Annotated in this window: 52 protein-coding genes and 1 pseudogene; 25 read left to right on the top strand and 28 right to left on the bottom strand. The window is 61.9% G+C overall.

What is annotated here, in order from left to right; genetic code table 11:
• Positions 1-435: 435 nt before the first annotated feature.
• The 7 genes from map to glpK all read right to left on the bottom strand — a co-directional run bounded on the left by map (position 436) and on the right by glpK (position 6,879).
• Positions 436-1,194, bottom strand: coding sequence for a type I methionyl aminopeptidase (gene map / locus OS035_RS21380; protein ID WP_097626580.1), 759 nt, complete (start codon positions 1,192-1,194; stop codon positions 436-438).
• A 44-nt stretch (positions 1,195-1,238) separates the two neighbouring features.
• A complete protein-coding gene (locus OS035_RS21385; RefSeq protein ID WP_331814057.1) occupies positions 1,239-2,300 on the bottom strand; it encodes an LLM class flavin-dependent oxidoreductase in 1,062 nt (353 codons plus the stop codon).
• A 294-nt stretch (positions 2,301-2,594) separates the two neighbouring features.
• Positions 2,595-2,909 (bottom strand): GIY-YIG nuclease family protein, encoded by a 315-nt coding sequence (locus tag OS035_RS21390; RefSeq protein ID WP_183777575.1) that lies wholly within the window; start codon positions 2,907-2,909, stop codon positions 2,595-2,597.
• A gap of 112 nt (positions 2,910-3,021) precedes the next feature.
• The gene (locus OS035_RS21395) at positions 3,022-3,495 is read right to left on the bottom strand and encodes an SRPBCC family protein (RefSeq protein ID WP_097626577.1); all 474 of its coding nucleotides are present in this window, start codon (positions 3,493-3,495) and stop codon (positions 3,022-3,024) included.
• 97 nt (positions 3,496-3,592) lie between these two features.
• Positions 3,593-4,852 carry an RNA polymerase sigma factor gene (locus OS035_RS21400; protein WP_183777574.1) on the bottom strand — a complete coding sequence of 420 codons (1,260 nt, stop codon included), beginning with the start codon at positions 4,850-4,852 and terminating at the stop codon, positions 3,593-3,595.
• Complete coding sequence (locus OS035_RS21405; RefSeq protein WP_064840153.1) at positions 4,849-5,223, bottom strand: YciI family protein; 375 nt, start codon at positions 5,221-5,223, stop codon at positions 4,849-4,851. Before OS035_RS21405 ends, OS035_RS21400 begins: the two co-directional genes overlap by 4 nt.
• A 162-nt stretch (positions 5,224-5,385) precedes the next feature.
• On the bottom strand, positions 5,386-6,879 hold the full coding sequence (gene glpK, locus OS035_RS21410) for a glycerol kinase GlpK (protein ID WP_097626571.1): 1,494 nt from the start codon (positions 6,877-6,879) through the stop codon (positions 5,386-5,388).
• A 157-nt stretch (positions 6,880-7,036) separates the two neighbouring features.
• Here glpK and OS035_RS21415 point away from each other — a divergent pair, with 157 nt between their 5' ends.
• From OS035_RS21415 to xdhC, 4 genes are all read left to right on the top strand, one after another.
• On the top strand, positions 7,037-7,813 hold the full coding sequence (locus OS035_RS21415) for a 3-hydroxybutyrate dehydrogenase (RefSeq protein WP_097626569.1): 777 nt from the start codon (positions 7,037-7,039) through the stop codon (positions 7,811-7,813).
• 28 nt (positions 7,814-7,841) lie between these two features.
• A complete protein-coding gene (xdhA, locus tag OS035_RS21420) occupies positions 7,842-9,308 on the top strand; it encodes a xanthine dehydrogenase small subunit (RefSeq protein ID WP_097626567.1) in 1,467 nt (488 codons plus the stop codon).
• 205 nt (positions 9,309-9,513) lie between these two features.
• Positions 9,514-11,853, top strand: a complete 2,340-nt coding sequence (xdhB, locus tag OS035_RS21425) for a xanthine dehydrogenase molybdopterin binding subunit (protein WP_097626813.1) — start codon at positions 9,514-9,516, stop codon at positions 11,851-11,853.
• Positions 11,854-12,135: 282 nt separating this feature from the next.
• Positions 12,136-12,951, top strand: coding sequence for a xanthine dehydrogenase accessory protein XdhC (xdhC, locus tag OS035_RS21430; RefSeq protein WP_097626563.1), 816 nt, complete (start codon positions 12,136-12,138; stop codon positions 12,949-12,951).
• Here xdhC and OS035_RS21435 read toward each other — a convergent pair.
• Positions 12,927-13,130 carry a hypothetical protein gene (locus OS035_RS21435; RefSeq protein WP_097626561.1) on the bottom strand — a complete coding sequence of 68 codons (204 nt, stop codon included), beginning with the start codon at positions 13,128-13,130 and terminating at the stop codon, positions 12,927-12,929. The two genes, xdhC and OS035_RS21435, sit on opposite strands and share 25 nt — an antisense overlap.
• Positions 13,131-13,231: 101 nt before the next feature.
• Between OS035_RS21435 and gcvA the strand changes: the two genes are divergently transcribed.
• A complete protein-coding gene (gene gcvA / locus OS035_RS21440) occupies positions 13,232-14,128 on the top strand; it encodes a transcriptional regulator GcvA (RefSeq protein WP_097626558.1) in 897 nt (298 codons plus the stop codon).
• A gap of 124 nt (positions 14,129-14,252) precedes the next feature.
• Here gcvA and OS035_RS21445 read toward each other — a convergent pair whose 3' ends face one another.
• Positions 14,253-14,585 (bottom strand): hypothetical protein, encoded by a 333-nt coding sequence (locus tag OS035_RS21445; protein ID WP_097626556.1) that lies wholly within the window; start codon positions 14,583-14,585, stop codon positions 14,253-14,255.
• 162 nt (positions 14,586-14,747) lie between these two features.
• Entirely contained in the window at positions 14,748-15,434 is a 687-nt protein-coding gene (locus OS035_RS21450) for a Type 1 glutamine amidotransferase-like domain-containing protein (protein WP_131711387.1), read from the bottom strand.
• Between the two features lie 126 nt (positions 15,435-15,560).
• Here OS035_RS21450 and OS035_RS21455 point away from each other — a divergent pair, with 126 nt between their 5' ends.
• From OS035_RS21455 to OS035_RS21465, 3 genes are all read left to right on the top strand, one after another.
• Positions 15,561-16,799 carry a urate hydroxylase PuuD gene (locus OS035_RS21455; RefSeq protein ID WP_097626552.1) on the top strand — a complete coding sequence of 413 codons (1,239 nt, stop codon included), beginning with the start codon at positions 15,561-15,563 and terminating at the stop codon, positions 16,797-16,799.
• Complete coding sequence (gene guaD, locus OS035_RS21460; protein WP_331814059.1) at positions 16,796-18,106, top strand: guanine deaminase; 1,311 nt, start codon at positions 16,796-16,798, stop codon at positions 18,104-18,106. The genes OS035_RS21455 and guaD overlap by 4 nt, the downstream gene beginning before the upstream one ends.
• An 87-nt stretch (positions 18,107-18,193) precedes the next feature.
• Complete coding sequence (locus tag OS035_RS21465) at positions 18,194-19,336, top strand: alpha-hydroxy acid oxidase (RefSeq protein ID WP_331814060.1); 1,143 nt, start codon at positions 18,194-18,196, stop codon at positions 19,334-19,336.
• An 18-nt stretch (positions 19,337-19,354) separates the two neighbouring features.
• Here OS035_RS21465 and OS035_RS21470 read toward each other — a convergent pair whose 3' ends face one another.
• Genes OS035_RS21470 through OS035_RS21480 form a run of 3 tightly spaced genes read right to left on the bottom strand, consistent with a single transcriptional unit; the run spans position 19,355 to position 22,915 of the window.
• Positions 19,355-19,795 (bottom strand): hypothetical protein, encoded by a 441-nt coding sequence (locus tag OS035_RS21470; RefSeq protein ID WP_097626546.1) that lies wholly within the window; start codon positions 19,793-19,795, stop codon positions 19,355-19,357.
• Positions 19,792-21,120 carry a phosphatase PAP2/dual specificity phosphatase family protein gene (locus OS035_RS21475; RefSeq protein WP_097626544.1) on the bottom strand — a complete coding sequence of 443 codons (1,329 nt, stop codon included), beginning with the start codon at positions 21,118-21,120 and terminating at the stop codon, positions 19,792-19,794. The genes OS035_RS21470 and OS035_RS21475 overlap by 4 nt, the downstream gene beginning before the upstream one ends.
• A gap of 10 nt (positions 21,121-21,130) precedes the next feature.
• Positions 21,131-22,915, bottom strand: a complete 1,785-nt coding sequence (locus OS035_RS21480) for a bifunctional alpha/beta hydrolase/class I SAM-dependent methyltransferase (RefSeq protein ID WP_097626542.1) — start codon at positions 22,913-22,915, stop codon at positions 21,131-21,133.
• Positions 22,916-23,112: 197 nt separating this feature from the next.
• On the opposite strand from OS035_RS21480, the gene OS035_RS21485 reads away from it, so the two are divergent.
• From OS035_RS21485 to OS035_RS21500, 4 genes are all read left to right on the top strand, one after another.
• Positions 23,113-23,724, top strand: a complete 612-nt coding sequence (locus OS035_RS21485) for a CDP-alcohol phosphatidyltransferase family protein (protein ID WP_097626540.1) — start codon at positions 23,113-23,115, stop codon at positions 23,722-23,724.
• A 191-nt stretch (positions 23,725-23,915) separates the two neighbouring features.
• Positions 23,916-25,052 (top strand): PspA/IM30 family protein, encoded by a 1,137-nt coding sequence (locus OS035_RS21490; protein ID WP_331814061.1) that lies wholly within the window; start codon positions 23,916-23,918, stop codon positions 25,050-25,052.
• Positions 25,053-25,057: 5 nt separating this feature from the next.
• Positions 25,058-25,705 carry an OB-fold-containig protein gene (locus OS035_RS21495; protein WP_097626536.1) on the top strand — a complete coding sequence of 216 codons (648 nt, stop codon included), beginning with the start codon at positions 25,058-25,060 and terminating at the stop codon, positions 25,703-25,705.
• On the top strand, positions 25,702-27,489 hold the full coding sequence (locus OS035_RS21500; protein ID WP_097626534.1) for a flotillin family protein: 1,788 nt from the start codon (positions 25,702-25,704) through the stop codon (positions 27,487-27,489). The genes OS035_RS21495 and OS035_RS21500 overlap by 4 nt, the downstream gene beginning before the upstream one ends.
• A gap of 22 nt (positions 27,490-27,511) precedes the next feature.
• On the opposite strand, the pseudogene OS035_RS21505 reads toward OS035_RS21500, so the two are convergent.
• From OS035_RS21505 to OS035_RS21540, 8 genes and pseudogenes are all read right to left on the bottom strand, one after another.
• A pseudogene (locus OS035_RS21505) lies at positions 27,512-28,253 on the bottom strand (metallophosphoesterase family protein).
• Positions 28,254-28,255: 2 nt separating this feature from the next.
• Positions 28,256-28,612: a hydroxyisourate hydrolase gene (gene uraH / locus OS035_RS21510; RefSeq protein ID WP_097626531.1), complete on the bottom strand. Its 357-nt coding sequence runs from the start codon at positions 28,610-28,612 to the stop codon at positions 28,256-28,258.
• On the bottom strand, positions 28,609-29,109 hold the full coding sequence (locus tag OS035_RS21515) for an ureidoglycolate lyase (protein WP_097626529.1): 501 nt from the start codon (positions 29,107-29,109) through the stop codon (positions 28,609-28,611). Before OS035_RS21515 ends, uraH begins: the two co-directional genes overlap by 4 nt.
• A 4-nt stretch (positions 29,110-29,113) precedes the next feature.
• Positions 29,114-29,476, bottom strand: coding sequence for a HepT-like ribonuclease domain-containing protein (locus OS035_RS21520; RefSeq protein WP_003592892.1), 363 nt, complete (start codon positions 29,474-29,476; stop codon positions 29,114-29,116).
• Positions 29,473-29,973, bottom strand: coding sequence for a 2-oxo-4-hydroxy-4-carboxy-5-ureidoimidazoline decarboxylase (gene uraD, locus OS035_RS21525; protein WP_097626528.1), 501 nt, complete (start codon positions 29,971-29,973; stop codon positions 29,473-29,475). Before uraD ends, OS035_RS21520 begins: the two co-directional genes overlap by 4 nt.
• Positions 29,973-30,896: an allantoinase PuuE gene (gene puuE, locus OS035_RS21530; protein WP_097626526.1), complete on the bottom strand. Its 924-nt coding sequence runs from the start codon at positions 30,894-30,896 to the stop codon at positions 29,973-29,975. The genes uraD and puuE overlap by 1 nt, the downstream gene beginning before the upstream one ends.
• Positions 30,897-31,009: 113 nt before the next feature.
• Positions 31,010-31,717, bottom strand: coding sequence for a DUF1045 domain-containing protein (locus OS035_RS21535; protein WP_097626524.1), 708 nt, complete (start codon positions 31,715-31,717; stop codon positions 31,010-31,012).
• Between the two features lie 114 nt (positions 31,718-31,831).
• Complete coding sequence (locus OS035_RS21540) at positions 31,832-33,010, bottom strand: NAD(P)/FAD-dependent oxidoreductase (RefSeq protein WP_097626522.1); 1,179 nt, start codon at positions 33,008-33,010, stop codon at positions 31,832-31,834.
• On the opposite strand from OS035_RS21540, the gene mnmD reads away from it, so the two are divergent.
• Entirely contained in the window at positions 33,009-33,737 is a 729-nt protein-coding gene (gene mnmD / locus OS035_RS21545; protein WP_097626520.1) for a tRNA (5-methylaminomethyl-2-thiouridine)(34)-methyltransferase MnmD, read from the top strand. The genes OS035_RS21540 and mnmD overlap by 2 nt on opposite strands.
• Before the next feature lie 5 nt (positions 33,738-33,742).
• Here the strand turns inward: mnmD and OS035_RS21550 are convergent, their stop codons facing one another.
• Complete coding sequence (locus OS035_RS21550) at positions 33,743-37,126, bottom strand: response regulator (protein ID WP_131711388.1); 3,384 nt, start codon at positions 37,124-37,126, stop codon at positions 33,743-33,745.
• Positions 37,127-37,435: 309 nt separating this feature from the next.
• Between OS035_RS21550 and OS035_RS21555 the strand changes: the two genes are divergently transcribed.
• Positions 37,436-37,735 carry a hypothetical protein gene (locus tag OS035_RS21555; protein ID WP_097626516.1) on the top strand — a complete coding sequence of 100 codons (300 nt, stop codon included), beginning with the start codon at positions 37,436-37,438 and terminating at the stop codon, positions 37,733-37,735.
• A gap of 64 nt (positions 37,736-37,799) precedes the next feature.
• On the opposite strand, the gene OS035_RS21560 is transcribed toward OS035_RS21555, so the two are convergent.
• On the bottom strand, positions 37,800-39,185 hold the full coding sequence (locus OS035_RS21560; protein WP_097626514.1) for an MFS transporter: 1,386 nt from the start codon (positions 39,183-39,185) through the stop codon (positions 37,800-37,802).
• Between the two features lie 202 nt (positions 39,186-39,387).
• Entirely contained in the window at positions 39,388-40,335 is a 948-nt protein-coding gene (locus OS035_RS21565) for a dihydrodipicolinate synthase family protein (RefSeq protein WP_165503944.1), read from the bottom strand.
• Between the two features lie 162 nt (positions 40,336-40,497).
• On the opposite strand from OS035_RS21565, the gene OS035_RS21570 reads away from it, so the two are divergent.
• The 5 genes from OS035_RS21570 to OS035_RS21590 all read left to right on the top strand — a co-directional run bounded on the left by OS035_RS21570 (position 40,498) and on the right by OS035_RS21590 (position 47,055).
• On the top strand, positions 40,498-41,526 hold the full coding sequence (locus tag OS035_RS21570; protein WP_097626510.1) for a LacI family DNA-binding transcriptional regulator: 1,029 nt from the start codon (positions 40,498-40,500) through the stop codon (positions 41,524-41,526).
• A gap of 20 nt (positions 41,527-41,546) precedes the next feature.
• Entirely contained in the window at positions 41,547-42,650 is a 1,104-nt protein-coding gene (locus tag OS035_RS21575) for a DNA alkylation repair protein (RefSeq protein WP_183777563.1), read from the top strand.
• Between the two features lie 257 nt (positions 42,651-42,907).
• Positions 42,908-44,596: a DEAD/DEAH box helicase gene (locus OS035_RS21580; RefSeq protein ID WP_097626508.1), complete on the top strand. Its 1,689-nt coding sequence runs from the start codon at positions 42,908-42,910 to the stop codon at positions 44,594-44,596.
• A 202-nt stretch (positions 44,597-44,798) separates the two neighbouring features.
• Positions 44,799-45,788, top strand: coding sequence for an AraC family transcriptional regulator (locus OS035_RS21585; protein ID WP_331814064.1), 990 nt, complete (start codon positions 44,799-44,801; stop codon positions 45,786-45,788).
• Positions 45,789-45,846: 58 nt separating this feature from the next.
• Complete coding sequence (locus OS035_RS21590) at positions 45,847-47,055, top strand: MFS transporter (protein WP_097626506.1); 1,209 nt, start codon at positions 45,847-45,849, stop codon at positions 47,053-47,055.
• Between the two features lie 346 nt (positions 47,056-47,401).
• On the opposite strand, the gene OS035_RS21595 is transcribed toward OS035_RS21590, so the two are convergent.
• The gene (locus OS035_RS21595) at positions 47,402-48,301 is read right to left on the bottom strand and encodes a DMT family transporter (protein WP_183777562.1); all 900 of its coding nucleotides are present in this window, start codon (positions 48,299-48,301) and stop codon (positions 47,402-47,404) included.
• Positions 48,302-48,860: 559 nt separating this feature from the next.
• On the opposite strand from OS035_RS21595, the gene OS035_RS21600 reads away from it, so the two are divergent.
• The 4 genes from OS035_RS21600 to OS035_RS21615 all read left to right on the top strand — a co-directional run bounded on the left by OS035_RS21600 (position 48,861) and on the right by OS035_RS21615 (position 53,798).
• A complete protein-coding gene (locus OS035_RS21600) occupies positions 48,861-50,270 on the top strand; it encodes a circularly permuted type 2 ATP-grasp protein (protein ID WP_183777561.1) in 1,410 nt (469 codons plus the stop codon).
• Positions 50,270-51,211: an alpha-E domain-containing protein gene (locus tag OS035_RS21605; RefSeq protein WP_097626500.1), complete on the top strand. Its 942-nt coding sequence runs from the start codon at positions 50,270-50,272 to the stop codon at positions 51,209-51,211. The genes OS035_RS21600 and OS035_RS21605 overlap by 1 nt, the downstream gene beginning before the upstream one ends.
• A gap of 12 nt (positions 51,212-51,223) precedes the next feature.
• A complete protein-coding gene (locus OS035_RS21610; protein ID WP_097626498.1) occupies positions 51,224-52,048 on the top strand; it encodes a transglutaminase family protein in 825 nt (274 codons plus the stop codon).
• 487 nt (positions 52,049-52,535) lie between these two features.
• The gene (locus OS035_RS21615; protein WP_183777560.1) at positions 52,536-53,798 is read left to right on the top strand and encodes an MgtC/SapB family protein; all 1,263 of its coding nucleotides are present in this window, start codon (positions 52,536-52,538) and stop codon (positions 53,796-53,798) included.
• Between the two features lie 124 nt (positions 53,799-53,922).
• Here OS035_RS21615 and OS035_RS21620 read toward each other — a convergent pair whose 3' ends face one another.
• On the bottom strand, positions 53,923-54,672 hold the full coding sequence (locus tag OS035_RS21620; protein ID WP_097626494.1) for an SDR family NAD(P)-dependent oxidoreductase: 750 nt from the start codon (positions 54,670-54,672) through the stop codon (positions 53,923-53,925).
• A gap of 96 nt (positions 54,673-54,768) precedes the next feature.
• On the opposite strand from OS035_RS21620, the gene OS035_RS21625 reads away from it, so the two are divergent.
• A complete protein-coding gene (locus OS035_RS21625) occupies positions 54,769-55,386 on the top strand; it encodes a TetR/AcrR family transcriptional regulator (RefSeq protein ID WP_097626492.1) in 618 nt (205 codons plus the stop codon).
• 19 nt (positions 55,387-55,405) lie between these two features.
• Here the strand turns inward: OS035_RS21625 and OS035_RS21630 are convergent, their stop codons facing one another.
• Positions 55,406-55,633, bottom strand: a complete 228-nt coding sequence (locus OS035_RS21630; RefSeq protein WP_331814065.1) for a helix-turn-helix transcriptional regulator — start codon at positions 55,631-55,633, stop codon at positions 55,406-55,408.
• A gap of 22 nt (positions 55,634-55,655) precedes the next feature.
• The gene (locus OS035_RS21635; RefSeq protein ID WP_331814066.1) at positions 55,656-56,372 is read right to left on the bottom strand and encodes a hypothetical protein; all 717 of its coding nucleotides are present in this window, start codon (positions 56,370-56,372) and stop codon (positions 55,656-55,658) included.
• Positions 56,373-56,431: 59 nt separating this feature from the next.
• Here OS035_RS21635 and OS035_RS21640 point away from each other — a divergent pair, with 59 nt between their 5' ends.
• Positions 56,432-57,334, top strand: a complete 903-nt coding sequence (locus OS035_RS21640; RefSeq protein ID WP_097626488.1) for a DMT family transporter — start codon at positions 56,432-56,434, stop codon at positions 57,332-57,334.
• Positions 57,335-57,412 lie beyond the last annotated feature (78 nt).

Here is a 57,412-nt window from a genome sequence, read left to right on the forward strand (position 1 = left end):
AGGATACCGCACTGGTGCCCAAGAGGGCCTCATCCTGAAGCGCCCCGCAGGGGCCTCGAAGGACGGGACGGGTGCACCGATGCCGGATGAATGCAAGAAGCGACGTTGTGGCGTACTTCGAGGCTCCGCCCTACTGGCTGCGCACCTCAGCATGAGGAACGTTGGTGGATGCCGCGCTTGTAGTAGCGGGCGTTGCAGGATGCCGTGCCGACACTCAAGCCCCCTGAGATGCCGCCGCCTACACTCAAGAGAGCCTCATCCCGAGGTGCCCCGCAGGGGCCTCGAAGGACGGGGCGGGCGCACTGATGCCGGATGAATGCAAGAAGCGAAGTAGCAGTATGATCATTCGAGGCTCCGCCCCACGGGCTGCGCACCTCGGCGTAGGAAGCGTCGGAGGATGCCGCACGTAAGGGAGCTCCGCCTCTGCGCGTTTCCCTACGCCCGCCCGTCCGGCAAAGTCAGAATCACCGGCCCGTTGCGCGTTGCCACAACCGTATGTTCATATTGAACGGTCGGCGCCTTCGGATCGGCATAAAGCGTCCATGCATCGTCGCCGCCCTCCGCCCAGGTCGCGCCGAGCGACAGGAAAGGCTCGACGGTAAAGACGAGCCCATCCGTCATGACGCGTTTTTCCGAAGGGTCCGGCCAGGTCGAGAGTTCGGCCGGCTCCTCGTGAAGCGAGCGGCCGACACCGTGGCTCGCCAGATTGGCGACCAGCGTATAGCGGTTCTTCTGCGCGAAGGCGCCGACGGCGGTGCCGATCTTTGCCAACGGCTCGCCCGATTTCACCTGATTGAGCCCGACCCAGAGCGCCCGCTTGCCGTCACGGCAGAGCTTGTCGATCTTCGGCTTGACCGGCGGCATCGCGAAGGAAGCGCCGGTATCGGCAAAGAAGCCGTCCTTCTCCGCCGAGACGTCGATGTTGACGAGGTCGCCGGCGCGGATGACGCGCGACCCGGGAATGCCGTGGGCGATTTCCTCATTGACGCTGATGCAGGTCGCCCCCGGAAACTGGTAGCAGAACTCCGGCGCCGAGCGCGCGCCCGAATCCTCGAGCACCTTACGGCCGATCCGGTCGAGCTCCAGCGTCGTCATGCCGGGCTCCATCGCCGCCGCCATCACCTGGATGGCGTTGGCGCAGATCCGGCCGATCTCCTTGAGCTTTGTCAGTTCGTCGTCGTTTGCGATAACCATTCGTCTGTTCCGGCTTTGCGCAGGGGCGACCGCAGCCGCCTTGGTTAGGCCGTGGCTTTCGCCCCTTCGCCGCTTTCAGTCAATGCCTTTCTGACGATCGGCGCGACTTTCGTCCCGTAGAGCTCGATGCCGCGCATGATCTCGGCATGTGGCATCAGGCCGATCGCCATCTGCAGCAGGAAGCGGTCGTTCTTGAAGAGTGCGTGATGGGCGATAATCTTTTCGGCGACCACCTCGGGATCCCCAACGAAGAGCGCACCGTTCGGTCCGCGCGACATATCGAACTGTGCCCGGCTCGTCGGCCCCCAGCCGCGCTCGCGGCCGATGCGGTTCATCACTTCGGCCTGCGGTCCGTAAAACTGTTCGGCGGCCGCCTCTGTCGTATCGGCGATGAAGCCGTGGACATTGATGCTGGTCTTCAGCTTGGCCTGATCCTGCCCTGCCCGGCGCGCGGCCTCCCGGTAGAGATCGAAGAGTGGCGCGAACCGGCGCGGCTCGCCGCCGATGATCGCCAGCGCCACCGGCAGGCCGAGCGCACCGGCGCGCGCCACCGACTGCGGCGTGCCGCCAACGGCGATCCACAACGGCAACGGATCCTGCAGAGGCTTGGGATAGACGCCGCGCCCCCGGATCGGCGCGCGGAGCTCGCCGCTCCAGTCGACCGTCTCGCCATCGCGCAACGCCAGCAGCAGATCGAGCTTCTCTTCGAAAAGCTGGTCGTAGTCCTCGAGATTGTAGCCGAACAGCGGGAAGGACTCGATGAAGGAGCCGCGCCCCGCCATGATCTCGGCGCGGCCGTTCGAAATTAGATCCAGCGTCGAAAACTGCTGGAAGACGCGCACCGGATCATCGGAGGAAAGCACAGTGACGGCGCTGGTCAGCCGGATGTTTTTCGTCTTGACGGCCGCCGCCGCCAGCGCGACGGCAGGCGCCGACGCCGCATAATCCGGCCGATGATGTTCGCCGAGCCCGAAGACATCGAGCCCCACCTGATCGGCAAGCTCGATCTCCTCGATCAGATGCTTCAGCCGTTCGGCCCCTTCCGCACCCTTGCTGCGGGAGGGATTGGGATTGACATCCGCAAACGTATAAAGACCCAGTTCCATCGTCGGCATCCTGTTGAATTCCGCCAGGAGATAAGGATCGCCGAGACCGAGCGCAAATACAAACTCTGGAACGGAATGTTCGAGAATTTCGATAGTGGCGTGATGTTTTCTGCAGCGTGGTAAGAGTCTTTGCGCCGTAGACACGGCGCTGCTGGACTGTGACGAGCACAGGAATGAGGGAGCAAGGGGTGCACGCCGTGCTCCCATATCGCCTATCATACAAAGCACAACTCCCTCATTCCTGTGCTCGTCACAGGAATCCAGCAGTTGCGCGTCCGCGCGACGAGACACTCGTCACAGACCGAGAAGATGAAACGAAATATCCTCCCACGCAGGATTATCCCGCTCGATCAGATTAAGCTTCCACTGCCGCGGCCATTTCTTGATCGTCTTCTCCCGTGTGATCGCTGTCGTCAGCAGATCATGCTCCTCAAGCCACACCAGCGTCTTGACGCCATATTTCGATGTGAAGCCCGGCGTCAGCTCATTCTGATGCTCGTATAACCGCCCGGCTCGGTCCCGCGTCACGCCGGTATAGAGCATGCCGTTGCGTCCAGATGCGAGGATGTAGACGTATCCTTTATCTCTGCAGATTGGCACAGGACACATCCGACGTCGACAGAGACACGGCCACGCTCAGCCCCCAATTCGACTCTCAATTCAACGACTTGAAGGCGCCGGCGGAATCATCTTTCGAGCCACCTCAACTCGCACTGAAGCGTCAGGACGGCGCCTTCGCCAGCAATTCCGCCAGCTGATCTGCGGCCTTGCCCCATCCTTCATGGAAGCCCATTTTCTCGTGCGTTTCCTTGTCCTCCGCGCGCCAGTGCAATGCCTTGGCGGTATATTTCGTGCGGCCATTGCCGAGGTCTTCGAGCAGGATGACGCCGGTGAAGAAAGGTTTTTCGGCAGGCACCCAGGCGCTGGTATAGGCATCGGTGAAGACGATCTTCTCGTTCTCGATGATCTCGAGATAGACGCCGCGGTTCGGGTACCGATTGCCCTCGGGATCCTGCATGACGATCACGCTGGAACCGCCGGGGCGAACGTCGAGCGTTGCTTCCGCAACACCCCAGGGGCGTGGAACGAACCACTGCTTCATGAGATCGGGATCGGTCCACGCCTTGTAGATTTTCTCGCGCGGGGCGTCGAATTCGCGAACGAGGACGAGTTCATGTTGGGTGCTGGCGGTCATTTCAACATCTCTCCATTTGAATAAACCTGTTTCTGTCAGGTTGTTACAAGGACGTGCCGAAGTTCGCCGTTCCGACAAAGCGCCGATTTTTTCTTGATTATTTCGCGACCGGCTGCGTCGCCTCTTCCTGCATCTTGTCGATCTGCCGGCGGATATGGGCGGCCTCCGCCGCCGAATGGGCAAGCGCGATGGCGCGGTCGAAGGCTTCGCGCGCCTGGCCGGTCAAGCCAAGCTGCTTCAGCAGCCCGCCCCGCAGGCCGTGATAGTAGAAATAGCCGCCGAGCTTTTCGCCCAGCGGATCGATCAGATCGAGCGCCTGCTGCGGCCCGTGCAGTTTGGAAACAACGACCGCGCGATTGAGTGTCACCACAGGAGAAGGCTGCACACGTTCCAGCGCGCGGTAGAGCAGATCGATTTCCACCCAGTCGGTGTCTTCGGCGCGCTTCGCCCGGGAATGGATGGCGGCGATGGCCGCCTGAAGCTGATACGGGCCGGGCCGGCGGTGTCGCAGCGCTTTGTCGAGCAGCGCCAGGGCCTCGTTGATGAAAGGCTGGTTCCAGAGCGAGCGGTCCTGATCTTCGAGCAGCACGATTTCATCTTCCGCGCTGAAGCGCGCCGGCCGGCGCGAGATCTGCAGAAGCATCAGCGCCAGCAGCCCCATCAGCTCCGGTTCGGACGGAAAGAGATGCAGCATCAACCGTGCCAGCCGGATCGCCTCGTCGCTGAAGGCGGCCGCCTCATGCTTCGGGTCGGCCTGGCTGTAGCCCTCGTTGAAGACGAGATAGATCATCGTGCTGACGATCGTAAGACGCTCGGCCCTTTCCTCAGCGCTCGGCGTTTCGAACGGCACGCCGGCCTTGGCGACGCGTGCCTTGGCGCGGGTGATGCGTTGCTCCATGGCGCTTTCCGACACCAGGAAGGCGCGGGCGATCTGCGTCACCGAAAGACCGGAAACGATGCGCAGCGCCAGCGCGATCTGCTGGGTCGCCGGCAGATCGGGATGGCAGCAGATGAAGAGAAGCCGCAGGATATCGTCGCGATAGTGGGAATCGTCCAGCCGCTCGGCAATATCGCTTTCGGCATCCTCGGTATCGGAGATCGTATCCTCGTCCGGCAGGGCCTGGAGCTTTGACCGCTTGCGCACCGCGTCGATCCCGCTGTTTCGGGCGACGAAGATCAGCCAGGCTGTGGGATCGCGTGGCGGCCCTTTTTCCGGCCATGTCCGGATCGCCCTCAGGCATGCCTCCTGAAAAGCCTCTTCCGCGGTATCAAGATTGCGGAAATAGCGCAGCAGCGCACCGAGCGCCTTCGGGCGGGCCGAGGCAAGGGCAAGGTCGATCCAGGCAATGTCTGTCATGATGAAGCATCTCCCGGCCTGAAGACGTAGAACGGCCGAATTTCGTAAGAGGTGGAACCCGGATTGACGGAGGAAAGCTGTTTCGAGAAGGCGACCGCCTCGTCGAGCGTTTCGAAGTCGACCACGTAGAAGCCGAGAAGCGCCTCTTTCGTTTCCGCAAAAGGCCCGTCGATGACCAAAGGCTCGTCCTTGCCCTTGCGCACGGTGGTCGCAGCCGTCGTCGGCATCAGCCGGCCGACGGGGCCGAGCTTGCCGGATGCGGCAAGCGGCTCCTGCACGGCATAGAGCTTCTCCATGACGGCGGCCTCTTCCTCCTTCGTCCAGGCGAAGACGGTTTCCTCATGGGCGTAACAAAGGATTGCATAAAGCATTGCTCACTCCTCTTTCCGAATGACGAAGGAGTAGCCGCTTAGCCGACAGGCCGCATCAAAAAATTCTGGATAGGATTCGTGATCTTCCGGAGCACGGCAACGCTCCGGCGGAAGAAATAGCCGGATGCTGCGTGGAGACACCCTAGGCCTACATCGCGTTCCTCACCCCTCGCTCAGCGTCCGCCTGACCGCGCTCTTCCAGCCCTTGAGCTTTGCCGCCCGCACCTTCTCATCCATGTCGGGCTCGAACCGCCGGTCCCGCTTCCATGTCGCTGAAAAACCGTCCCTGTCCGGCCAGACCCCTGCCCGGCTGCCGGCAAGCCAGGCAGCACCCAGCGCCGTCGTCTCCAGGATCACCGGGCGGTCGACCGGGGCGTCGAGCAGATCGGCCAGGCGCTGCATCGTCCAGTCGGAGGCGACCATGCCGCCATCGACGCGCAGCACCGTGTCGTCGCCACCGTTCTTCCAGTCCTTCTGCATGGCGTCGAGCAGATCGCGGGTCTGGTAGCAGACAGCTTCGAGTGCCGCCCTGGACAGTTCCGCCGGGCCGCTGTTGCGTGTCAGCCCGAAGATCGCGCCGCGCGCCTTGGCATCCCAATGCGGTGCGCCAAGCCCAGTGAAGGCGGGCACGAGATAGACCTCCTGCGTCGGATCGGCCTTTTCGGCAAGCGCATTGGTCTCGGCGGCGCTGCCGATGATCCCGAGCCCGTCCCGCAGCCATTGCACCGCCGCGCCGGCGATGAAGATCGACCCCTCAAGCGCATAGGTCGTCTCGCCGTTCAGGCGATAGGCGATGGTGGTCAGCAGCCGGTTTTTCGAACGGACCATATCGGCGCCGGTGTTGAGCAAAGCGAAACAGCCGGTGCCGTAGGTCGATTTCAGCATGCCCGGTGCAAAACAGGCCTGACCGATGGTCGCCGCCTGCTGGTCGCCGGCAACCCCGAGAATCGGGATCGCGGCGCCGAAGATATCAGGATCGACCGTGCCGAAATCGGAGGCGCAATCCTTCACCTCAGGCAGCATGGCGGCCGGCACGCGCAAAATATCGAGCAGATCCTCATCCCAGGCGTTTTCGGCGATATTGTACATCAGCGTGCGCGAGGCGTTGGTGGCGTCGGTGCCGAAGCTCTTGCCGCCGGTCAGCCGCCAGATCAGGAAGGTATCGATCGTACCGAAGCAGAGATCGCCCCTGGCGGCGCGCGCCCGGGCGCCCTTGACGTTGGCGAGCATCCAGGAAAGCTTGGTGCCGGAAAAATACGGGTCGAGGATCAGGCCGGTCTTCTTGGTGAACAACCGCTCCAGATCCTGCCGTTTCAGATTGTCGCAATAGCTTGCCGTGCGCCGGTCCTGCCAGACGATGGCGTTCTGGATCGGCCGGCCGGTCTCGCGTTCCCAGACGACCACCGTCTCGCGCTGGTTGGTGATGCCGAGCGCGGCAATATCCTTGGCCGTGATCCCGGCGTCGCGCAGCGCCATGTTGACGGTGGAGACGACCGAGTCCCAGATTTCCTCGGGATCGTGCTCGACCCAGCCGGATCGCGGATAGATCTGAGTGAATTCCTTCTGGCCCTTGCCGGCGACATGCATTTCGCCGTCGAAGACGATCGCCCGCGTCGATGTCGTTCCCTGATCGATCGCCAGAACATATCCACTCATGCAATTCCCTCCTCTAGCATGTCGATTATCGTGACAAATCAATAAGACACGGATGCGGGTGAGAAAAGCGAATAAAGCGGAATTGCCAGCCTGCCGGCTTTGGGCATAACCTCGCCACTAACGTTGCAACGCAGCATCGGCCTGTCAGGAGAAAAATATGAGCAGATCAGTCGTCGTCACCGGTTCCACCAGCGGCATCGGCCTTGCGATCGCCACCGCCTTTGCCGAAACCGGCGACAACGTCGTCATCAACGGTTTCGGAAATGCCGATGAAATCAAGGCGATCGTCGCACGGCTTGAATCAGTATCCAAGGCCCGGGCGATCTACCATCCGGCCGATATGACCAAGCCCGCCGAGATCGCCGACCTGATCGAAACGGCGGCAAAGACCTTCGGCACCGTCGATGTCCTGGTCAACAATGCCGGCATCCAGCATGTCGAAAAGATCGAGGACTTCCCGATCGAGAAATGGGATCAGATCATCGCCATCAATCTGTCGAGCTCCTTTCACACGATGCGCGCCGCCATCCCGCTGATGAAGGCGAAGAAGCACGGCCGCATCATCAACATCGCCTCGGCGCACGGGCTCGTCGCCTCTCCCTTCAAATGCGCCTATGTCGCAGCAAAACATGGTATATTAGGTCTGACGAAGACGGCCGCCCTGGAGCTTGCCGAATTCGGCGTGACGGTCAACGCCATCTGCCCCGGCTATGTGCTGACGCCGCTGGTCGAGAAGCAGATACCCGATACCGCCAAGGCCCGCGGCATGACCGAGGAACAGGTGAAGAGCGAGGTCATCCTCAAGGCGCAGCCAACGCGTGAATTCGTCAAGGCCGAGGAGATCGGCGCGCTGTCGCTTTACCTTGCCAGCGACGCCGCCCGGCAGGTGACGGGAACGCATATCTCGATTGACGGTGGCTGGACTGCGGCTTAACCATTTGGAAAAAACAACCGGGAATATCATGAACGACAGCATCCGCTTCATCCTGAATGGCGAGGACATCGCGCTCGCCGATGTCGGCCCGACCGAGACGTTGCTCGATTTCCTGCGGTTGAAGCGACGCCTGACGGGCACCAAGGAAGGATGCGCGGAAGGCGATTGCGGCGCCTGCACCGTGCTCGTCGGCCGGCTCGCCGACGGCAAGCTCACCTATGAATCCGTCAATGCCTGCATCCGTTTCATCGGCTCGCTGCATGCGACCCATGTGGTGACGGTCGAGCACTTGGCCGGCCGGGACGGCGCATTGCATCCGGTGCAGCAGGCATTGGTCGATTGTCATGGCTCGCAGTGCGGCTTCTGCACCCCGGGCTTCGTCATGTCGCTCTATGGCCTATGGCTGACGAAGGAAAATCCCGGCCGCCGCGAGATCGAAAAGGCGCTGCAAGGCAATCTCTGTCGCTGCACCGGCTACGAGCCGATCGTCAAGGCCGCCGAGCAGGTGAGCCTGATGCGGCCGAGCGCGCTCTTCGACCCGCTGGAGCGGACACGTTCGGAAATCGTCGCTCGGCTCTGGGCAATACAGACAAGCAGCACGATCAGGATTGCCAAGGACGAAGACCGGCTGATCATTCCGGTTTCGCTTCAAGCGCTGACCGAAGTCCTCTCGCAGGAGCCCGACGCGATCGTCGTCGCCGGTTCGACCGATGTCGGTCTCTGGGTGACGAAGCAGATGCGGCGGCTGAGCCCCGTCGTCTTCATCAATCACTTGAGCGAACTGCAGTCGGTCACCGAAAGCGAGCAGGGCGTCACCATCGGCGCCGGGGTCAGCTATAGCGGCGCCTTCGCCGCAATCTCGAAAAAGATCCCGGCGCTTGGGCGGTTGATCGATCGCATCGGCGGCGAGCAGGTGCGCAACATGGGCACGATCGGCGGCAATATCGCCAACGGCTCGCCGATCGGCGACAGCCCTCCGCCGCTGATCGCGCTGGGCGCAACGCTGACGCTGCGCTCCCTGGAAGGCCAGCGCAAAATGCCGCTCGAAGATTTTTTCATTGCCTACGGCAAGCAGGATCGGAAGCCCGGCGAATTCGTCGAGAGCGTCTTCGTGCCCTATCCCAAGACAACCAGCCGCTTTGCCGCCTACAAGATCACCAAGCGCCGCGACGAGGATATCACCGCCGTGCTCGGCGCCTTCCTGCTGACGCTCGATGAAGCGGAAGTGGTCACGGACATCCGCATCGCCTTCGGCGGCATGGCCGCAACGCCGAAACGCGCCCCCACGGTCGAAGCCGAACTGATGGGCAAACCATGGACGGAAGCGACGATCGAAGCCGCCCGCCCCGCGTTTGACGCCGACTACCAGCCGCTGACCGACTGGCGCGCCACGGCGGAATACCGGCAGCTGACGGCAAAGAACCTGCTGACGCGGTTTTATCTGGAGACAGTTGGAGCGCCGGCGGAACTGAAGCGGTTCGAGGAGGTGGCGTGATGGTTTGTTTCACCAACCGGCCTTCTGCCGCCACCATTTTGCCCCTCACCCTAACCCCCTCTCCGCTTGCGGGGAGAGGGGGCGTGCCCTGCGCGATGGTTGAGAGAGGGAAATACGGTGCGGCATATCCTTTCTCCCCGTCAGAACGGGGAGAAGGTGGCGGCAGCCGGATGAGGGGCAGCACCGGCTGCGGAGGGCTCATCTAATGGACAAGTCCACCTTCGAAAACCCCAAGGTCGTCATATCGGGCCCCATGCACGGCTCGCTGCGGCATGATTCAGCGCATAAACATGTCACCGGAAGTGCCGATTATATCGACGATATTCCCGAACCCGCCGGCCTGCTGCACGGCGCACTCGGCCTTTCCGATCGGGCGCATGCCGAAATCATCAGCATCGATCTTTCCGCTGTCGCCGCCTATCCCGGCGTCGTCTGGGTTTTCACCGGCAAGGACGTGCCCGGCGTCAACGACACCAGTTCTAACGGCAGCCATGACGAGCCGCTGCTTGCTGAAACCTTAGTTCAGTTCCACGGCCAGCCGATCTTTGCCGTCATCGCCGAGACACGCGACGCGGCGCGACGCGCCGCCCGGCTGGCGAAGATCGACTATCGCGAACTGCCGCACTGGCACGATATCGACGGCGCGCTCGCCAATGGGGGCCCGCTGGTCATCACCCCGATGACGCTCCAGCGCGGCGAGCCGGAAACGGAAATGCCGAATGCTCCAATGCGTCTGAAAGGGCAGATGCGCATCGGCGGACAGGAGCATTTCTACCTCGAAGGCCATATCGCCGTGGCGATCCCCGGCGAGGACGACGAGGTCACCGTCTGGTCCTCGACCCAGCATCCGAGCGAGATCCAGCACATTGTCGGCCACGTGCTCGATATCCCGTCGAACGCGGTCACCGTCAACGTGCGCCGCATGGGCGGCGGCTTCGGCGGCAAGGAGACGCAGGGCAACCAGTTCGCAGCCCTTGCGGCGATCGCCGCCAAGAAGCTCGGCCGCGCCATCAAATTCCGCCCCGACCGCGACGAGGATATGAGCGCCACCGGCAAGCGCCATGATTTCCTGGTCGACTACGAAATAGGCTTCGATGCCGAAGGCCGCATCCACGCGGTTAACGCGACCTACGCGGCGCGCTGCGGCTTCTCCTCCGATCTCTCGGGGCCGGTGACCGACCGCGCCATGTTCCACGCCGACTCCAGCTATTTCTACCCGCATGTACATCTGCAGTCGAAACCGTTGAAGACGCACACCGTCTCCAACACCGCCTTCCGCGGCTTCGGCGGACCCCAGGGCATGCTCGGCGCTGAACGCTTCATCGAGGAAATCGCTTACGCCCTCGGCAAGGACCCGCTCGATATCCGCAAGCTGAATTTCTACGGCCAGCCGGGCTCCGGGCGCACGCTGACGCCCTACCACCAGGAGGTCGAGGACAACATCATCGCCCGCATCGTCGAGGAGTTGGAGGAAACTGCCGAATACCGCGCGCGGCGCAATGCCGTCATCGGCTTCAACCGCGATAGCCGCTATATCAGAAAAGGCATCTCCCTGACGCCGGTCAAATTCGGCATCTCCTTCACCATGACCGCCTTCAACCAGGCGGGCGCCCTCGTCCACATCTATCAGGACGGGTCGATCCATCTGAACCATGGCGGCACCGAAATGGGCCAGGGCCTTTATACCAAGGTGGCGCAGGTGCTGGCCGACAGTTTTCAGGTCGATATCGATCGGGTGAAGATCACCGCGACGACGACGGCCAAGGTGCCGAACACCTCGGCCACCGCCGCCTCCTCCGGCTCGGACCTGAACGGCATGGCAGCTTATGACGCCGCCCGCCAGATCAAGGAACGACTGGTGGCCTTTGCCGCCGAAAAATGGGATGTGGCGCCCTCCGACGTCGTCTTCCTGCCGAACCGTGTGCGCGTCGGCGAAATCGAGATCCCCTTCCCTGATTTCATCAAGCAGGCCTATTTCGCCCGCGTCCAGCTGTCCGCCACCGGCTTCTACAAAACGCCGAAGATCCACTGGGACCGCAAGGCCGGCCGCGGCACGCCCTTCTATTATTTCGCCTATGGCGCCGCCTGCACCGAGGTTTCGATCGATACGCTGACCGGCGAGTACCTGATCGACCGCACCGACATCCTCCACGATGTCGGCCGCTCGCTGAACCCGGCAATCGACCTCGGCCAGGTCGAGGGCGCTTTCGTCCAGGGCATGGGATGGCTGACAACGGAAGAACTCTGGTGGGATGACAAGGGACGGCTGCGCACCCATGCGCCCTCAACATACAAGATCCCGCTCGCCTCCGACCGCCCGAAGATCTTCAACGTCCGCCTTGCCGAATGGTCGGAGAGCGCAGAGGCCACCATCGGCCGCTCCAAGGCCGTCGGAGAGCCGCCCTTCATGCTGGCGATCTCGGTGCTGGAAGCGTTATCGATGGCAGTCGCCAGCGTGGCGGACTACAAGGTCTGCCCAGGGCTCGACGCGCCGGCGACGCCGGAGCGGGTGCTGATGGCGGTGGAGCGGATGAAGCGGGTTTAGGATGAGAAGGCGTTCGGCTGGTTTATTGCGTCAGCGGGACCGGCGGCGCGGGTGGCACCCCCCTCTGTCCTGCCGGACATCTCCCCCACGAGGGGGGAGATCGACAAGACCGCAGCCCTTCGCCCATATTGCCTTGGCATCGGATTATCAAAATCCGCTTTTACGCTGTCGTTTCGGTGTCTTGGGAGGCCAGCGCCTGATGCCGATCTCCCCCCTTGTGGGGGAGATGTCCGGCAGGACAGAGGGGGGTATCACAGCCGCTTACCTATCGGCCATCTTTCCATGACCGACCTCCCCACCTTCCTCACCGCCAACCCCGACAGCATCCTCGTCGACATCACCGGGGCGCAAGGCTCCACCCCGCGCGAGGCCGGCGCCTACATGCTCGTCTCGCCGACCGCGCTGTGGGGCACGATCGGCGGCGGGCAATTTGAATTCATGGCGATCGCGAATGCACGGGAGATGCTCGCAGGAACCGGCGGAACCGCCGCGATGGACATCCCGCTCGGCCCCGAAATCGGCCAGTGCTGCGGCGGGCGCACACAGTTGCGGTTTCGCCGGCTGACGCAGGCGGTAAAAGACGAACTCGAAGCCAGGATTGCCGGCGAGATCGAGCGCCTGCCCGAGGTCTATCTTTTCGGTGCCGGCCATGTCGGCCGGGCGCTTGCCGCAGCCCTTGCGCCGCTGCCGCTGTCGGTCACGATCGTCGAAACGCGACAGGAAGAATTGACCAATCTGCCGGCTGAGACGAAAACCCGGCTCGTGCCGATGCCGGAGGCGCTGGTGAAGGATATTCGCGGCGGCGGCGCTGTCGTCATCCTGACGCACGACCACGCGCTGGATTTCCTCATCGCCCGCGAGGCGCTTGATAGGAGTGACCTTGCCTATACCGGCATGATCGGCTCGGCGACCAAGCGCGCCACCTTCGCAAGCTGGCTTTCCCGCGTAGGCGGCGGAGAGCGTGGCTGGATGGAGCGGCTGACGCTGCCGATCGGCGGCTCGGCGGTCAGGGACAAGCGCCCCGAAGTGATCGCCGCCATGAGCGCCGCCGAAATCCTGACGGCGCTTTCAGCCTACCGCATGCGGTCGTCTTCGTAGTAAGGGTCCCGCCCGTCGAGAAAGCCGAGGTCGCGCTTGACGCGGTCCGGCATGGCGGAAAAGTCGAGCCGAGGCAGACGGCAGAAACGGTCGGCGCTGCCCGCCAGCCAGCCGGCAAAACGCCGGAAAGCACCGATGCTCTGTTGCGGCCGGTTCTCTTCGATCGTGGAGCAATCCATGACATCACCTCGATAGATTGATGGTATGAGTTGCAGTTTGCCGCCGAAAATGCTGCAATTCCAATCGAACGACCGTCTGCCTGCATCAAGAGAACTTATCCATGAAACTGTCGAAGCAATTCCCGCTGAATGCGCTGCGCGTCTTCGAAGCCGCTGCCCGGCTCGGCAGTTTCACCAAGGCGGGCGACGAACTCGGCATGACGCAGACGGCCGTCAGCTACCAGATCAAGCTGCTGGAGGAGAATGTCGGCGAGCCGCTCTTCTTGCGCCGTCCCCGCCAAATCGCGCTGACGGAAACCGGCGAACGGCTGGCGCCGAAGGTGACCGAAGCCTTTGCCATGCTGCACGATGCAATGGCGACGGCGCGCGACAGTGTGGAAGGCACGCTCGCCATCAGCTCGACCCATACGTTCGCCTCGAAATGGCTGGCGCCGCGCCTCGGTTCCTTCCACTTGAAGCATCCGGCGATCGCGGTGCGCTTTCAGGCGAGTTCCGACATCATCGATTTTACCCGTGAACAGATCGATGTCGGGATCCGCTGGGGCGACGGCAACTGGCCGGGTCTGACCCTGCACCGGCTGATGGGGCTGGAGTTCACCCCGATGCTCAGCCCGAAGCTGGCGGAATCAGCCGGCGGCATCAAGGCGCCGCGCGATCTCCTGAAGTTCGATCTCTTCGACGCCGGCGACATCTGGTGGAAACAATGGTTCGAGGCAGCCGGCGTTACCGACACGGACCTCGATCGCCGCCCGCGCAACCAGCTCGGCTCCCAGGCGGTGGAAGCCGACGCGGCAATCGCCGGCCATGGCGTTGCCATCCTCCATCCGGCCTTCTACGCGGCCGAGATCGCCCTCGGCCGGCTGTATCAACCTTTCGAGCTGACCCGCAGCGACGGCAAGGCCTATTGGCTCGTCTATCCGGAAAACCGCCGCAACGTGCCGAAGATCAAAGCCTTCCGCAACTGGATCCTCGACGAGATGAAGGCAGCCGGGAACTAATGCATGTCGCCGGGAAGTGTGTAGCGGTTCCGGGATAACGACATGCATCAAAACAAAAAGCTAAAGCGCGTAGCATGAATCAAGTTTGCTGCGACGCGCTTTGGAGCCAGGCATCGCCGTGGCCTCAGTATCCCATCTCCGGCGCATAGAAGCAGCGCGGCGTGTCCTCGTTCGGGAATAAACAGAGATGATAGTCGTTGTCGCCGGATTGCATCGCCTTCGTCATCGGCAGCAGGAAGACGTGGGCATGCGTGACCAGCCGGTGGTCGCCCGGCAGCAGCGTGACACGATATCCGCCCGGCGTCACCGCCACGCTCTTCGAAGGGATCATCTGGCAGTCGCCATTATGACTGTCGCCGTTGCAACAATAGGGGTCATAACTCCACCCCGACGGTGCGTCGTGAGCCATCGCCAGCGACGCATACGCAATCATCACACACGTCAGAATGCTGCGCATGGGCATCTTCTCCGTTGATGAATGCGCCGCCGACGATCTAACTTTTCTTATTTATTCCGGCGGCCTTAAACATAACTGCAATCGAGTCGTCATCGTTCAAGATCCACTATATTAGCAGATCGAGTATAAGACGGAGATAATGCACAGCATTCTCGGCAGCTTTTAGGCACGGGACAGCAGATCGGCGATGCGGCCGCGATCGGCAGCTTCGACAAAGCCGCCAGCGATCATCAGCGGAGCGCCGAAGATTTCGACGAGCCCATCGCAGAGAATGAGACCCTCACCGTCCCGGCACGCGAGAATAGGATTTGCCGTGGTCTCGCTGTAGCGCAGCAGCGCGGGGAGATAGCCGGGATCGTCGTTCAGATGCGGAAAGAACTCGAAGGGCATGAGATCAAGAGCCGCGCCATCCCGTACCGCCTCCGGCGAACCGCCCTCAAAGAGCGCATCGGCGGCGATCGTCGGCGTCATCAAAATCGCCCCGGCGCTGGTGCCGACGAGAATGCCGTCGTCAAGCGCCCATGCGCGCAGTTTTTCCAGCATGCCGCTTTGGCGCAGCCGTCTCAGAAAATCGCCGGTGTGGCCGCCTGTGAGATGGATGGCGTTGCAGGCAAACAGCCGGCCGATCTCCTCGCCGCCGGCAAGCGCGTCGAGATCGACGAAGAGATCGAGAGAAAGGCCATATCGGGCATAATACTGCCGCTTCTCGTCGAAGAACGCCCGCTGCGGCTCCGGGGCCGAGGCGATATAGCCGATGCGGTTACCACGCGACAGAATGAGCGCCGCGAGCCGCCGGTCCATCGGCGCGTTTTCGGCGATGAGCTGATCGCTGTAGAGCGCGGTGATCATTCCATGGCTCCTTCGGCCTCGCCACCGTTGCGGAAACCGGTGCACATGTGCGGTCTTTCAATCTCCTCTTCCCTCCCCGCCAAAATTTCCGCAATGTTACGAGTCGGAGGAAGATAGGGGAACTCGATGTATGAATATGCCATAGCATGGGAATGGCTCGCCTTCGCGGCGCGCTGGTTCCATGTCGTCACCGCGATCGCCTGGATCGGATCGTCCTTCTATTTCATCGCGCTCGATCTCGGACTGGTGAAACGCCCACATCTGCCGCCCGGCGCCTATGGCGAGGAATGGCAGGTCCATGGCGGCGGCTTCTATCATATCCAGAAATATCTGGTGGCACCCGCGCAAATGCCGGAGCACCTGACCTGGTTCAAATATGAGAGCTATTTCACCTGGATATCCGGCTTCCTGATGCTGTGCATCGTCTATTATGGCGGCGCCGACCTCTTTCTCATCGATCGCCATGTGCTCGATATCAGCCCGCCGGTCGCCATCGCGATCTCGCTGGCATCCCTGGCTTTCGGCTGGATCGTCTACGACTTGCTCTGCAAGTCGCCGCTCGGTCGCAACACCTGGGGACTGATGGCAGTCCTCTACGTCGTGCTGGTCTTCATGGCCTGGGGCTATACGCAGCTTTTCAGCGGCCGCGCCGCCTTCCTGCATCTCGGCGCCTTCACCGCGACGATCATGTCGGCCAACGTCTTCATGATCATCATCCCCAACCAGAAGATCGTCGTCGCCGATCTCATCGCCGGCCGAACGCCCGATCCGAAATACGGACAGATCGCCAAGCAGCGTTCGCTGCACAACAACTACCTGACCCTGCCCGTCATCTTTTTCATGCTGTCGAACCACTATCCGCTGGCTTTCGGAACACAGTTCAATTGGGTGATCGCGGCGCTTGTCTTCCTGATGGGCGTCACCATCCGCCACTGGTTCAACACCACCCATGCCAGGAAAGGCCGGCCGACCTGGACCTGGATCGTCACCCTCGTCCTTTTCATCCTGATCATGTGGCTTTCGACGGTGCCGAAGCTGCTGACCGGCGATAAGGATACGGCGGCGGTGGCGCCCGCCTTCCAGCAATTCGCCGGCGATCCGCATTTTCCCGCCGTCAAGCAACTGGTCGCGACGCGCTGTTCGATGTGCCACGCCGCCGAGCCCGTCTATGAGGGCATCGTGCGGCCGCCGAAAGAGGTGATGCTCGAAAACGACGCGGAAATTGCCGCCCATGCCCGCGAGATCTATATACAAGCGGGCCGCACCCATGCCATGCCGCCCGGCAACGTGACCGATATCACGCCGGACGAACGCAAGCTGCTGGTCGCCTGGTTCGAAAGCGCAGTCGAAGGCAAGAAACAATGACGACGACACTCCTGCGCGGCCGCCTGCTTTCTTTTCATCGCGCGCCGCTGAGTCTGACCGACAGCCAGAGCTATCTCTACGAGGAGGATGGCGGTCTGCTGATCGAAGACGGGCTGATCGCGGCGGCCGGCGCCTATGCCGACGTGAAGGCAAAGGCAGCCGCTGATGTGGTCGAGATCGACCATCGCCCGCATCTGATCCTGCCCGGCTTCATCGACATGCATTTGCATTTTCCGCAGATGCAGGTGATCGCCTCCTATGCCGCCAACCTGCTCGAATGGCTGAACAGCTATACCTTTCCTGAGGAATGCCGTTTCGTCGAAAGCGCACACGCGCAAAGGATCGCCACGCATTTCTACGACGAACTGATCCGCCACGGCACGACCACGGCGGTCGCCTATTGCTCCGTGCACAAGACCTCGGCCGACGCCTTTTTCGCCGAGGCGATGAAGCGCAACATGCGCATGGTCGGCGGCAAGGTGATGATGGACCGCAACGCCCCGCAAGGCCTGCTCGACACGCCGGAGATGGGCTATGACGAGACCCGTCAGGTGATAGCCGACTGGCACGGCAAGGGCCGCAACCACGTCGCCATCACCCCGCGCTTCGCCATCACCTCGACCCCGGCGCAGATGGAAGCGACGGCAGCGCTCGCCCGCGAATTTCCCGATCTGCACATCCAGACGCATCTTTCGGAAAATCACGACGAGATCAAATTCACCTGCGAGCTCTATCCCGACGCGATCGACTATACCGACATCTACGCCCGTTACGGCCTGCTCGGACCGAAAAGCCTGTTCGGCCACGCCATTCACCTGTCCGAGCGTGAAGCCGATGTCATGAGCGAGACGGGCTCGGTCGCCGTCCACTGCCCGACCTCGAACCTCTTCCTCGGCTCCGGCCTGTTTCCGCTGAAGGCGCTGGCGCGGCGCGAAAAGCCGGTGCGCATCGGGGTGGCGACCGATATTGGCGGCGGCTCCAGCTATTCGATGCTGAAAACCATGGACGAGGCCTACAAGATCCAGCAATTGCTCGGCGAACGGCTGAACCCGCTGGAAAGCTACTACCTGATGACGCGCGGCAATGCCGAGGCGCTGTCACTGGCAGGTCGGATCGGCACGCTGGACCCCGGCACCGAAGCCGACCTCATCGTCCTCGACGCGGCCGCGACCCCGGCCATGGCGCTGAAACTGGAGGCGGTAAAGACCTTGCCCGAAGAACTCTTCCTCTTGCAGACGATGGGCGACGACCGGGCGGTCGCCGAAACCTATGTGGCGGGTGTGGCTATGAAAGCGGGGCTTGGATGACACCTCGCTTTATCGATCCCCGATGCCCAACTGCAGCCTGAAAGGGCCAATTTCCTGTAGCCGCATTCAGATGTGAAGGTTCAATTCATGGCCACGCCGCTCACCATCGCCGATCTGAAACAGCGCGCACGGCGCCGCGTGCCGAAGATGTTTTTCGATTATGCGGATTCGGGCGCCTGGACGGAATCTACATATCAGGCGAACGAGAGTGATTTCAGCCGGATCAAGCTGCGCCAGCGGGTAATGGTCGACATGGCCAACCGCTCGCTGGAAACGACGATGATCGGCCAGAGAGTGTTGATGCCGGTGGCCCTGGCGCCGACCGGCCTGACCGGCATGCAGCACGCCGATGGCGAGATGCTGGCGGCGCGCGCCGCCGAGGAGTTCGGCGTCCCCTTCACGCTGTCGACGATGAGCATCTGCTCGATCGAGGATGTCGCTTCGGTGACGACGCGTCCCTTCTGGTTCCAGCTCTATGTGATGCGGGACAAGGATTTCGTCCTCGGGCTGATCAACCGCGCCAAGGCCGCCAGATGTTCGGCGCTGGTGCTGACAGCGGACCTGCAGATCCTCGGCCAGCGCCACAAGGACCTGCGCAACGGCCTGTCGGCGCCGCCAAGATTTACCCCGAAACACATCTGGCAGATGGCGACCCGGCCCTTCTGGTGCCTGGATATGCTTAAGACCAAGCGCCGCACCTTCGGCAACATTATCGGCCACGCGAAAAATGTCACCAACATCACCTCGCTTGCCGCATGGACACACGAGCAGTTCGACCCGCGGCTTTCCTGGGCCGATGTCGCCTGGATCAAGGAGCAATGGGGCGGCCCGCTGATCATCAAGGGCGTGCTCGATCCGGAGGATGCGAAGGCCGCCGCCGATACCGGCGCCGACGCGATCGTCGTCTCCAATCATGGCGGCCGCCAACTGGACGGCGCCCCTTCCTCGATCAGCATGCTGCCTGCGATCGTCGACGCCGTCGGCGACCGCATCGAAGTCCATCTCGACGGCGGCATCCGCTCCGGACAGGACGTCTTGAAGGCCGTCGCGCTCGGCGCCAAAGGCACCTATATCGGCCGCCCCTTCCTTTATGGCCTCGGCGCCATGGGCAAGGAGGGCGTCACACTGGCGCTCGGCATTCTCCGCAAGGAGATGGACATCACCATGGCCCTCTGCGGCAAGCGCGACATCAAGGATGTGAACTCGTCGATCATCGCTGTGCGGCCGTGACCCTGCTTGAGAAGCCGCTCAGCAGAGCGGCGGCCCATCGGTCGCGTCGAGCAGAAGGATCGCGAAAATCACGAGATAGATGGAGAGCGCGAGACGCTGCTGCCAGACGATGCGGCGCGATCCGGCAATCCGCTTCTCGAGGCCACGCGGCGTCCCGTCAGGCTTGCGAAGCTGCATGCGGGACAACAGGTCGTCGATCGCGGCAAGACCGGCCGTCTCGGTCTCGTAGCTCGACGCGAGGCGAAACAACAGCGCATCGAAAAGCAGATGGATCGCCAGCGCAAGAATAATCCCGCAGAAAACGAGCATCAGAAGCCAGCCGAGCATTGGAGCGAAACCTCGATAGTCCGCGGTGATCGGGCCGACAATCAGTGGCAACAACACTGTGAGCCCGCAGACGACTGCATTGCGGCCGAGGTTTCGCGCAGCCGCAGAGGCCACGGTATTCCACTGCGTCATTGCAAACCCTCCGCCACGGCATGGAGACTTTCCACAGGCAGATAAACACGCCACCCCGCCCGTTCGATCAGCCGCAGCGCTTCGGCTGGATTGTCGCAACGTCGGCTGATAAGCAGCCAGCGCACGATGACGCCGGCGCTCCGCTGGAAACCTAAAGCACAGCAGACGAGGACCGGTCCCTGGTGGCGCGCAACCTCGATAAGGTTCGCCGCAGCCCGGGTCTGGATCTTGTCGAGGCCGGTCAGATCAAGGGTTGGAAAGCTGGACCAGCCCGCGAGCGTCCCGCTCGGGCGCTGAAGTTCGCCGGTAATGTCGATCACCGTGGCAAAACGATTGGCCTCGTGGCGACGCGGAAAACGACCAAGATGGACACCATCAGCGATCGCCACGGATGCCGGCATTTTTCGGGTCCAGAGCCAAACGTTGATGACAGCGCCGAGCCGGTAGGGCGCCAGCAGCCAGCGGCTGGCAAGCGTGGTCCGGCCATCGGCGCGTTTCTGGAATATCTGCGGGCCGGCGCCGAAATATCCGACTGCGACGATCGCCAGCGCCATGGCCGGCCAGAGCAACAGAAGTGCTGCGGCCGATAGAGGCGTGCAGAGCACTGCAAGACCGAGGAATGCGACGGCGCCGCACAGGTAGTAGACGCCAAGGCGGCGCGACTTCGGATCGCCGCTCATCGCAAACTTCGCGAGAGGCGAACCGGCGTCGCGCGGAAAAAGCCAGGCGGCGAACAGACCGAGCAGCATGCCGGTCGGTATGTCCATGACGTGATGCTGCCACGTCGTCAGCACGGAGGCTCCGATCAGGAAGCACCAGAAGTGCCAAAAAAGCCGTGCCTTCCGCGGCAGCCGGCCGCGCAGATGGTCCCAGATCACCATCAGAAGCGCGATATGCAGGGACGGCGCCTGGTTGAACGGCTTATCGAATCCACCGAGGACGGTGAACATGAAACCGGGCAGGCCGCTCGTTGCCGGCCGCACGAAGAGCGCTTCGAGCGGAAACGCGACAAAGCAGGCGACGGCTAGCAGCTGGATCGTCAAATAACGCCTCGCGAGCACATCCACATCGCGCGGCGTCGTGTTGATGAACAGGCAGAGTGCGTAGAACAGATTGATCGACCAATAGGGAATGATCGTCCACGCTAGGAACGGAATGGCGCTTTCCCATGCGAAGGCGATGTTCGGCACATGGGCGCGTTGCGACGCCACCCAATTGGCGCCGCCATAGGTCAGATAGAAGAACGGCGCCAGGAGGACGAGCCAGAGCGCTGCCCGTCTCAGGACCGGCGCTGCCTCAGAAAGAGTTGAACGTGCCTGCCCCAACGTCTTGCCCTCACGCTCTCTCCGCCAGCGAGACGGTGAAAATACCCCACTGGTCGATGCGCTGTTCGAGCTTGCGGAAACCGGCTGCGGCGACCAGTTGGTCCATTTCTTCCTGCGTCCGCCGTCGCATCACCCATGCCTGGCCGCCGCGGTGGGAGGTCAGAGCACGGGCGATCATCTCCAGTTGCGGATGCCATGGCTGGTTGGTGTAGACGAGCAGTCCGCCGGGCCGCATCGCGCGGGCAATCCCATCGAGCGAAGCGGCGATCATCGCATTGTCGGAAAACAACTCATACAGGCCGGAGACGATCGCGAGATCCGGAGCCGGCATGATTGCAGCCAGCCCTTCGCCGTCAAAGGCATCCTGCTGGCGGAAGCTCACGAAATCACCCAGTCCCCGCGCGGCGATGCTGTTGCGGCCGGCATCGACGTTTATGGGGGAATAATCCTGCAATCGCGCACTATCGGGACGCACGGCAGCCGCCTCGATCGCATCAAGGACATAACGGCCGTGGCCGGCCGCTATGTCGAGCATATGGGTGCTGCGGCCGGCTGCTTTCAGGCGCTGCAGCGCGCGGTCGATCAGCTCCTGCAAATGCAGCTTTCGCTGCCTGATGCCGCGCCAGCCGATCGCCTCGAGGAACACCTTGTCGATCAAACGCCCGCCGGGACCGAGCCCGCGCGGCTTGTTCTCGTAGACGTAATCGAGCGTCGAGCCGGAATCAAAACCGGTCTTGACCCCCGTCCTGATGCCTTCTGAGACCAGGGCGCCAAGCCTGATGTTGAGGCGGCTGAGCGCCCAGTAGATGCCGCGTGGGGATGCGGCGTCGAGAGGGCTCGCGAGCCGGTCTGCCTCATCCTTCGTATAGCCCTGGATATGGGCGGTGCTGAGATCGGCAGGCGCCCGGGGCTCGGCGAAACGCGCATCGACAAAACGGCGGATCTCGGCGAGCGCCATCGTACGGTCTTTTTCGCCAAGTGTGTCATGGTAGAAGCCGGCAAGCACATGCCGCTCCTTGATGCGGCTGCCGAGGTTTTCATAGAACCGGTGCTGCGGCGCGTGTCGCACCACCCAGTCGCTGCCGGATATCAGCAGTTGGGTCGGAACGGTGATGGCGCGGGCGTCGCCGACGACGCGGGCTGCCGCCTCGTAGAGCTGCAAAAGAATGTTGGAGGCAATTGGCCTAGATATCAGCGGGTCGGATTCGTACGAGGCGATGCGCTCGGGGTCATGCGTCAGGAACCTCGCCTTGACATAGGAATTGACGAAGAATGTGCCCTTAAGCTTTTCCCAGAGCGCAATGCCTTCCCTGGCAAAAGGCACATAGAGCTTGACGCTGAAGGCCGGCGAGGCCAACACCAGCGCACGGATCGGCGGCGCATAGTCGTGCACCCAGGCGGTGGCGAGAACGGCGCCGACGCTCTGCGCAATGACGGCGATGTCTTCGACGGCAGTACCGCTTGTCTCGCTGACATGGCGGACGAAGCAATCGAGGTCATGCGCCGAGGCGGCAAAGGATGGCGAATAGCCGCGCTCCCCCGGTGAACGCCCGTGGCCGCGCGCGTCCCAGGCGTAGAAGGCAAAATCATCGAGGCCGAGCTCGGTGGCGAGATGGGCGACGCGGCCGCTATGCTCGTGGCCGCGATGGAGAAGGATGATTGCGCCCTTCGGTGCAGCGCCGGTCGCAGGCCACATCCGATAAAAGAGCCGTGTGCCATCATGCGAGACAAATTCGGATTCTTGCATTGCTCTGGCCGTCGATGACGAATGCCCACTATCGGCAGTTTGCAGCACGGTCTTCTCCAATTCTGATCGATGGATGAGTTGCAACCATTAGCGGAACAGTGATTTGCATTCATTGCAAAAGTCTAGTCGCAAATGTAAGTCCTAAGCGAGAACCGCTATGAAGTATGGACTTCCCCACAAGTACGATCTGCACCGCCGGAGCCGGACTAGATTTATCCGATGCCACGAAATTCCATTGAGGTCGCATGTCTGTTTATCAATTGAAGTCCCGGTTTCAGAATATTCTTCGCCCTCTGGTGCGCTCCCTTGCGGCGCGAGGCGTCACCGCCAATCAGGTGACGTCAATCGCCGCCGCCGTCTCGGTTGCACTCGGCCTTTTTCTGAGCGTTGCTCCGCTTCCGCATTGGTTCCTGCTGGTGCCTGTCTGGTTTCTCCTGCGCATGGGCCTCAACGCCATTGACGGCATGCTTGCGCGCGAACATGGGCAGAAGAGCATTTTGGGCGCCTATCTGAACGAGATCGGCGATGTCGTGTCGGATGTCGCCCTGTATTTGCCGTTTGCGCTCATCGATCCAAACGGCTTGGTGCTGGCGATGGCCGTCATCTTCCTTTCGGCGCTGACGGAATTTACCGGCGTTCTGGGTCAGACCGTCGGCGCAAGCCGGCGTTACGACGGGCCACTGGGCAAGAGCGACCGCGCGGTACTTTTCAGCGCGCTCGGCATCTTCGTCGCGGCAGGTGGAACGTTTGCAGCATGGACTTCGTGGCTTTGGGCCGTGGTGGCTCTCCTGCTCATATGGACCATCATCAATCGTATCAGCGCCGGCATTCGCGAGGCGCGCACGGCCGCTCGATAGGGAGCGGAGCCGATCTGATGCCGGTTCTTCCATCTGCAATGTAATTCGGAATGTCTCAAACGCTGCTTCTTGCAACTTGCTTACAGCGCGTATCGTTCGACGCCTCCCGCCTTCTAACGATACGTTAAGCAGAGGTTGTATTTTTTGCGCCTCCCCTTGAAAGCACAAAAGCGGTGCTTTATGTTTTATCCATGGCACCCACGAGCAAGACACCGCATCCTTCGCTATTGCGCTACATGCTGGCGCCTGACGATCAGGCCCGGCAGGCGCTTGATGACACCATTGCCGCCTATCGCAAGATGACCGGCATCCTGACCGAACTCATCGACGACAAGGCCGGCGCCAATCTCGTGGTCCTGCATGATCTTGCTTACGAGACGGTCCGCGAGCAGACGGGCCTGCCGGCGCGGCTGGTGACGCTCGGCCTGCGCGATTTCGCCGCCAATCGGGGCGCCATCCCCGATCCGCTGCAGCTGCCGCTCGACGACAAGCTTTTCGCCATCAAGGGGCCATCGGATCTCACGATCGCTACGGTGCACGGACGTGTTGCCGTGGCTTTCGATGTCGCGGGTTATTCCAAGGGATGGGAGAGTATTTTTCCCGCATACCTTGTAGCGGACCACGATCGCTACGAGATTAACATCGGCGTCACGCCGAATTCCGCTCGGATGGAGGAAAACATGACGAATGAAGGCATTCTTTCACGCATGGGTCGCCTGATCGCGGGCATCGCCAATGCAGCGATCGACAAAGCGGAAGGCGTCAACAAGATCGCCGTCATCGAACAGGCGATCCGCGAAATCGATGCGGCGGCCGAGGAAGCCCGCACCGACCTCGGCAAGGCGCGCGCTGAGGAATACCGCATCCAGAGCCGCAAGGACGAAATCGTTGAAGACATGGACGCGCTCGACGCAAAGATCCGCCTTGCCGTCTCCTCCGGACGGGATGATCTCGCAAAGGCCGGCGTCGCCCGTCAGATCGATCTCGAATCCCAGATCGCCGCGCTCGACAAGGCACTGGCCGACGCCCGGGAGCAGCTGGACGAAGGCCAGAAAGCCCTCCAGGCCGTTCTCGCCACCCGCCGCGAGGCCGACGCCCGCCTTGCCGATTTCAAGCGCAGCATCGCCAAGCATCCCGAAGAGGCCGCAGCCGGCCACAACAGACCGACGCCCGGCGCTGCCGCCCGCGCCGCCGCGGCGGTCTCGCGGCTGACCGGCGTGCCATCAGCCGAGCATACCAATAGTTCCGAGTTGGACGAACTCGACCGGTTGCATCGCGAACGCGCGATCGAGGCACGCCTCGCACGCTTCAAGACGGATAGCCGGTAACGCCGATGGCACTTTTCTTCGCGCCCGAATGTGCTCCCTTTGCCATTGCCGCCGCCGTGCTCGCGGGCCTGACGGCGATCGAGATGCTGGCGACCGTCATGGGTTTTTCGATCACGGAACTTCTCGGAAAGCCGGATTTCCATGGCCATGACGGCATTGCTGGCTATCTCTCCTGGCTCAATCTCGGCGGCGTTCCCCTGCTCATTCTGCTGATGCTGACACTCGGCTTCTTCGCCATTTCAGGCTTTGCCGTCCAGGCCGTCGCCAACACCTTCTGGGCGCCGCTACCCTCCGTCATCGCCGTCATTCCGGCCCTTTTGATCACCTTCCCCATGGTCAGGGCATCGAGCAGAACCGTGGCGCGGATCGTGCCGCACGACGAGACCTATGCGGTCGATCTCGACACCTTCGTCGGCCGGACCGCCGAAGTGTCCCTCGGCCCGCTCGATCAGGGACTGCCGGGACGCGTCCGCGTCAAGGACCAGCATGGCAACTGGCATGTGCTGAGAGCCAGGGCCGCCAAGGATCAGCAGCCTCTCGGCATCGGCACGCAGGTTCTCCTCGTCGATCGCAACGCAGATGTATTTATCGCCATTCCCGCCCTGGTGGACCCCACCGGCTCGGACAATCAATCTTTCAGGGAGCAGTCATGATGTATGACATTATTCTACCGGCCGCTATCGCGATCGTTCTGATCTTCGGCATCGGTTTTGTCCTCGCCTCTCTCTACACCCGCTCCAGCCGCGACGAAGCCTATGTGCGCACCGGTCTTGGCGGCCAGAAGGTTGTGCTCGACGGCGGTTCGGTCGTTCTGCCGATCTTTCACTCGATCGCCCGCGTCAACCTGAAGACGCTGCGGCTCGAGGTTCGCCGCGGCGAGGGCGATGCACTGATCACCAAGGACCGCATGCGCGTCGATATCGGCGCCGAATTCTATGTGCGCGTCAAACCCGACGCCTCCTCGATCGCGCTGGCCGCTCAGACGCTCGGCAGCCGCACCAACGATGCCGAGGCGCTTCGTATCCTGATCGAAGCAAAATTCGTCGACGGCCTTCGCTCGGTGGCCGCGACAATGAATCTCGACGCGCTGCAGGAACAGCGCATGGACTTCGTCAAGGCCGTGCAGGAAGCCGTCGGCGCCGATCTCCAGTCGAACGGCCTCGAGCTCGAATCCGTGTCGCTGACACGCCTCGACCAGACCGACATCAAGCACTTCAACGCCAACAACTTCTTCGATGCGCAAGGTCTTGCGGCATTGACCCGCATCACCGAGGGTCGCAAGAAGGAGCGAAACGAAATCGTTCGCGATACCGAAGTCGCCATCGCCCAGAAAGATTTGGAGGCCCGCCAGCAGTCGCTGACCATCGAGCGGACCAAGCGGGAAGCCGAACTCAGCCAGGAACGCGACATCGCCAACAAATCCGCGGCGACGCGCGCCGAAACCGCCCAGCAGGAGCAGGCGGCAAAACGCGCCGAGGAAGAAGCCCGCATCGCCTCCGAACAGGCGGTCGCCGAACGCGAGGCAGCCGCCAAACAGGCCCGCGAAAGCGCCAACATCGATTCGGCCCGCGCCGTGCAGCAGCGCGACACCGAAGCCAAGCGTGACCTGCAGATCGTCGCGCAGGAAAGCGCGATCGCCGTTGCCAACAAAAGCCGTGAAGAATCCGAGGCGAAGGCGGCTGCGGAAGCGGCCCGGGCGCTGGCGATTGCGGCAGAGGAAAAAGTCGGCACCGCCAAGGCGATCGAGATCGCCGAACGCGAAAGGCAGATTGCCGTGATCGATGCGCGCAAGAAAGCCGAGACGGACGCAACCGCAGTCACCGTCGGCGCCGAGGCTGAAAAACAGGCCGCAAGCGACCAAGCCGAAGCCATCAAGACGCTGGCGACCGCCGAAGCGGATGCGGCGATCATCAAGGCCAAGGGTATTCTCGAAACCGGCAAGGCCGCGGCCGAGAGCGAAGCCCTGCTCAACGACGCGCGTAACAAACTGAGCGCTGCCATCATCGAGTTCGAGATCACCCGCGAACGTATCCGCATCATTCCCGAGGCGCTTGCCGAGGCGGTCAAGCCGATCGAAAAGATCTCCGATATCCGGATCTTCGACACCGGCGGCATGCTTGGCCGCGGAAACGGCGCGACCGGCGGAAACGGCATCGGGCTTGGCGAAGGACTGGCCGGCCAGCTTCTGTCCTATCAGGCCAACAAACCGATCCTCGACAGGTTGATGAAGGAAGCCGGCTTCGACGGCGACGATGCTATCTCGTCGCTCCTTGGAAATCTCAATGGCGCAACACCAGCCGCAGCACCGGCAAAGCCGGCAATACCGCCCACGGCTCCGGCAAGGCCGGCAACATCGGCTGCTGCTCCGGCAACGCCGGCAACACCGGCCGCGGCCCCGGCAAAGACGATCGCCCCTTCGTCGCCGAAGAAGGACTGATCGCAGCGCAGGCGGGTCTTGGCTATCTCACCCAGCCCGCCGCCAAGGCACTCGCCCAGTCGGCACGGCCCCTTTCGCCGGCCAGTGCCGACATCGCCACATGGTCGTAGGCAACGGTTCGAAACTGCCATATCCATCCGGCCGCCGTCTTTTCCAGAATAGCGTAGCTCGCCAGCGGGTGGCCGGCCTCGACCTTGTGGTAGTAAGGCAGCACATCGTCATAGGCGGGGCAGCCGACGCTGCCGGGATTGACGATCAGGCGGCCGTCGGAGAGCCGGACGGCGCGGGGAAGATGGCTGTGGCCGCAGAGGATCAGCGGCAGGTCGATACCCTCAGCCAGCGCCTCGATCGCCTCGATCGGCTTCAGGAAGACCAATCCTTCGGGCGAGACCGATTCCAGCCAATAGAGATTGTCGTTCTTTGGGGTCGCATGGCAGAGATAGGCCTCGCCGCGATAGACCGTGTCGAACGGCAGGCCGCGGATCCAGTCGAGATGGGCCGGCGTCAGCTGCCGATAGGCTGAGGCATCCGAAACATGCATCGTCGCCGGATCCTGCTCGATCAGGTAGCGGTCATGATTGCCGCAGACCGAGGTCAGGCCAAGCGGCAATCAGCAGCTCCGCCGTCCGGCCGGCATCGAGCGGACCGCTGAAGAAATCGCCGAGGTTGACGATCTCCTCGATACCTTCAGCGCGAATATCCGAAAGCACGGCTTCAAGCGCCAGATGGTTGCCGTGAATGTCGGCGATCGCGGCGAATTTCATAATTAACTGCCTCGATAGGTGGAATAGCCGTAGGGCGAGATCAGCAGCGGCACATGGTAGTGCGCCGTGATATCGGCGATGCCGAAACGGATCGGTACAAGATCGAGGAAAGCCGGATGCGGCAGCGGCGTGCCGCTCCCCCTCAGATAATCACCGGCGTGGAAGACCAGTTCATAGGTGCCGGCCCGGAAATTTTCGCCGGCAAGGATGGGGCCGCCGTCGACCCGGCCATCGGCATTGGTCTCGACCGTCTTCAGATGCCTGCGGATTTCGCCATCGAGCTGGAAAAGATCGATCCTGAGCCGCTCGGCTGGCTTGCCCAAGGCGGTATCGAGAACATGCGTGGTCAGTCCGGTCATGGGGCTGGCTCTCTGATGACGAAGGGGGTTTCGAAGAAGAATTCCTCCAGATTGTTGCCTGGCCCCTCGCGATCGACGACCAGGAAATCGGAGACTTGGCCAAGCGCCATCAGCGGATGATGCCAGACATTGCGGCGGTAGTTCACACCCTGGTCCCCCCGCGCGTAAAACACCTGCGGCCTGCCCGGGCGTCCGCTCTCGTCCTCGGCGACGACGACCAGAAAAGGACGGCCGGAAACCGGCGAGAAACTCTGGCTGCCGAAAGGATGACGCTCCATCATATCGACATCATAGGGGAAACTGCGCGGCTGGCCGCGAAACAGATTGATGATGACGCGCGCGCCCTCGCCCGCCGCCTCCGCCACAGCCAGCGCGTGAAACCGTTCGGTCGTGCCACCATTGATGAGCCGCATCGAGGCCGGATCGGCTTCGATGACTTCGCCGAAGGCAGCGAAGGCAGCGCTGGTGAGCGGGCAAATGTCGAGAAATTCGGGCATGGCCTCACTCACCTTGGGCATGCCAGTTGCGGACGGCATCGATCTCGCGAAGAAGCTCCGGCAGCGTCCGATAGGTCGCCTCCCAGATGTCCGAAGGATCGAGATCGAAGACATCGTCGAGGATGCGATTGCCCGTGCCGCAGATCTTTGTCCACGGCAGGCCGGGATGCTCGGTGGCAAATTCCGGATGCGTCACCAGCAGACGGGATGCCGCGGCACCGATGGTGAAGTGGCAGAAGGCAACGGCCTTGAAAGTGAGCTGATCCTCGGCGAAAGCCGCCTCATCCATTCCGCCGATGAAGGACAGCGCTTCGGATGCCGCCTTTTGCATGTCATTGAGATAGTCGATGGCACGCCTCTCCTTCATTCCGCCTCCGGCAGCATCGAGGTCAGACGCAGCAGCGCGATCTTTTCGACCTGCGCAGTCGCGGTCGCAAATTCTTCGTCCCGGCCGTTGCCGATCCGTGTTTCAAAAGCTTCCAGAATATCCTCCTTGCCGAGTCCTTTGACGGCGATGATGAAGGGAAAGCCATATTTTTCGACATAGGCCGAATTGAGTTCGGTGAAGCGGGCGTGTTCGGCAGGGCTCAGGCGGTCGAGACCGGCGCCGGACTGCTCCTTGCGGCTGTCTTCGGTAAGTTCGCCGGATATGGCAAGACGCCCGGCAAGATCGGGGTGGGCGCGGAGCACGCCGAGACGTTCCTCCGGGCTTGCGGCGCGGAAGACGGCCGCAAGCGCCGCATGCACGCCTGATGCCGTCAGCGGCTCGGTCAGGCCGCCGGCGTCATAGGCACGCTCGGCGATGAAAGGCGAATGTTCGAAGACGCCGCCGAAGCGGAAAACGAAATCCTCGCGCGACAGCATCAGATCGCGTCCGGCTGATGATGCTTGTGCCAATGCGCGGCGATCTCGATGCGGCGCGGAATCCAGACCTTGTCGTGTTTCAGCACATATTCGATGAAGCGCTTCAGCGCCGCCGCCCGGCCGGGGCGCCCGACGAGACGGCAATGCAGGCCGACCGACATCATCTTCGGGCTGCCCGCCTTGCCTTCCTCATAAAGCGTATCGAAGGCATCCTTGAGATAGGTGAAGAACTGATCGCCGGTGTTGAAGCCCTGCGGCGTCGCGAAACGCATGTCGTTGGTTTCGAGTGTGTAGGGAATGATCAGGAAAGGTTTCCCGTCGACGCCCTTCACCCAGAAAGGCAGGTCGTCGGCATAGGAATCGGAGGAATAGAGGAAGCCGCCCTCCTCCTGCACCAGCCGCAGCGTATTGTCGGAGGGCTTGCCCTGATACATGCCGTAGGGCCGCTCGCCGGTCAGTTCGGTGTGCAGGCGCACGGCTTCGAGGATATGCTTGCGCTCCAAGTCTTCCGGAAAATCCTTATATTCCAGCCAGCGGTAACCGTGGCTGGCGATCTCCCAGCCGGCTTCCTTCATCGCCGCGACGGCCTCGGGGTTGCGCGCCATCGCCAGCGTCACGCCGTAGACGGTCGCTTGCACCTTGAGATCGGTGAACATCCGCCAGAGCCGCCAGAAACCGGCGCGCGAACCATATTCGTAGATCGATTCCATGTTGAGATTGCGCTGCCCAGGCCAGGCCGCCGCGCCGACGATCTCCGACAGCAGGTTTTCGGACGCCGGATCCCCGTCGAGGATCGAGCTTTCGCCGCCCTCCTCGTAATTGATGACGAACTGCACGGCGACGTGTGCCTCTTCAGGCCATTTCGGATCGGGCGTCTGACGCCCGTAGCCGACGAGATTGCGCGGATAAGTCTCGGATACCATCAAATCACCTTCTGAAAAGACGAAGAACGGTAGCATCCGCAGCCGGAATGTCGAGACGGAAACTGCGCAGCGGATTTTTATCCTTTCTGCGCAATACGTTAGCTTATCTCTTGTCAGGCGATCTTGCGCGCGCTGACCTTGCCCATCGGGTGCAGAGAATGAACGCGGAAAGGACCGCCGGTGCCCTCTTCGATCATCAGCGCCACGTTCGAAACCAGGACTGGTTCGCTGAGCACAGGCTCGAAAATCATCCGCAGCGCTGGCTCGATGCGCGGCATGTCGATCGCGTTGACCGGGCCTGTCACCGGCATATGGAAGCGGAATTCCTCCATCACGTAAGGATTGCCCCAGCGATGCAGGTTTGAGAACTGCGCGGCCGACAAGCCATCCGGATCGCTGCGTTCGATGTCGGCCTCGCTCAGCGGCGCGCGGAAACGGTCGAATTCCTGCACGATCGCCGAAGCGAGATATTGAATCCGCTCGCAGGGAACACTCGGCAGCAGGCTGTAGAAATTGCCGAGCCGGGCGACTTCGAGGCGCGGAATCTGGAAGGGAAGGACAGTCCCGGAAAAACGCATGAGGTCGCGCAGGAGTTGCGATTCGGACAGTTCCGGACACAGGTGGAACGGCGCTTTCAAAAGGCCATGAAAACCATAGCGCCGCGGCACGGCCGTATGGAAGGCAATCTCATGAATGCCGAGGCCGCGCACCGCCGGAGGCTCCAGCATCTCACCTGAAAACACGTTTCGGCCAAGCCAATGGGCGGCCATAAGCGATAGCGGGTCGCTCGCCGGGGGCGTGAAGCAAATGGCATAGCGCATGCGATTTCCTCCATCAGGAAAAGGAGCGCCGGTGATCTCAGGCGCTGTCGATGCGCAAGCAGATAGGTGATTTGCATGACAGAATAACGAAACGAAGCGGCGCCGAATTCACGTTTAACGTGAAGCCACCGCGATATGACTTGAAATATCGAAGCTTTCCGGAAGTGCAAACCCGCAGTCTCTATCGCCTGCGATACATATCGCCGCTTCCGCCAGCCGGTGGGCCAGGCCGAAGCTGACCTTGAAACCGCCGGTCAGCGCGATGAGGCGCGAGTGCTCGGGATGGCGGCCGATCATCGGATCGCGGTCGACCGCCTTCGGGCGAAGCCCGGCCCAGCGTTCGACGACGGCAGCGTCGTGGAGTGCCGGCACAATCTCCCGCGCCGCGCCGATCAGCGCGTCGAGTTGGCCATCGGTCGAAGTGGGATCGTCGAAACGATTCTCGCTGGTACTGCCGATCGCCGCATAACCGCCCTCATGCGCTACGACATAGAGCCCGTCGAGAAAGATCGTCGGCAGCGCCGGGTCGAGATCGGCTTTCAGCAGCGCCGCCTGCCCCTTGACCGGCTGGCCGAGCGGCTGTTTCAACCCCGGCGTGAGGCCCTGCAGCAACGGAAAGGATTGATGGCCAGCGGCCAGGATGCAGTGACGGAAAGCGATAGTTTCGCCGCCTATCTCAGCCACGCCGCGATCCGGATCAAGGCCGGCAACGGCTGCATGCTCCAGAATGCGTACACGTTTGGCCTGCCGCAGCAAGGTGACGAGTGCCGCGATCAGCGAACGTGGCGCGACGCGGGCGGCGAGCGTGTCATGTATGAAGCCGCTCTCGCCGGCCGACGCCTCGATCCAGCCGCCGACCGGCGGAGTGTCGAACACATGCCAGTGGAACCGGCGCGCGTCGGCCTGCCAATGGCGTTCGGCGTCCTCGCAGTGGCGGCGCGCGATTATCTCGAGATGCGGCTTCGGCAGCGGGATCAGCCGTCCCGAACGGCGATAGCCCGCCGAAAGCCCCGTCATCGCTTCGAGCGTCGCGATCTCGGCCTCGAGCGAGACCAGCGCATCGAATTGGAACTGCTTCTTCTCAGACCACCGATCCGGCATATGCGGCATCAGCGCGCCGAGCAGGCCACCGCTTGCGCCCCCGCCCAACCTGCCGGCGTCGGCTACGATCGTATCGATGCCGCGGCGTTCGGCATGAACGGCTGCCCAGAGACCCATGATGCCGCCGCCGACGATCAGCAATTCGCAGGATGATTGACCTGAGACCGGCCGAGGATTATCGGCTTTTTCCATGACAGACGTGAACCCCGATCAGATTGGCGCGGGCGCGCCGCAGCCGCTCGAATGGCGCGACGGCGATATGCCTTATTCCACCGCCTTTGGCGATCATTTTTATTGCCAGACGGACGGTCGGCTGGAATGCGGCCATGTCTTCCTCGCCGGCAACGGGCTGCCGGAGCGCTGGAACGGGCGACGGACGTTCGTGATCGGCGAACTCGGCTTCGGCACCGGCCTGAACTTCGCCGAGACCTGGCGGCAATGGACGCAGCATCGCGCAGCCGGCCAGCATCTGCATTTCATCTCCTTCGAACTCCACCCGATGCGCGGCGAGGAGATCGGCCGGGCGCTGTCGCACTGGCCGGAGATCGATGCCGAACGCCAGGCGCTGACGGCGTCCTGGCCGGAAACGCCTGCCGATACGGTCTCGCTCGACCTCGACGAGCAGACGAGGCTCAGCGTCGTCTGCGGCGCAGCACTCGAAGGCGTCGCGGCCGCAAAGCCCGGCTTCGACGCCTGGTATCTCGACGGCTTCGCCCCGTCGCGCAACGGCGACATGTGGTCGGAGGAACTGATGCGGCTGGTCTGTGAGAAAGCGGCACCCGGCGGCACCTTCGCCACTTATGCGGCCGCCGGTTTCGTGCGCCGAAATCTCATCGCCGCAGGTTTTTCCGTCGAGCGCCGCCAAGGCTTCGCCGGCAAACGCGAAATGCTTTGTGGCATCAAGGCATCCGGCAAGTAAGCAGATCAGTAGCTGGTACGCCCCGGCTGCTCCTCGTCCTTGCCGAGCCATTGCCGGATCTTCTCTTCCAGCAGTTCGGGGCTGATCGGCTTCGACATATAGTCGTCCATGCCGGCATCGAGGCAGAGCTCGCGATCGCTTTCGAGTGCATGGGCAGTGACGCCGATGATCGGCACCCGGTGGCCCTGCCCCTTTTCCCTTTCGCGGATCGTCTGGGTCGCCTGATGGCCGTTCATGACCGGCATCGACACGTCCATCATGATGATCCGCGGCGTATGCCGCTCCCAGGCGGCGACCGCTTCCTCGCCATTGTCGACGACGAGGAAGGAAAGGCCGGTTCCCTGCAGGATCTGCGTGAAGACGATCTGGTTGACTTCGTTGTCCTCGGCGACGAGCACGTCGACGAATTCGGCGGCCCGCTGCTGCGGCACCGGCGCAGGCGGCGGGACAGGCGCGTCCGCCTGCGCCTGCAGCCGGGCGATCTCGGCCTCTGAAGCCTGCTTGACGCGGCTGGCGCGCACCACTTCGACGACGGTGTTGCGCAGCACGTTGGCGCGCGCCGGCTTCATCAGATGCGCGTGGCCGTTCAGCGCCGCGAATTCCTTTTCCGTGCCTGAAATATCCATCGATGTGAGGAAGATGATCGGCAGCTCGACGAAGCGGCGATCGGCGCGCAGCCGGCGCGCAACATCGGCGCCGTTCATATCGGGCATGTGATAGTCGAGCACAACGGCATCGACGGTGATGCCGAGATCGGCAGCCGCCTCCAGGATCGCCAGACCGGTGCCGCCGCCTTCGGCCGCCACGCCGTCGAAGCCCCAAAGCGACAGCTGCTCGGTCAGGATCCGCCGGTTGACGTCATTGTCGTCGACAACAAGGATGCGCGCACCCTGCACGTTGATCGGCAGCGGTTTCGGCTCGAGCCGGGCGGCCGCCACCGCAAACGGCAGGTTGACGGTGAAGACCGAGCCCTTGCCCCATTCGCTCTCGACATTGAGATAACCGCCGAAGAGATCGACGAGGCCGGCGGTGATCGCAAGCCCGAGACCCGTTCCCTCATGCCGCCGGGTCGAGGAAGCGTCAACCTGCGAGAATTTGTCGAAGACCGATTCGAGCTTTTCGGCCGGGATGCCGATACCCGTATCCTCGATGCGGATGCTCGCCATGATCTCGCCGCCCCCGGCCGCCTGGAACCCGACATCGACGAAGACATGGCCGCGCTCGGTGAATTTGACCGCGTTGCCGACGAGATTGGTGACGATCTGGCGGAAACGGCCGGCATCGCCGATCACGGCGGCGGGCAGATCGGGAGACGCCCGCACCAGCAGTTCGATGTTCTTCTCGGCGGCATGCGAGGAGAGGAGCGTGGCCACATCCTCCACCGCTTCGGTGATGTCGAAGGCGGCTCTGCGCAGTTTCATCTGCCCGGCGTCGATTTTCGAGAAGTCGAGGATGTCGTTGATGATCGTCAGCAGCGCATTGCCTGACTTGACGATGATGTCGACGAAGGTCTTCTGGCGTGTATCGAGATTGGTCTTGGCCAGCAGCTCCGCCATCCCCAGCACGCCGTTCATCGGCGTGCGGATCTCATGACTCATATTGGCGAGGAATTCGGATTTGGCGCGGTCGGCGGCTTCGGCGCGCGACAAGAGCTGGCGCAGTTCCTCCTCACGGCTCTTCAGATCGGTGACATCGGTGAACAGCGCTACCCAATGCTGTCCCTCGCTGACCATCGCATCCATGTTCACCCAGCGCTCGCTGCCGACATGGAAAACGGTGGAGATCGGCTGCCTCGCGGCGATATTGGCGCGCCACTCCTGCAGGATCTCGTCCGCCGCATCGTGGAAATCGCCGCGCACCGCGCAGAATTCGAACATGCCGAGCCAGCCTTGCCCGGCCTCGATGTAGGAAGCCGGAATCCGCAAGATATCGGCCATTGCCTCGTTGGACATTTTGATGATGCCGTCCTGGACGATGGCAAGCCCCTGCGACATCGCATGCGTGGCATCACGCATCATTTCGCCGACCCGCTCCAACGCAGCGCGCGTCTCGTGAATTTCCTTTTCCCGCTCGCGCACAGCCGAAATATCGGCGTAGGTTAGCAGGATCCGGTCGTTGGAGATGCGCCGGCTGTCGAAGATGACGGATTTTCCGCCCGCCCAACCGAGCTCGATCGGTTCCGGTTCATCGGTCTCGAACAGGTGCTTGCGGAAGGCGTAGATCTCTTCCGCCGTCTGCGTGCCGTCGTAGCGGCCGAGCTCGTTATTGCGGCGGATGACATCGACGAAATGACGGCCGTCGAAGGGATCGTCGAGCGGCAGCTCCCAGATGCTGTAAAATTCGTCGTTGGCGGAGAGAATCCGGTGGTCGTTATCGAGGATAAGCACGCCGATCGGCAGCGAGCGCAGGATGTTCTCGATATCCCGATGCAGCGCCTCCTCCTGCTTCTTCGCCTCGATCAGCGCCGTCTCTCGCTCCTTAAGCGGCGCGATATTGGAAAAGGAGCCGACGACATAGGTGCGCCCATCCGCCGTCACGACGCGGTTGACCCGCGAGATGAGCGGATGAATGCGGCCATCCCTACCCGGCATCTGGCTTTCGATCTCCTTCGACAGCCCATCTTCCAGCGCCAGCCGGTTTTCCTGGTAGATCGCCTCTCCACCCTCCGGCCCGAACATCTCGTGCTCGGTCATCCCCAACACCTGAGAGCGTTCGTAGCCGCTGAAGCTCTCGTAATATTGATTGGCATAGACGAGGCGATGTTTGTCGTCGCGCACGAAAACCGCGACGGGCAGGTCCTCCATGATGGTGCGCAGCAGATCGCGTTCGTTGACGCTCTCGTGCCAGCCCGTATCGCCGGCAGCAGCCGGCTTTGCGCCGTTGCGGTAGGCGGCGTTGACGACCAGCGGGCGTCCGTCCTCGGCAAAGATGCCGATCGGATGGTCGAGCTTTTCCAGCGCCTCGCACACACGGGCAAAATCCGCTGCAGCGCCGGGGTTGCCGGCAGCCCCTCTATCGTTCACCGCGCGCCGCGGCGCTTCGCGCCCTTCGAAAATGCCGAGCACATAGGCCCGCTCCGGCGACGGCGAAAAACTTTCGATCTGGACGCGCTCGTGGCCGAGACCCGCGGCATCGAAACAGATGGCGTTTTCCTCGGTGCCGAACACCAGCGCGCGGCGCTCCCTATCCTCGCGCTCCTCTTCCTCGGGACGGTCGAACAGCTCGCGGCTGCGCCTGCCGATGAAATCGGAAATTTCACGGCCGAGGAAATCGGCATAGGCCTCGTTGACGGCGACATAGCGCAGTTCGCTGTTCTTGACATAGGCCGGGGTGTCCAGATCGGCGATCCGGCGGCAAGCCAATTCCAGTATGTCCCCGGCTGATTTCAAGAAATTGTCGCTCCCGCAATGAATGAAATATCAACTACAAAGATTATAACGCCAAGGCTTTTAACAAGGTTTTAACCATAAATTTCAGCAGAGTGTTTTTACAAGTCGGCTCATCAAGCTAAGCCGCCGTACATGTGCACCCGGACTTGCAATCCTTACCGTCCGCACATTCCCTTTTCGCGCCGACTTTCGTTGAAATCATGACGAAAATTTAATGCGGGAGCCGCTTGCACGGCCATCGCGCCGCCGCGATCCGGGCGGAGTCTGAACACGGCTTTATGGAAGCCAGTCTAGATCAAGGAAAATAGCATGTCCGTTCTTCATAAGAGCATGGCGACGGGCCTGATCGCGCTGACCCTTGCCGGCGCCTCACTCGCCACCGCCACCACCGCCGATGCCCGTCCACGCGATGCCTTCTGGGGCGGCCTTGCCGCCGGCGTCGTCGGCGGCGCCCTGTTGTCCGAGGCCGCCCGCCCGGCCTATCCCGCCTACCCCTATTACCGCCCCTACCCTGTCTATCGGACCTATTACCGGCCGTCCTATTGCCACCTCGAATGGCGCTACGACCGTTGGGGCGAAGCCTACCGCGTCAAAGTCTGCCCGGAGTAAATGAAAGCTCGTTCTGGCGGGTTCTCACCCGCCAGAACGAATTGCTGACATCGCATTTGCATCGTTACGGAGAAAGCTCCTCCAGCACGCGATCCTTGGTTTCGACCGCAAACAACACCGTGATGATCGCACCGACGATCAGAATGGCTGCGAAGCTCGCAAAGACATACTGGATGCCCATGGAAGACATCACCGTGCCGACGAGGATCGGACCGGCCGATGATCCCAAGCGAAGCCAGGCGCTGCCGGTTCCTGTTCCCAGTGCCCTGAGGCGCGTTGGGTAGATCTCTGCCGAGTATAGGTACAGGGAGAATGTAACGGTCTGGACAATCGCATAAGCGAGACCGGCAAGAACCAAAACCTGAATGGGAGACGTCGCGCCGAGCCATGCGAGAGCGAGCAGCGGCACGGGAGCGAGAAGCAGTGCACCGGTGTACCAGCGCTTGCGTCCCACTTTGTCGATGAGCAGCGCGCAGATGACGGCGGCAATCACGCCGCCGACCGACGTCAGGAAACCATAGAAGATGCTGGTTTGAAGCGGCAGATTGAAGACCTGTCGATACAGGGTCGGCAACCAGGTGATCGTACCGTTGGCCACCGTATAGGCGGTAAACCACATTGCCCAGATGGAAAGCGTCCGCTTCAGGTAAATGCCCTGGAAGAGCTCGCGCCAGTCCGACTTGCGGCGGACCGGCGCCTGGATGAGCTTCGGCTCGGGCAGTTCCTTGCCGGCTGCGCGGGCACTCTCTTCCATGCGGGTGACGATAGCGTTTGCTGCGCCATAGCGGCCGTTGGCAGCCAGCCAACGCGGTGATTCCTTCAGGAACCAGCGCAGAGGAATCATGATGATTGCGGGAACGAGACCGACGATGAACATCGCCTTCCAGCCGTAAACCGGTACCATGAAGTAGCCGATCAGCCCGGCGCCGACGAGGCCCAGCAGGAACATGACCTCATAGAGGAGGAAGAACTTGCCGCGCCCCTTCGACCCGATCAACTCGTTGATATAGGCGCTGGCGACCGGAACCTCGCCGCCGGTGCCGATCCCCTGGACGAAACGAAAGGCCATCATCATGCCGGCCCCGGCAGCGAACAGGCATGCGACATCCATGCTGACAAAGAGCAGGATCGTGAACAGAAGAACTTTCAGCCGGCCGACCTTCTCGGCAAGCCAGCCAAACAGGATCGCACCGATCAACTGCCCCAGATAGCCCATCGACAGGATCATGCCTGTCTGTGAGGGTGTCAGGCCCCACTCGCGGACGAGGACGGGCATGGCATAAGCGATGGCGATGACCGTGTAGCCGTCGAAGAATGTTGCCGCGCCGACGATATTGCGCGCCCAGAATACCTCGCGGGTGATGGGAAGGCGCTCCAGACGAGCGCTGATTTCGGCCTGAGGATCAGCGGCATTCGCCGTCTCAGCCGGCATAGGCTGCATGACATTCATTGGTTCCTCCTTCTCGCCCCGTGGCCTACCACTCTCCCGGCCAGGGGCGCTCCTGCTTGATGGTTATTTTTGCGTGCCGGTTTGTCCTGTTGATGCGCTGCGCTTTGAACGGCGAGCCACCTTTGGCCAAGGCTGTGCTCCCACGCTGCCTCCTGCCCATCGAAGCGACGCCCCTGCGCAATGCACAGGAGCGTCGAATGAATCACTCGGCGGCCAGGAGCTGGTCGACGCGGCCGATACCGGCGGCATCGAAGGCGGCAAAGATTTCCGCTTCGGCTTTTGCGCCAAGATTCTTCAGCGGTTCGCGGATTGTCGCATGCTCAAGGATGCCGCGATGGACGAGACCGAGTTTGAGCGCGACGGTCCCCTCCATATGGGAGCCGCGATGATAGACGGCTCGCGTCACCGGAAGAAGGCGTTCGAAAATCTTGCGGGCTTCAGGGTAGTTCTGCGCCCTGCCTGATTTGATCAGCTCGATCAGCAGTTCCGGCGCGATATTGCCGTAACCGACGAGCAGGCCATCGACGTCGAACATGGTCGGCAACAGCCATTCGTCGTGGCAGCTCAGAACTTGCAGATCAGGATTGGCTCTCTTCAGTTCCGGAATCTCGACATACCAGCGCTTCATGTTGCGCACGCCATTCTTGGTGGCGACGACGCCTTCCTGGGTGGCGATCGCCAGCTGCGTGTCGAGATCATAGGATGCTTTGGTGGCATCGGGATATTGGAACAGGATGCACTGCAGGCCGGATTCCTGCCAGACCGCCTTGTAGCGATCCTGGGGCGCACCCTTCTGAAAGCCGAAGCGCAGCCAACCGTGGTTCGGATAGACGAGCGCGCCGGTTGCCCCAGCCGCCTTGCACTTCCTGGCTTCTTCGGCGGCGACCTTCGTGCCTTCACCGGTAATCCCGGCAATGATCGGAACGGCGCCGTCAACCGCTTCGACATAGGTGCGGACGAGCGCCAGCCGCTCGTCTTCCGTGAGGAAAGTACCCTCGCCGGCATGGCCGAGAATGACGAGGCTTTTGACCCCTTCCATCGAAACCAGCCATTTGGCGATTTTTGCGTTGGCTTTGTGATCGACTTCGCCGTCGCGGGTGAAAGCGGTTACGGGGGCCGGGCTCAGCCCGCGCATGTCCATGGGTTGCATCTTGATCTCCTCCTCTATGCGATCGCGTACATCAGCGACCGGCAATAGGATCGTTAGCGGGAACGTTCCCAATATCGTTCTCGAAACTGCTGGAGTCAATGTCTTTTTTAGTGCATCTTCGGAAACGGGGGCGGATTGCCCGACTCTAGTGGAAAAGGCTCAATGAATTCAAAGGCAGACGAAATTCCCGGCCAGATCCGCGTCAACATTCACGACGTGGCTGCCGCAGCCGGCGTCTCCAAGTCGACCGTATCGCGCCTACTTGACGAACGGCTTCCACGCTCAGACAGCGAGACCGCGCGTCGGGTGCGCAGGGTGGCCGAAGAGCTTGGGTATGTCAGGGACGTTTCTGCAGCAAGCCTCAGGCGCGGCAACACCATGACGGTCGGGGTGATCGTGCCCAGGCTGACGGACACGGTCATGGCCATGCTTTACGAAGCCCTGGCCAAAGCCTGTAGTCGTACCGGCCGCTTCGCGATCGTCGCCACCACCGACGACAAGCCGAAGGCAGATCGGCTGGCCGCCGAGTCTCTTCTGAAACGCGGTGTCGATGGACTGATTCTTTCAACGGCCCGGGAGGACGACGACTTTCCGGACGAGTTGGCAAAACGCGGCGTCCCGTATGTCCTTGCTCTTCGAACCGATGGTCACAGCCTCTCTTCGGTTGGCGACGACAGGCTTGGCGGTTATCTCGCGGCCCGCCATCTGCTCGATCTAGGCCATCGCAGAATTGGGATCATCGCCGGCCCATCCTATGCTTCCAGCGCTCGGGGCCGAGTCGAAGGGTTCAAGCAGGCTCTCGAAGAAGCTGGATTGAATACAGATCCCTCCTACATCGTTCCCTCGACATTCGGCATCGAATCGGGCGCTCTCGCTGTCGAGACACTGATGACTCTCACTCCTCGCCCGACCGCTGTTTTCGCCGTCAACGACAATACCGCCATCGGAGCCTTGTCGGGACTGACGAAACTCGGCCTTTCCGTGCCCCAGGACATCTCGGTCGTCGGTTACAACGACATTCCGATCGTCTGCCACCTCCCCACGCCGCTCACGACGTTGCGGGTGCCGCTCGACCAAATTGCCTCAAACGCCCTCGATCTTCTTGCGGGTACTGACCGTCTCGCTGACGACCGTATTCGGATCTCGGCTCCAACACTCATTCCCAGGAAATCGACAGCGCCGATACGCTAGGAGTCGTGAGAGGTATAAACATGCCGGAACCACTCAAGAATCTGCTGCATCAGGCGCTGGTCGCCGACATGGCCGATCGCATCGCCGCCAATGCGCCCACCTTCGACACGAGCCGTTTCGTGGCGCTGGCGACCGATGGCCTCGGGGCGCTGGAGCTGATGGAGCGCTCGGCCCTGATCCGCGACGCGCTGTTTGCCACGCTTCCCGATGATTTTACCAAGGCCGCCGCCATCCTGAAGGCGAGCCTGCCTGTCTCAGGCAGGCCCGGGCTTTCCGGCTGGATGCTGCTGCCGGTCAACCAGTTCATCGCGGCCCGCGGCCCCGATCATTTCGATCTCGGCCTCGATCTGCTGAAGGCGCTGACGCCGCATTTCACCGCCGAATTCGGTATCCGCCAATTCATCCACCGCGACCAGCAGCGCGCGCTCGCCATCATCTCCCGCTGGGTCGGCGACCCTGATCGGCACGTGCGCCGGCTGGCGAGCGAGGGAACGCGGCCGCGCCTGCCTTGGGCCATGCGCCTGCCGCAACTTGTGAAAGACCCCGCGCCGATCCTGCCGATCCTGACCGCGCTGATCGACGATCCGGAAGATTATGTCCGCCGCTCCGTTGCCAACAGTCTGAACGACATCGCCAAGGATCACCCGGATCTGGTCGCAGCCTTCATCGCCAGCAGTATCGAGGGGGCGTCGCCCGAGCGGCGCCGAATGCTGAAACATGCTTCGCGCACGCTCCTGAAGAAGGGTCATGCGCAAGCGCTCGCCAATTTCGGCTTTAGGGCGGCTACGGCGCTGACATGCGAACTACGCCTCCTGAACGGCGAGGTCACGTTCGGCGAGGGGTTGGATTTCGAAATCCACGTCAACAATGCCGGCGAGACCGCGCAATCGCTGATGATCGACTACGCCATCCACCACGTGAAGGCCGACGGCTCGCTCTCGCCCAAGATCTTCAAATGCAAGACGATCATGCTCGCACCCGGGCAAAGCCACGCAATCGAGCGCCGCCACGCCCTGCGGCCGATCACCACCCGGCGCTATTACCCCGGCGAGCACCGCATCGCCATCCTCGTCAACGGCTGGGAAAGCGCATCTCAAAGCTTCTTGCTCGTGATGCCCGACTAAGTTCTACCGGAGGCTTTCTTGTGCACTGCACTTGACTTTCCGCGCGAACTAGCCCAAATGCAGCCCAGCTTTCACCCTTCCGGCCGCCGCGTGAGCGTGCCCCTGCTAAAAAATACGGACGCAGGAAGAAGGGACAAAAGCGCATTTCGATAGAGCGCCGCACTCCCATGAGCGGCCAGAAGCGCTGGAAAGCTTTTTCCAACTCACAAGTTCCCACTTCACGCGGGGTTCTTGACGCCAGAATGAAACCGGATCGCATGGTGCGCTCCGGCGATAGTCGTTGTGGCGCCCCGAAAGGTTATGCCTTGACTAATTTTGAATCGCTTGGTGTCTCCAAGCCGATCGTCGCCACCTTGTTCCAGCTCGGCATCGAAACGCCGACGCCGATCCAGGAACAGGCCATCCCCCTTCTCCTCCAGGGCCGAGACCTGATCGGCCTTGCCCAGACCGGCACCGGCAAGACCGCCGCCTTCGGCCTGCCGCTCATCGAAAAGCTGCTTGCCGACGAGCGCCGCCCCGACAACCGCACGACGCGGACGCTGATCCTGGCGCCGACCCGCGAACTGGTGAACCAGATCGCCGACAATCTGAAGAAGTTCATCCGCAAGTCGCACCTGCGCGTCAATGTCGTCGTCGGCGGCGTCTCGATCAACAAGCAGCAGCTGCAGCTCGAAAAGGGCACCGATGTCCTGGTCGCAACGCCGGGCCGCCTGCTCGATCTCGTCAATCGCCGCGCCATCACCCTGACCACGGTGCGTTATCTCGTGCTCGACGAAGCCGATCAGATGCTTGATCTCGGCTTCGTGCACGATCTGCGCAAAATCGCCAAGCTGGTGCCGAAAAAGCGCCAGACCATGCTGTTTTCGGCCACCATGCCGAAGACGATCGCCGATCTCGCCGGCGAATATCTCGTCGATCCGGTCAAGGTCGAAGTCACTCCGCCCGGCAAGGCTGCCGACAAGGTCGAGCAGTATGTCCATTTCGTCGCCGGCAAGAACGACAAGACGGAACTGCTGCGCAAGTCGCTGACCGAAAATCCCGATGGCCGCGCCATCGTCTTCCTGCGCACCAAGCACGGCGCCGAGAAGCTGATGAAGCATCTCGACAATATCGGCTATTCCGTCGCCTCGATCCACGGCAACAAGAGCCAGGGCCAGCGCGAGCGGGCGCTGAAAGCCTTCCGCGACGGCAGCATCAAGACGCTGATCGCCACCGACGTTGCCGCCCGCGGCATCGACATCCCGGCCGTCAGCCATGTCTATAACTACGACCTGCCCGAAGTGCCCGACGCCTATGTCCATCGCATCGGCCGCACGGCGCGCGCCGGCCGCGACGGCATCGCGATCGCCTTCTGCGCCCCCGACGAAGCCAAGCTGTTGCGCGATATCGAGCGCCTGATGGGCATCGACATCGCAGTCGCAAGCGGCGAAGCGCCGGCCAATATCGGCAGCGCCGGCCCCCGCCGCGGCAACGGCAATGGCAACAACCGCAATCGCGGTGGCGGCCAGGGTCGCGAAGGCCAGGGTCGCGGCGAAGGCCGTGGCGATCAGAACCGCTCGGAGCATCGCGGCAGCCGCCAGGAGCGCCGCCCGCGTCCCGAACGCACAAGCCGCAACGAGGATTTCCGCGGCCAGCGCCGCGGTGAAGCCACCCCCAATCTCGGCCCCGACAACGACCTGGTCTCGACCTCCGACTTCCGCCCCTCGGCAAAGCCGCAGCGTCCTGCCCATGGCGGTCCTAATAGCCATCATGCCAATGGCGAGCCGAGCGGTCATCACCGCGGCAACGGCCGCCACGCCCACGGCCGCCCGGCCCGCAAGCATGGCGAAGACCGCGGCCCGCAGCAGACCCAGGGCGGCGAACCGCGCCGCGAGGGCAATGGCGGCAACGGCCGCGGCGGCTCCGGCTCCCGCAATGGCGGTGGCCAACGTCGCGAACGCGCCTGAGCGCCGATTGATTTAAAGGAAAGGCCGAATATCTCCGGTCTTATACGTTGGGAGGCCGGAGCATCTGACAGGTGCTCCGGCCTTTCTCTCTTTGTGGTGGCAACATCGCAACGGCAGTCCGGGGCCCAGCCGGTCCTTCGCCCGTACATCGAGACGGGCACATCCGCTTGAATGTCGGACGCTTGAGACCTAAATTGGCTAAATGCTTGACCATCCGTCCCGGCCGTTGTCGCCGTCAACTATCCCAATGGATGCCCTGAGCGAAGTCCTGCAAGACTTTCGCTTGAGCGGGGTCAACTATGGCCGCTGCGAGCTCAGGCATCCATGGAGCATCGCCTTTCCGCAACAACAGCTGCTTCATTTCCACTTCGTCAGCCAAGGTCCGTGCTGGATCCATACCGAAGTCGAAGGATGGCAGGAGTTAAACGATGGCGATCTGGTTCTGCTGCCTCAAGGCATCGCACATCGGTTAGCCAGCGCGCCGGATGTTGAAGGAGATTCGCTTAAAAGCTGTCAGATAACAAGGGTGGGAAGCAATGTCTGCGATGTCGTGCGGGAGGGAATGGGGGCGAATAGCACCCTCTTCTGTGGTTCCATGGCTTTGGGCGCGCATGCGCTTCACCCCTTGATCGCTCTGATGCCGCCAATCATCAAGGGCTGCGATGTGGCCGGCAATGACCCGATCGTTGGCCCCCTTCTGGCCGCCATGTCGGCGGAAGCGACACAGCCCCAAATGGGAAGCGCGACCGTGCTATCGCGAATGGCGGACTTGCTCGCGGCGCGGCTTATCCGCTGCTGGGTCAATTGCAGCGGAGCTTCGACCACCGGCTGGCTCGCCGCCATCCGGGATCCTCATATCGGTCGTGTATTGGCGGCCATGCACCGGGACCCCGGCCATAACTGGACCCTCGAAAGCCTCGCTGGTGTGGCTGGCCAGTCGCGCTCGATCTTCGCCGAACGCTTCAGCGCTATCTTGGGTGAAGGCGCGGCACATTACCTCGTCCGTCTGCGTATGCAGCTTGCCCGCGATTTGTTGGGTCAAAGCGGCATGTCGATCGCGGAAGTTGCTTCCCGGCTGGGCTATGAGTCCGAGGCGTCTTTCGCGCGCGCCTTCAAACGCGTCACCAACGTTTCACCCGGGATTGTGCGCCGCACAAGTTCCGGACGAATGGATATAGATTTCGGATTTTAAGACACATATCATCCTGAAAACTTCGTCTATCAAATCTCCGAACATAGGAGATAGTTCAATGACGGACTCAACATCACAGTTCGACGGGATCGCAATTGGCCTGGAGACGGATGAACCATCCGCGTGGAACACGGCGACCTGGTTTGCCGTTGTTTCGATGGCAGCCACCAGCTTTGCGCTGGTGTCCGCTGAGTTCCTGCCGGCGGGCCTGTTGACGCCGATGGCGCGCGATCTCGGCATTTCCGAGGGAACGGCCGGACAAGTCGTCACCGCCACCGCTTCTGTCGGCGCCGTGGCGGCCTTATTGAGCAACGTCCTCATCGGCCGACTGAACCGCAAAACCGTGCTGGTCAGCCTCAGCGCGCTGGCGATCGGCTCCAATGTTCTGGCATCATTGGCGACTGATTTTTGGCTGTTGTTGGTGGGCCGGGCCGGGTTGGGCATCGCGCTGAGCGGCTTTTGGGCGCTTTCAGTAGCCGTCGTGGCGAGGCTGGTCGGCGCTAATGCGACAGGTCGGGGCATGGCTATCGTCACCCTCGGCGTTTCGCTCGCCACGATAGCTGCACCATCAATGGGTGCTTTGATCAGCGATTGGCTGGGATGGCGCAGCGCCATGGCGATGACAGCCGGGCTTGCCGCGCTTGCCATGCTGCTGCAACTGATCAGCTTGCCGACGCTTCCTGCAAGCACAAGCAACAGTATCGCTGATGTTTTCCGGCTGACACGACGGGGCGGCATTCAACTGGGAATGCTTGCCATCCTTTTGCTGATGACCGGGCATTTTGCCGGGTCGGTTTATGTGCGTCCTTTCCTCGAACAGGTAACGCTCCTTGATACCCGATCAATCGCCCTGGCACTGCTCGGATTTGGCATCGCCTCCGTGATCGGCAATGTTGCCGGTGGCCGAATGGCCGATGCCAGTATCCGGCTGGCACTCGCTGTCACCGCCGCGCTGATGACGGTTGCAGCGCTCGCTCTGGTGCTTTGGGGCGCCCATACCGGCATTGCGTTCGCCCTCGTCGCACTTTGGGGCTTTGCCTTCGGAATGGCGCCGGTCGTGCTGCCGACCAATCTTTCCCGCGCAGCCCCAGACGCTCTGGAGGCGGCGGGTAGCCTGATGGTCGTCTCTTTTCAGGTGGCCATCAGTATCGGCGCGGTTTTTGGCGGCTATATCGTCGACCACTACGGCGCCGTGGGACCATTGACTGTGACGGCGATCCTGGCTGCATCGACGATTGCCTTGGCGTTGCTGCAGCCCCGCAACTGATCATTGCTTTCAACCTGCGGATCACGCACAGTCGAACTGAAGATGCTCTGGATAACAGGTCACCGGCAATCGTCGGCGACCTCCAATGCGTTCCGTCCGGGGTTCGGTGACTAGAGCATGCTGCCGAAAAGTGCGAGCGGTTTTCGGGCGACATCATGCTCTAACTCTTTAATTTAGAACAGGATTCAGATTTAAGGCCGACCCGGCCTTAACTCATCCTGTTCTAGCGGCAAGAGTGGAATGTCGTCGGGAAAGAAAACTTTCTTAGCGGCACCGGTAGCCGTCGCCGATTGCGTCTACGAAGAGACGCTCCTCGTCCGGCGGCGGCCTTGGCGCGGCCGGCGGCCTATACGCTCGCGGGCACCTGCTGAACGACCCTGCGGTTTGTCATGTAGACACCCGTGACCACGATCGCCGTGCCCACAATCAACGGCAGGGTCAGTGGCTCCCCGAAGGCGATGAAGGCCTCGAGCGCGACGGCCGGCGGCATCAGATAGATCAGCGAAGCCGCACGCGAGACCTGCCCCCGGCGGATGAGATAGAGCAGCAGCCCGACACCGCCCATCGACAGGCCGAAGACCGACCAGGCGAGCGCGGCATAGGCCCGTGCGGCACCATCGAAATGCTGGTGCTCGAAGATCAGCGACAGCGGCAGGGTGAGGATCAGCGCCCCGACATATTGCAGCGTCGCGATGGTCCTGAGGTCGCCGGATTGCAGGTGTTTCTTCTGATAGAGCGTGCCGTAGGTGACCGATCCCATGGCGATGAGGTTGATCGCCAGCGGCAGGGCGGCATGCGTGAGATCTGATGTCGCCGGATCGACGAGCTTCGGCGAAATGGCGATGGCAATGCCGATGAAGCCGAAGGCAAGGCCGAGCTTCTGCGTCTGCTGCAACCGCTCGCCGACCAGAAAGGGAGCCGCCATCGCCGTCAACAACGGCTGCAGCGCCGCGATGATCCCCGATATGCCGGCCGGCACGCCATTGGCGATCGCCCACCACAGGCCAGCGAGATAAAAACCATGCAGGAAAAAGCCGGAATAGATGGCGCGCAGCCAGGTCGTCCGGCTTGTCGGCCATTGCGCCCGCATCACCACGCAGAGCGCCAGGAATGCCAAAGCCGACAGCCCGTAGCGTATCGAAAGAAAGGTGAAGGGCTCGGAATGCAGCGCCGCATATTTCGCCACCACCCAGCCTGTGGACCAGAGCAGAACGAAAAGAGCCGGGGCAAGGCGGTCGAGGGACATGAGGCTGCTCGGGAGAAAAGAGTTCGCCGTGCTGATAGCGGCACCGGGCGGTCACAGTCAAAGGCGAAGCGTTGATGCTTATTTGAAATTTCGCTGATGGTGGGACGACGGACATGCTGAAGATGATACTTTTGGTGGACGAGCCTATCGACATCTCGACGCCATGCCATGGCCAAGAAGGATCGCCGACACATCCCCCGCCCACCCTCATCCCTGTGCTCGTCACAGGGATCCAGCGCGCCCAAGTCCTTGGGCGCAGGAGACTCACTTCACCGTAGAAGTCATTCGCCGCGCCGACGCGCGTCGGCTAGATTCCTGTGACGAGCACAGGAATGAGGGAGCAAGTGGGAAGGCCGCGCTCCCACAAACTCGCCGAACGAAAAACCATCACCTGCCCAAATTTTGCGCAGCCTTCGCGGAGCAGCCATCCGCCACCTCGCTTCCACCGCCCGGATTCCCCTGTTTCCCGCAACGCAAAATCTTTTCCTCGAACTGCGCATGGTTCTTGCATTGCAATTTGCGTTGTATTCAAATGAACAAAAAAGGGGAGCACGCACCTTTGGCATTTGATGAAATGATTACCGGGGACGAAAGTCCTCGCCCGCCTTATGAAAAATATTTTGAGTGGTACAACAGCCAAGACCGGTCGCATCTGATTGCCAAATCCCGCGATGCGGAAAACATCTTCCGGAAGACCGGCATCACTTTCGCGGTCTACGGCCATGCCGATAGCTCCGAAAAGCTCATCCCCTTCGACATCATCCCGCGCATCATCTCCGCCCGCGAATGGCGCAGGCTCGCCCAGGGCATCGAGCAGCGGGTGATCGCGCTCAACGCCTTCTTGGACGATATCTACCACAAGCAGGAGATCATCCGCGCCGGCCGCGTCCCGCGCGAGCTGATCGAGAACAACGTCACCTTCATCCCTGAGATGATCGGCTTCCGCCCGCCGGGCGGCGTCTACACCCATATCGTCGGCACCGACATCGTGCGCACCGGCGAGGACCAGTTCTACGTGCTGGAGGATAATGCCCGCACGCCTTCCGGCGTCAGCTACATGCTGGAAAACCGGGAAACCATGATGCAAATGTTCCCGGAACTCTTCCATGAGAACAAGGTGCAGCGCGTCGAAGACTATCCCTATCTCTTGCGCCAGAGCCTTGCTTCGCTCGCCCCTCCCGGCTGCAGCGGCAAGCCGCGCGTCGCGGTGCTGACCCCCGGCATCTACAATTCGGCCTATTACGAGCATTCCTTCCTCGCCGACATGATGGGCGTCGAACTGGTCGAAGGCTCGGATCTGCGCGTCATCGACGGCAAAGTGAAGATGCGGACGACCCGCGGTTACGAGGCGATCGACGTGCTCTACCGCCGCGTCGACGACGATTTCCTCGATCCGCTGACCTTCCGGGCCGATTCCGCACTCGGCATTCCCGGCATCATGGATGTCTACCGCTCCGGCAACATCACCATCGCCAACGCGCCCGGCACCGGCATTTGCGACGACAAGGCGATCTATTCCTATATGCCGGAGATCGTCGAATTCTACACCGGCAGCAAGGCGCTGCTCGAAAACGTGCCGACCTGGCGCTGTTCGGAGACATCAAGCCTGAAATACGTGCTGGAGCATCTTGAGGAATTGGTCGTCAAGGAAGTGCACGGCTCCGGCGGCTACGGCATGCTTGTGGGACCGACGGCCTCGAAGAAGGAGCGCGCCGATTTTGCCGAGAAGCTGAAGGCCAAGCCGAACAATTATATCGCCCAGCCGACGCTGTCGCTCTCCACCGTGCCAATCCTCGTCAACAAGGGCATTGCGCCGCGCCATGTCGACCTGCGTCCCTATGTGCTCGTGTCGGACAAGGTTCAGATCATTCCGGGCGGGCTCACCCGCGTGGCGTTGAAGCAGGGCTCGCTGGTGGTCAATTCCAGCCAAGGCGGCGGCACCAAAGACACCTGGGTATTGGAGGACTGATGCTCGGAAGAACCGCAAACGGCCTCTACTGGATGTTCCGGTACATCGAGCGCGCCGAAAATATCGCCCGCCTTGTCGATGCCGGGCTGCGCATGTCGCTGACCCGCAGCAGTGCCGGCGACGACAACTGGGATGGCGTGCTGCAAAGTGCCGGCGTTCGCGAAGCCTATGACGAGGGCCACACGAAGCTGACCAATGCCGATGCGATCGACTATCTCCTGCGCGATCGCGCCAACCCGTCGAGCGTCATGTCCTGCATCGAGTCCGGCCGCAACAATGCCCGTATGGTGCGCACTGCGCTGACGCGAGAGACCTGGGAAGCGACCAACGAATGCTGGATCGACCTGAAGTCGCTGCTCGAAAAGCGCGTCAAGCCGGCCGAAATGCCTGAAGTCATCGACACCATCAAGCGCCGCGCCGGTCTCATCCGCGGCGCCTTCCATGGCTCGACGCTGCGCAATGAACTCTATAATTTCGCCCGCATCGGCACCTTCATCGAGCGGGCAGACAATACCAGCCGTATTCTCGACGTGAAATATTACGTGCTGCTGCCTTCGGTCTCGGCCGTCGGCTCCTCGCTCGACAACGTCCAGTGGGAATCGATCCTGCGCTCGGTCTCCGCCCACCGTGCCTATAGCTGGGCCTATGACGGCGAATACCGGGCGATGAACATCGCCGACTTCCTGACGCTGAACGTGCAGATGCCGCGTTCGCTCGCCTATTGCTACGAGAAGATCGTCAGCAATCTCGGCTATCTCGCCCAGGATTACGAGGCGCGGCTGCCTGCCCACGATACCGCCGATGCAATCCGCACCACGCTGCAGACGCGGGCGATTCGCGACATCATGGATCAGGGCCTGCACGAGTTCCTGGAGGATTTCGTCTCGCGCAACAACCAGCTCGGCGCGGAAATTTCCGACGGCTACCGGTTCTACGTTTAAGCGGATCAGAACATGAGACTGAAAATCAGCCACCTCACCGAATACCGCTACGACGAACCGGCGCAGTTCTCGCTGCAGCGCCTCAGGCTGACGCCGCCGACAACAGCCGCCCAGAAGGTGCTCGGCTGGTCGCTGAACGTCGAGGGCGCCAAGCCCGAGGTGGAATATGACGACCAGTACGGCAATCACGTCAACCTGGTCTCGCTGGAAGGCGCACAGCACCTGACGCGCATCTTCGCCGAAGGCGAGGTCGAAACGACTGATAATAACGGCGTCACCGGCCCGCATACCGGCTTCTGCCCGCTTTGGCTCTTCCTGCGCGAAACGCCGCTCACCAAGGGCGGCAAGCTGGTCAAGGAGCTGATCAAGGGGGTCGCTGGCGATAACGAACTTGCCCGCATGCATGCGCTGATGGCAGCAATCCATGAGACGGTCGACTATAAGCCCGGCACCAGCAACACCGCGACGACGGCCGAACAGGCGCTGGAAAGGAAGAGCGGCGTCTGCCAGGACCATGCCCACATCTTCATTGCCGCCGCCCGCGCCCTGCAGGTACCGGCCCGTTATGTCTCGGGCTATCTGATGATGGAGGAAAAGGTCGAGCAGGCGGCGACCCATGCCTGGGCCGAAGCCCATATTCCCGGCCTCGGTTGGGTCGGTTTCGATCCCGCCAACGAGATCTGCCCGGATACGCGTTATGTCCGCGTTGCCTCCGGCCTCTGCTACCGCGACGCCGCCCCGATTTCGGGCATGCGTATCGGCACGCCGGGTGAAACGCTGTCGGTGACCGTGAAGGTCGAGGATGGCGGCCAGATGCAAAGCCAGAGCCAGAGCTAAGCGGCATCGGCCGCTCGGAAGAGCGAGATCCAAATCTCGGCTCCCTTGCATGCGCGCACCGGATTTCGACGGTCTTCCAGGGCTGATATCTATGTGCTCAACTGCTGGCGACATCCGGCCTTTCCCCCTCGAAGGGCCATGGCTGGGCCTATCCATCGCGCGGCGGCGATCTCCTGCAGATGGATTGGCCTCGGCCGCGCCGTTTCACCAGCACGTCACGCCGCCAGACGATGCGGAATTCGGACAGCCTATTGAGGCCCGATATCCGCCGCCAACACCTGTCGGGTATCACGCATGGACATGGCTCAACGAGAAGCATCCCGGCTCGCATCAGGCGAACGCAGCCAACGTTGATCCGTCGCAATGACCGGGCCGCATGGCCGTGGTTGGATTTCAGAAACAAGCAGAGCGGAATACACCGTCGTCGTGGCATATTGGGCAGAAGCTCCCGCGAAGACGGCCTGGCTGACAATGTCTGGATCTTCGGATGATGACTTCATTGGTGATGACGGACGCATTCCAACGTCTCAGCCTGGCGCTTGCGATCGGCATCCTCGTCGGGATCGAGCGCGGATGGCGCGAACGCGAGGCTGCGCCGGGCAAGAGAGTGGCGGGCATCCGCACCTATGGCCTGTCGAGCTTCCTCGGCGGCTTTTGCGGTTTTCTGCAGCCGATCACAGGACCGATCCTGCCGACGGCCATCTTCGTGTTCTTCTGTATCACAGTGCTCGTCTTCAGCGGCATGCAGGCAGCACGGGAGAAAGATTACAGCGCGACCGGCACCATCGCCGCGATAACGGTCTTTGCGCTGGGCTTCGGTGCCGTCGTTGCGGATATGACGGCGACTGCGGCGAGTGCCGTCGCGATCACCGCGCTTCTGGCGGCGCGGGAGCCGCTGCATGGATTTCTCCGGAAACTGACCTGGCTCGAATTACGGGCCGCGCTGATTCTGCTGACGATGACGGTCGTCATTCTTCCGATTCTACCCGACGAGGCGGTCGATCCCTGGCAGACGATCAACCCTTTCGAGCTTTGGATGATGACCATCCTGATCGGTGCGGTTTCATTCGCCGGTTACGTCATGATCAGGCTCAGCGACGCCAAGGCCGGGATATTGCTGACCGGGGCCTGCGGCGGCATCGTCTCGTCGACGGCGCTGACGCTTTCCTTCGCCCGCCAGTCGACGCAGATGCCCGCCCTCTCGCCGCTGCTTTCGGCCGGAGCGATGCTGGCGGGAGCCGTATCCCTCAGCCGGGTGCTGTTGATCTGCGGCGTCATCGCGCCTGATATACTGAAGGAGCTTGCGGCATCGCTCGGCCCGGCTGCCGCGATCCTTGCCGTGGGCGGTTGCCTCGCCGGATTGTCGCGGCGCTCCGATGGCGGTTCCGATTTTTCGCCTCGAAATCCGCTGGAAGTGATGGTCGTCATCCGCTTCGCGCTTCTGCTTGCCGTCGTGACCATCGTGACGCGGGCAACTTTGGCAGTCTTTGGAACCCAGTCGCTCGTCGCGGTCGCTTTCATCACGGGGCTCGGCGATCTCGATGCCATTACCCTCTCCATCGCCAAGCTGTCGTCGCAGACCGTACCTGCGGACGCGGCCGCACATGCGATAGCGGTCGCCGCCTTTGCCAATCTTCTGGCGAAAACCGGTCTTGCGGCAACGACAGGAAGCACTGGTTATGCGGTTCGACTGGCGATCACGACCGGCATAGCGACACTTGCAGGCGCCGCCGGCTTATTTCTGGCGTGAACAGCCGTCGCGGGCGCGATATCCCTCAGCCCCGGCGCTTTTGCAAATCATGGACGAAAGCGTCGACGATATCGGCAGTGGAGCGGCATTTTTTTCGGCGGTGAATTGTCGCCGGTGTTGATGATCACACTGAGGCGCCGCCGTCGATGACGATATCCTGACCGACGATATAGGAGGCGGCTGTGGATGCGAGCCAAAGCGCTGCAGCGGCAACCTCGTCGGTCGTTGCCACCCGTTTGGAAGGATTGGTGGCGGCGACGCGAGCGTCACGCGCCGCTCGATCCTCACCGGGACGGATGGAAAGGGGTGTATCCACCGGCCCCGGGCAAAGACAGTTGATGCGGACGCCATGCGGAATGGCTTCCAGCGCCGCCGTGCGCGTCAAGCTGCTGACGGCAGCCTTTGAGGCGGCATAGGCGCCCATGGTGGGGCGCACGATCCGCGCGCCGATATTCGAGCCGATGTTGATGATCGCGCCGCCGCCCGTCGCCTTCATGACCCGGATTTCGTGCTTCATCGACAGCCAAAGCCCGGTCACGTTGACATCAAAGACATGGGCGAAGGCTTCAGCCGCCATTTCGTCGACCGCGCCGCTGAGCACGATACCGGCGGCGTTCACAGCAACATGCAACGGTCCTACCTGGTCGACCAAGGCGCCGACCGACCGCTCATAGGTCACATCGGCTGAAACGGCGAACGCTTCACCACTCCCCTCGCGGATGAGGCGCGCGGTCTCTTCCAGTTCCTCCTGCCGTCGCCCGGCCAACACCACCCTGGCCCCGGAATTGGCGAAGGCAATCGCGATGCTGCGCCCGATGCCGCTGCCGGCGCCGGTGATAAGGGCTGTCTTGCCGGAAAACTCTAAGCTGGCCATGGCTCACCTATTTATGTGTCAATCAGCACAGAAATAGGTTATTGCACCGACCCTGTCTAGAGATTTATATGTCGCTCGACACAGAATGAGGCACCCATGGCTGAACGAGGGCGACCAAGGAATTTCGACCGCGCGCAGGCACTGGACCGGGCGCTGATGGCGTTCTGGCAGAACGGCTTTGCGGCGACATCGATGAACGATCTTGTCGAGGCAATGGGGATCAACTCGCCGAGCATCTACGCAGCATTCGGATCGAAGGAAGCGCTGTTCGCCGAGGCCGTGCAGCATTATCACACAGCTTATGCGGACGACCTGCCGGCAGCACTGAAAAGCGCGCCCGACGCCGCCGGCGGCATCGAAGCCATGTTGGAGGCGGCGGTGGAACTGTTCACCCGCGCGAATAGGCCGCATGGCTGCTTTGTCGTGAACTCCGTGGCGAGCAATGCGCCGAACGGGATCGAAATAGAGCAGACCCTGAAAGAGCTGCGGCAGGGACGGTCGAAGCAGATTGCCGAGCGCCTGACCGAAGATGTGCGCGGCGGCAGACTTCGGGATGATACACCCGTTCAGGAACTGTCGGACCTTTACGCTGCCATCCTTCAAGGCCTCGCTCAAGGCGCGCGCGATGGTCTTGCCAAGGAGCGCCTGCTGACAATCCCCCGCCATTCGAGGGCTCTCATTTCTCCGTGGATGGCAGACAAGAACTCTCGCTAGCGGGAGCGGGCGCCCTGTCTCACGGCAGGCTTCGCCACTCCCCTGGCGGCACGCCGGTGGTCGCTTTAAAAGCTTTGGAAAAATGGCTTTGTGACCCGAAGCCGCAGGCGGAGGCAACGGTTGCAAGGCTGTTTTCGCGGTTGCGAAGGAGCCTTTCTGCTTGCTCGATCCGCCGCGCCGCCACGTAGCGATGCGGAGGCATGCCGAAGCTGACGCGAAACATCTTGGCAAAATGAAAGGTGCTCAAGCCGGCTTCCCGTGCCAGCCGATCAAGCGTCAGCGCCTGCTCGAGGTTGGCGTCGATGTAATCGACGCACCGAGGGTGAAAGCCCTCCGCGCACGGCCTCCTGCCGCGCCTGCCGATTGTGCGATTTCAAGATCCGATGAATGAGAAGCCTACAAACCGCATCGAGAGCGACACGGTCGCTCTTTTCCTGCCAGTTCAAAGGCAAAACCCCTCCCCGGACAATCATCGCCATCGCCGGATCATCACAAAACGTCAGATCCATCAGATCGATATGCCTCGGGTCGATGTCGAACGACGTCAGCGCTTCATAAGCGAGGAGCTCGGGATCGACGTAAAGATGAAACATCCTCAGTGGCCCGCCAATATGCCATTGGCTTTTGTGTTCGGCCGGCAAGAGGCAAAGCTTGCCCGGTGCTCCGCCCGATAGCCGCTTATCCTCGCGAATGACCCTTTCGCCGCCGTCAAGATAGATGCTCAGCGTGTGATGATCGGGGCGCTCGTAGAACGCTTCTCCTGCGCGGTTGGTCCACTCCGCAAGCGACAGTCCCCGGTCGACCGAGCCGGAGCGCTGCAGGCATGCGCCGGATCTTGAGAGCGCTTCTTTAACTGTCAGACGGTGTTGCTGTTCCATGATCCATCGGGGCCTCGTCTCACGAGTTTGAATGGGACGGCGCAGCCGATCAATAGGGCCAAAGGCAAAAAACCCAAGAATATACAATGCCTCCACGGTCTGCGGCATAGACCTGGCTGTTCGGCTCGATATCGATCCTCCCATTGTCGTTGACGGAGTGAAAGACCATGACCGGCCTCTGCTATGCTTTAACCGTGCTGATCTGGGGCACCACCTGGATCGCCATCAAGAACCAGCTTGGCGTCGTTCCGATTGAAGCGTCGATCGCCTACCGCTTCGCCCTCGCCGGCGTGATATTATTTGTAGGCCTGACGGTTGCGAAGAGGCTTCAGCCCATTCCCTTGCGTCATCATCCCTATGTGGTCCTGCAGTCGATCTGTCTCTTTTCCTGTAATTTTCTTTGTTTCTATATCGCCGAAACCTTGGTGCCGAGCGGCATTGTTTCGGTGATCTTTTCAGCTGCGACAATCTTCAATCTTGCCAATGGCATGGTCGCATTTGGCCAGAGGCCGTCGGCGCGCATTCTCCTGGGCGCGGCCTTCGGCGTTGCCGGCATTGTCTGCCTTTTCTGGAATGAAGCTGCCGCCGCCGCATTCGACCGCAACGTGGTGATCGGCGTGATGCTCGCCCTCCTCGGGACATGGTTCTTTTCGGTCGGCAACCTGGTGTCCGTACGCAACAGGAAGCACGGATTGTCGGTGACTTCGGTAAACGCATATGGAATGCTCTACGGTGCGGGCATCGTCTCGGCATTCGCCGCCATTCGGGGTGTTGAATTTACCTTCGATCCTTCAGCGTCCTATGTCGGCTCTCTCCTTTATCTCGCAATTTTCGGCTCCGTAATCGGGTTTACCACCTATCTCACCGTCGTTAATCGGCTGGGAGCAGCCAAAGCCGCTTATATGACCGTCCTCTTTCCCATCGTTGCCCTGACGATTTCGATGTTTTTCGAAGGTTATCAGCTCGGTCCATTGGCGGCTCTCGGGCTCTGCGCCGTACTGGTTGGAAACGTGCTGGTTTTTTCACCAGTGCCTCGACTGGCCGTTTTTACCCGGCGCTTTCGTCTCTGATGTCAGAGCGAATTTCCTTTGACCCCCTCCCCGAAGCGTCTCGGCTGGCCGTTTCGTCGCGCGTCGGGTGCGGTTCAC

The organism is Rhizobium sp. 268 (assembly GCF_036571585.1).
GTDB lineage: Bacteria > Pseudomonadota > Alphaproteobacteria > Rhizobiales > Rhizobiaceae > Rhizobium > Rhizobium redzepovicii.

Coding starts and splice junctions, on each gene's coding strand:
- map (WP_097626580.1), bottom strand. CDS start 1,194: ATGGTTATCGCAAACGACGACGAACTGACAAAGCTCAAGGAGATCGGC.
- OS035_RS21385 (WP_331814057.1), bottom strand. CDS start 2,300: ATGGAACTGGGTCTTTATACGTTTGCGGATGTCAATCCCAATCCCTCC.
- OS035_RS21390 (WP_183777575.1), bottom strand. CDS start 2,909: ATGTGTCCTGTGCCAATCTGCAGAGATAAAGGATACGTCTACATCCTC.
- OS035_RS21395 (WP_097626577.1), bottom strand. CDS start 3,495: ATGACCGCCAGCACCCAACATGAACTCGTCCTCGTTCGCGAATTCGAC.
- OS035_RS21400 (WP_183777574.1), bottom strand. CDS start 4,852: ATGACAGACATTGCCTGGATCGACCTTGCCCTTGCCTCGGCCCGCCCG.
- OS035_RS21405 (WP_064840153.1), bottom strand. CDS start 5,223: ATGCTTTATGCAATCCTTTGTTACGCCCATGAGGAAACCGTCTTCGCC.
- glpK (WP_097626571.1), bottom strand. CDS start 6,879: ATGAGTGGATATGTTCTGGCGATCGATCAGGGAACGACATCGACGCGG.
- OS035_RS21415 (WP_097626569.1), top strand. CDS start 7,037: ATGAGCAGATCAGTCGTCGTCACCGGTTCCACCAGCGGCATCGGCCTT.
- xdhA (WP_097626567.1), top strand. CDS start 7,842: ATGAACGACAGCATCCGCTTCATCCTGAATGGCGAGGACATCGCGCTC.
- xdhB (WP_097626813.1), top strand. CDS start 9,514: ATGGACAAGTCCACCTTCGAAAACCCCAAGGTCGTCATATCGGGCCCC.
- xdhC (WP_097626563.1), top strand. CDS start 12,136: ATGACCGACCTCCCCACCTTCCTCACCGCCAACCCCGACAGCATCCTC.
- OS035_RS21435 (WP_097626561.1), bottom strand. CDS start 13,130: ATGGATTGCTCCACGATCGAAGAGAACCGGCCGCAACAGAGCATCGGT.
- gcvA (WP_097626558.1), top strand. CDS start 13,232: ATGAAACTGTCGAAGCAATTCCCGCTGAATGCGCTGCGCGTCTTCGAA.
- OS035_RS21445 (WP_097626556.1), bottom strand. CDS start 14,585: ATGCGCAGCATTCTGACGTGTGTGATGATTGCGTATGCGTCGCTGGCG.
- OS035_RS21450 (WP_131711387.1), bottom strand. CDS start 15,434: ATGATCACCGCGCTCTACAGCGATCAGCTCATCGCCGAAAACGCGCCG.
- OS035_RS21455 (WP_097626552.1), top strand. CDS start 15,561: ATGTATGAATATGCCATAGCATGGGAATGGCTCGCCTTCGCGGCGCGC.
- guaD (WP_331814059.1), top strand. CDS start 16,796: ATGACGACGACACTCCTGCGCGGCCGCCTGCTTTCTTTTCATCGCGCG.
- OS035_RS21465 (WP_331814060.1), top strand. CDS start 18,194: ATGGCCACGCCGCTCACCATCGCCGATCTGAAACAGCGCGCACGGCGC.
- OS035_RS21470 (WP_097626546.1), bottom strand. CDS start 19,795: ATGACGCAGTGGAATACCGTGGCCTCTGCGGCTGCGCGAAACCTCGGC.
- OS035_RS21485 (WP_097626540.1), top strand. CDS start 23,113: ATGTCTGTTTATCAATTGAAGTCCCGGTTTCAGAATATTCTTCGCCCT.
- OS035_RS21490 (WP_331814061.1), top strand. CDS start 23,916: ATGGCACCCACGAGCAAGACACCGCATCCTTCGCTATTGCGCTACATG.
- OS035_RS21495 (WP_097626536.1), top strand. CDS start 25,058: ATGGCACTTTTCTTCGCGCCCGAATGTGCTCCCTTTGCCATTGCCGCC.
- OS035_RS21500 (WP_097626534.1), top strand. CDS start 25,702: ATGATGTATGACATTATTCTACCGGCCGCTATCGCGATCGTTCTGATC.
- uraH (WP_097626531.1), bottom strand. CDS start 28,612: ATGACCGGACTGACCACGCATGTTCTCGATACCGCCTTGGGCAAGCCA.
- OS035_RS21515 (WP_097626529.1), bottom strand. CDS start 29,109: ATGCCCGAATTTCTCGACATTTGCCCGCTCACCAGCGCTGCCTTCGCT.
- OS035_RS21520 (WP_003592892.1), bottom strand. CDS start 29,476: ATGAAGGAGAGGCGTGCCATCGACTATCTCAATGACATGCAAAAGGCG.
- uraD (WP_097626528.1), bottom strand. CDS start 29,973: ATGCTGTCGCGCGAGGATTTCGTTTTCCGCTTCGGCGGCGTCTTCGAA.
- puuE (WP_097626526.1), bottom strand. CDS start 30,896: ATGGTATCCGAGACTTATCCGCGCAATCTCGTCGGCTACGGGCGTCAG.
- OS035_RS21535 (WP_097626524.1), bottom strand. CDS start 31,717: ATGCGCTATGCCATTTGCTTCACGCCCCCGGCGAGCGACCCGCTATCG.
- mnmD (WP_097626520.1), top strand. CDS start 33,009: ATGACAGACGTGAACCCCGATCAGATTGGCGCGGGCGCGCCGCAGCCG.
- OS035_RS21540 (WP_097626522.1), bottom strand. CDS start 33,010: ATGGAAAAAGCCGATAATCCTCGGCCGGTCTCAGGTCAATCATCCTGC.
- OS035_RS21555 (WP_097626516.1), top strand. CDS start 37,436: ATGTCCGTTCTTCATAAGAGCATGGCGACGGGCCTGATCGCGCTGACC.
- OS035_RS21560 (WP_097626514.1), bottom strand. CDS start 39,185: ATGAATGTCATGCAGCCTATGCCGGCTGAGACGGCGAATGCCGCTGAT.
- OS035_RS21565 (WP_165503944.1), bottom strand. CDS start 40,335: ATGCAACCCATGGACATGCGCGGGCTGAGCCCGGCCCCCGTAACCGCT.
- OS035_RS21570 (WP_097626510.1), top strand. CDS start 40,498: ATGAATTCAAAGGCAGACGAAATTCCCGGCCAGATCCGCGTCAACATT.
- OS035_RS21575 (WP_183777563.1), top strand. CDS start 41,547: ATGCCGGAACCACTCAAGAATCTGCTGCATCAGGCGCTGGTCGCCGAC.
- OS035_RS21580 (WP_097626508.1), top strand. CDS start 42,908: ATGGTGCGCTCCGGCGATAGTCGTTGTGGCGCCCCGAAAGGTTATGCC.
- OS035_RS21585 (WP_331814064.1), top strand. CDS start 44,799: ATGCTTGACCATCCGTCCCGGCCGTTGTCGCCGTCAACTATCCCAATG.
- OS035_RS21590 (WP_097626506.1), top strand. CDS start 45,847: ATGACGGACTCAACATCACAGTTCGACGGGATCGCAATTGGCCTGGAG.
- OS035_RS21595 (WP_183777562.1), bottom strand. CDS start 48,301: ATGTCCCTCGACCGCCTTGCCCCGGCTCTTTTCGTTCTGCTCTGGTCC.
- OS035_RS21605 (WP_097626500.1), top strand. CDS start 50,270: ATGCTCGGAAGAACCGCAAACGGCCTCTACTGGATGTTCCGGTACATC.
- OS035_RS21610 (WP_097626498.1), top strand. CDS start 51,224: ATGAGACTGAAAATCAGCCACCTCACCGAATACCGCTACGACGAACCG.
- OS035_RS21615 (WP_183777560.1), top strand. CDS start 52,536: ATGATGACTTCATTGGTGATGACGGACGCATTCCAACGTCTCAGCCTG.
- OS035_RS21620 (WP_097626494.1), bottom strand. CDS start 54,672: ATGGCCAGCTTAGAGTTTTCCGGCAAGACAGCCCTTATCACCGGCGCC.
- OS035_RS21625 (WP_097626492.1), top strand. CDS start 54,769: ATGGCTGAACGAGGGCGACCAAGGAATTTCGACCGCGCGCAGGCACTG.
- OS035_RS21635 (WP_331814066.1), bottom strand. CDS start 56,372: ATGCCGCAGACCGTGGAGGCATTGTATATTCTTGGGTTTTTTGCCTTT.
- OS035_RS21640 (WP_097626488.1), top strand. CDS start 56,432: ATGACCGGCCTCTGCTATGCTTTAACCGTGCTGATCTGGGGCACCACC.